Genomic DNA, 45,414 nt, shown 5'->3' on the forward strand with positions numbered 1-45,414 from the left:
TGACAAAATCATGCCCAATTGCGACTAATCCCCATACAAAAACGCAAGTAAAAAAGATATAGAGGAAAAATAAGCCCCATACTGAACGAATTACTCTATCAGAAACGACTTGGCCACTTATCTTCGTCGTTAAAATGGCATTGGGATGGATCAATTGATGGATTTCGCGGCTCCCTTGACGATACAAGAGTAAAAATCTGACGGCTTTAATGCCCCCACAGGTAGAGCCAAAGCATCCTCCAAAAAAGCTCGCACCTAAAAGTAAAAGTACGATATGGCTAGGCCAATTCGGATAACCCGCAGAACCTAATCCATTATCAGTCATAACTGAAACAGTTTGAAAAAAACCATGAACCAGTGAATCTTGGATATCGAAGGTTTGGGTACGAGCCAGCTCCATACAAGCAATTGCAACAACAATAGATAATATGAGAATAAAAAACCTAACCTCTGCATTATTCCAAATAGGTTTTATACTTCTCCGCACTAAGACGATGTAATATAGAGCAAAGTTTATTGCAGCAAGTATTGAAAAAACACCGCCAACGAGCTCTATACCAGCACTGTTATAATATCCCAAACTGTCACTATGAGTAGAAAATCCACCTAATGAAACTGTTGATAAACTATGGCATATTGCATCAAACCAATTCATCCCAGCAAGTTTATAAGCAACAGCGCAGCCTAAAGCTAGCACGCTATAAAGCCCCCACAAATTTCTAGCAGTATCAGCAAGACGAGGAGTCATCTTCTCTTCTTTCATGGGGCCAGGCATCTCAGATTGATACAATTTTGCGCCACCGATACCAAGGAATGGCATAATAGCTACTGCCAATACAATAATTCCTAAACCACCGAGAAAATTGAGCTGCGCACGATAGAATAAAATGGATTTTGGCAGACCATCAATATCTGAAAAAATAGAAGCGCCAGTGGTAGTTATTCCTGATACCCCTTCAAACATGGCATCGGTTAAGCTTAAATCCAACCGCCTATCAAGAAGAAAAGGTAATGCACTCATTAAGGAGAATATCAGCCAAAACAAACAAGCAACCATGAAACCATCACGCTTTTGCAGATTTTTATCTTCCTTACTTGTCATCCTCCAGCCGGAAAAACCAATCGTAAGGGAAAGTAAAAACGTCGTTAAAAATGGAGTGATATAGCCATCCTTATAAAAAAGAGAAACAGCTATTGGCATCAACATAGTAAAGCTGTATATCACTATCAAAAAGCTACACAAATGAATTATTGTATTAAACCGAGAGCTAGTTTGATTCATTCGATTCGCATCAATCATTCCAATGTCCTTCTTGTTCTAGCGGTAACGTGATCCTATATTGGCAACCTGTACCATCAGGAATGGCTTCTATCGTGCCTCGATGAGCTTTGATAATTCCCTTTGCCACAGCAAACCCCAAGCCCATTCCACTATCATTTTGATTCAAAGCCTGAGTGGAATAAAATAACTCAAAAATGCACTTAGATTGTTCGATTGTAAGTGCAGTACTCTCATCATAAATATCAATAAACACGCTGTTATTTATGCAATAAACAGTCACACTTACATTTTTATCGCATGGAGAATATCGCAATGCATTATCTATAATATTAAATACTGCCTGTTCGATTAGATTCTGACTAATCATCAGCAAAGGTATGGAATTATTATTTTCGAATAAAATTCGGTGCCGACTATCAGGAAAACGTTCAATGACTCGATAGATGACTTGTGCAATCGACAATTCAACCTTCTTAAACTGTAATATTCCATACTGTATTTTCGTTGCTTGCAGTAAATTTTCTATATACTGGTGAAGACGATGACTTTCCATTATGGCGCTATCAAGCAACTCCCTGACTTGAACCTCTGAGAGTTTTTCTCTGTATGCCTTTAGTGTTGTTAACGTACCAATAATAGTCGCCAAAGGTGTTCTAAAATCATGTGAAACCGATAGTAGTATGCGGTTACGGAGTTGAACTTGCTCCAATGACCTTTGCTGGTTTTTATAATGGTCGGCAAGTTTACTTGCAATTAATGCAACAAGAATGAAAACAGTCAGATTTATAATATCAGTAGCATGTATTACATGGAGAGAATATCGAGGGTGAGTAAATAAAAAATTAAAACTAACCGCAACTAAAAATGCCGCCATGTACGCGTATTGAGTACCACACTGAAACGAAATCATGATAACAGCAAGTTGAAGTACAAGAAGAATCGCTGTAGATGATGCCATCAAGTGGTCTAAGGGAAAACAAATCGCAAGCGCGAGCCCTAGAATAAAGGACAATCTAATAAAAGACTTAATTTTATTTGCTCTGCCCATCAAAACACGTCTTTTTGTTATACATACCCTCACAGTAACAGTTGAATGCGATTAATACGTGTAAAAAAAGCGTAAAATCTTTTAGAGACAAACGAAATAAACATTTAAAACAAAAGCTTAGGGTGAAAACGAATAAGCTACCATGTACGATTTAAGTCTATAATTGAACGCATGATTTTATTACAAAGCCCGCTAAAACATCTTAAGGTTGTTGTGGGCATCCCTAAAGGTGGTGAAATGGTTTTCTTAATTGGAGGTTATATTTTAGGGAATTTAATGCGAAAAAATTATCTTAGTACATTTAAATTATCATGTTCTGACTCGCTTTGGAGCATTTTAAATTAAAAAATGACAGCGTACTCGATAGAGTTCGCTGCTATCTTTGTATTATTCTTTAATACTTGTTATCGATCTTTATTATTCACCACCACCTATTCTTTTTTTGCAGCGAAAAATATTTGAGTCTGATTATTCATCGAAGATATCCGGAAAAGTCCGCATGGCCTCTGTGCGGCGGGTTTCTAGAATATCCGCGTAGATTTCTGTTGTTCTGAGCTCACTATGGCCAAGTAATCTGGAGAGGGAATAGATGTCCAGACCACGGGCAAGCTGGTTTACAGCAAAGGTGTGACGGCCTGCGTGAAAAGTAACGTGTTTGGTGATTCCTGCACGTATGGCCCACTGCACTAGCGCGACGTTGCTGTAGCTGTCGTAGCGTAAACCCTTAAAAACCCGTTCAGTCGGTTTCCCCTTGTTCTCCAAGTTGAGTAGACGCACAGCAGAATCCGGTAAGTCGAGATATTGCAGACCATTTCCTGAGTTTTTTAGCTTTATCTGGGAAAATATGATTCGGTAGTGCCCTTGAGCAAACAGTTCAATTTCACCCCAAACCAGCTTATGAATGTCTGACCAGCGAAGTCCTGTTGTGCAGGAGAACAGAAATGCTCTCCGTAGTACATCGTAACGGCATTCTGCCTTGGTAAGGGCCTTTACCTCCTCCAGAGTGAGGTAAGTGCGCTGTGTCCTCTCTGCTTTGATGGATTTGACTTGTTCAACAGGGTTATCTCTGATTATTCGGTCTCGTTGCGCTTGGTTGAGCGCAGCTCGGATTTTATTGAAGTAGCTACAGGCGGTATTCCTGGAGAGGCCGGTATCTGATTTTGTCATTGCCTCATGCTGTAGGTAATGGCGGAACCCTTCCAAAAAGTATTTATCTACCTGTTCAAAAGTGAGTTCTGCGTGGCGGTGATAACGGTGGAGATGGATGCCCGCAGAAACCCAAATTGAGTAGTTGGATTTGCTACCGGATGCTTTACTCGCTGTAATTTGGTCGAAGTAGTCAAAGAAGCTGGCATTGAGTTTTGTGCGGTCATCTAAGCCGTGTTTGGCTGATTCCATTTCCAGTAGACGCTTGGCTCGAATGGCCTCAGCTTTTTGCAATGTGGTTTTGTTGTGTTCGCGTTCAACTGCGTTTTTGGGCTTGGCGTAGAGGAACAGGTTTAACGTCTCATATGAGCGTTTCTGAGCTCTTGAGCCGTCTTCCGAGGTCTTTGAACCGTAATAGTACACAAGCCTGATAGCGCGTTGGCCATTCTTATCTGGATCTCGTTTATGTATGCTGATTTTCATTGGTTTTTCTCATCTTGTGCGCCAAATGTGCGCCAGAATTTATCTGTGGCGCACACGTGGCGCAAGAATCGACAAAACCCTTCAAATTGCTTCCCACCCAATAAAACAAAATTATTTTAAAATCATAATGTTGTTTTGATTTGGTTTGATGCGTTTTACTATTTTACTTCCCAATACAAAACGAGCCGAAGATGCGCCCTAGCAAGTCGTCGCTGGTGAAGGCGCCGGTGATTTCGCTTAGGGCTTGTTGGGCTTCTTTGAGATCTTCAGCGAGTAATTCTCCTGCGCCATAGCCGTGTAGTTGTTCGTTACCTGCATCTAAGAAGCGGTTGGCTTTGTTCAGCGCTTCTATGTGACGACGACGAGCGATAAACCCCCCTTCAGTCGTGCTGTCGAAGCCCATGACGGCTTTTAGGTGTTCAGTTAAATCAGTAACGCCCTCGCCTGTTTTTGCCGATAGAGACACTACAGGAACGCCTGAGACAGTTTCTATTCCAGTGCCTTCTTTGGTTAAGTCGACTTTGTTACGTACCAAAGTCAGGTGTTTAGTGTCGCCAAGCTTTTCCATAAACTCTGGCCAAATCTCATTAGGATCTTTTGAATCAATGGATTGGCTGTCGACCATCATGAGAATGCGATCTGCTTTGCTGATTTCGTCCCATGCGCGCTGAATACCAATGCGCTCTACTTCGTCAGGGCTATCACGCAAACCAGCTGTGTCGATAATGTGTAGCGGCATGCCGTCAAGGTGGATATGCTCGCGCAACACGTCTCGAGTCGTGCCTTCTATGTTGGTGACAATAGCGGACTCTTTCCCTGATAGTGCGTTTAACAAGCTGGATTTGCCGGCATTTGGACGCCCTGCTATAACCACATTCATGCCTTCGCGAATCAAGGCGCCTTGGTTCGCTTCTTTGAGGACTTCTGCTAGTTTCGCTTGAATGCCAGCCAATTCCGCAGCGACTTTACCGTCACCAATGAAGTCGATTTCCTCTTCTGGAAAATCAATCGCGGCTTCCACGTAAATACGCAGATGAATCAAGGCTTCGACTAACTCATCAACGCGTTTTGAGAAAGCGCCTTGCAGAGATCGCAATGCGCATTTAGCGGCTTGCTCTGATGTACTGTCGATCAAATCGGCAATGGCTTCCGCTTGAGTTAAGTCCATTTTGTCGTTCATGAATGCACGTTCAGAAAACTCGCCTGGACGAGCTAAACGTGCCCCAAGCGCTACGCAATGGCTCAGTAGCATGTCCATAATAACGGGACCGCCGTGGCCTTGTAACTCAAAAACATCTTCACCAGTAAAGGAATTTGGCCCGGGAAAATACAAGGCGATGCCTTCGTCGAGTTGTTCTTGACCTGTCGTTTTGAAAGGCACGTAATGGGCATAACGAGGTTTGGGCTCAAAGCCGATGATCTGCTTCGCAATGGCAAGGCTTTTAGGGCCTGATAAACGAATGATCCCTACGCCACCTCGGCCAGGAGCGGTGGCTTGGGCGGCAATCGTGTCTTGGTCTGTGGCGTATTGGAAATCAGTCATAATCAAACTCTGTGCGAAAAATAAGTAGAAGTGTTCGTTATTGTCCGTTAGCAAGGCGAGTATGGCAATCTAAACGTAAAAAAGGCCTCCCAACGGGAAGCCTTTTTAATTGAAACTTGGGCTTAGGTTTGAGTCTTAAGCTTCGTTTTCGATGCGTTTGGTAATCACATACTGTTGTAATATGGATAGGGTGTTGTTTGTTACCCAGTAAAGTACCAAACCAGCCGGGAACCACAAGAAGAAGATAGAGAATGCCACTGGCATGATCTTCATGATTCGAGCTTGCATCGGATCTGGCGGTGTCGGGTTAAGCGATTGCTGAACAAACATACTGATACCCATTAAAATTGGCAGTATGAAGTACGGATCCATTACAGATAGATCGTGAATCCATAGGAAGAAAGGCGCATGGCGCAATTCAACGGATTCCATCAATACCCAGTACAACGAAAGGAATACTGGCATCTGAACCAAGATAGGCAAACAACCCCCTAATGGGTTGATTTTCTCTTTCTTGTACAGGGCCATCATTTCTTGCGACATTTTCTGACGATCATCGCCATACTTTTCTTTCAGCTTGGCTATTTCAGGTCCGAATTTGCGCATTTTCGCCATTGAACGGTAGCTTGCAGCTGATAGCTTGAAGAAAATCGCTTTTACACAAACTACGATCAGGATAATCGCAATCCCCCAGTTGATAACAAAAGATTGGATCAGTGTTAGCAACCAGAAAAGTGGTTTAGCTAACCACCATAACCAACCGTAATCGACTGTTAGGTCTAGGTTTTCGGCAGTGCTTTCTAGGTGATCTTGTAGTTTTGGACCAACATAGAAAGTCGAGCTCAATGTGCCTTGTTTACCTGGGGCAATTTCCACTGATGTGCCAGTGAAACCAATGATGTTAAAGTCACCATTAGTGCGAGCTTGCAAGGTTACTTTTTGACCTTGTTCAGGAATCCAAGCTGATACAAAGTAATGTTGAAGTACCGCAACCCAACCTTTGGTAGTGGTTGTTTTGATTGGGTCTTCTTTCATATCAGAGAAAGAAACTTTGGTGTATTTCGTTTGCTCATCAGAAATCGCGCCACCTAGATAAGGCTGTAAGCCCATGCTAGTTGCTTTGCTTGGATCGGGTGTGTTGTCACGTTTGATTTGTGCAAACAGGTTACCGCGCCAAGTGTTTGATGAGGTATTGTCTACCGTGATCAATTGGCGAATACGGTACTTACCTTTCATAAAGCGGAAGGTTTTCGTGTATTTAACGCCTTTTGCATCTGTGTAGTACAGATTCACATCAAGAGAATCTTCACCATCAGCTAAGGTGTAAGCCGTTTTTTCAGATTGGTAAACTGGACGACCCTCAGGAGAAGCGTCTGGACCATCTTGTCCAACTAAACCACTTTGAGTCACATAAGTGCGCTCGCTGCCATCTTCTAAGATGACAAATGGATCCGGCTGGCCTAATTCTTTTTTGTATTGAAGTAGAGCAGCTTCAACTAAGTCACCACCGACTGGATTGATCGCAACACGAAGGGTATCGGTTGTTACTTCAATCAATTTCCCAGGTGCGATTTTTGTCACACTTTGTGGAATTTCGGCATTGGCTTCGGTTGTGCTTTGAGTTGCCATAGGCAAATCATCGCTCATTTGAGAGTTTGTCTCAGATTGAGACTGTGTGCTTTGAGCTACGCTTTGAGTGGACTGAGGACCATAATCTTGGCTCCACTGTAAAAACAGTAGGTAGCCACTGATAAAAAGCGCACCCCATAAAAAGTAACGTCTGAAATCCATGGTATTCAACTAATTTGTTTGGTTGGACAATAGGTTCACAGAACCCTTATAAAAATCACGCGCTATTAAACCAGCCTTTGGCAGTTTTTTCAGCCTATTTCTGTCTAGATTGATCGCGTTTTTTATTTTGAGTGGGTTTTAGGGCTTTTTTTGCCAACTGATCCCATGCTTTATCGAGTCGGTTGTGCAAATCGGCGTTTTCCAGCTCTTTGATACCATGTCGTGCTAAGAAGACAATATCAAGGCCAGAAAGGGGAATTTTGTGGTGACGGAAGGAATCACGCACCAAACGTTTGATACGATTCCTGCCTACCGCGCGTTTATCCGTTTTCTTAGACACAATAAGACCCAACCGAGTTTGGTCATCATCTCGTTTTCGTGCCAATAAAAGGAATTCGCCTGCAAATACTTTGGAGGAGGTGTCGTTAAAGACAGATTGATAATCCCCGGCATTCAGAAGTCTGACATGCCGAGGAAAACAATATTCGGTCATCAGCGTACTTATGCGCTTAGAACCTTGCGGCCACGAGCACGACGACGAGCGATAACTTGACGTCCGCCTTTAGTAGCCATACGAGCACGGAAACCGTGGTTACGTTTGCGTTTTAGAACGCTAGGTTGGAAAGTTCTTTTCATCTTAATTCTCTCACTGAATGCAGTGTTTGAGTTTTGAGGGTTAGCGACCGCCAAGCCTCTACATTTGATTGGTCAAATCAGGGCGCGGATTTTAGAGCCTTTCCTCAGCAAATTCAATGCTTAGCACAGCTTAATTAATAAAAAAATAGCTACACAATCCATTAAACACTTACACACAGACTTCTACCTCACTAGTGGATAAAGAATATTTTATAAAATTATCTTATCCACAAGGATGGTTTTTTATTAATTTATGTGTATAAAAATCAAAAAGTTAAAAAGTTTTCCACTTGTGTATAATATTAAAATAAATCGTTTCTATCATGTGTATAAGTGAGTGGTTTATGCACAAGGGTGAAGTTTTATCTACTCCTGTGTATAACCTGTCATGTTATTAACATTTTTCGATTTAAGGCCGTATGTAGTTTTTTTCTATTTATATGTGGATAACTTTAAATGCCCGATGTAAAATCCGCTCCTTGTCTGTCACTCAACCAGGGAGTACGTCTACAGTGTCTTTGGAGCATTGGAATCTTTGTCTGCAGCGCTTGCAGAGTGAGTTTTCCACATCTCAGTTCAACACCTGGATTCGTCCATTGCAGGCTGAAATGCTGCCGAATGGAGAATTGTGCCTAAGTGCACCAAACCGTTTTGTGTTGGATTGGGTGAGTAACAAATATCAAACGCGCATAAAGGAATTATTGTCTGAATTTGCTGGCGATGATCTTGCACCGGCTTTAAAGCTGGCCGTGAAAGCTCAAAATTTTGCCCAAGCGAATCAGATGTCACCTCCACCTCCTCCGGTTTCAAGTGAACCGGCTATTAACCCTTTAAATAATGAAGTGGCGAGAGAGTCTGGCTACCGTCCGGGTTTTGGTTTAATGGATGACGAAGAAGGTAGCCCGAATGCTGACCTTGAGTTTGAAGCACCATTGACTTTGTCCGGTACTGGCTTGCGTGGTGAGCTTGAACCTTATGAACAGGGCCAACTGCCATTAACTGCGCCCAAACGTAAAGTACAGGTGGAAGGTGGTATTAACCACGGCGCGAATCTAAATAATTCGTTTACTTTTGATAACTTCATCGAAGGTAAATCCAACCAGTTGGCTCATGCTGCGGCATTGCAAGTCGCTGAGAATCCGGGCGGTGCTTACAATCCTCTCTTTATATATGGTGGGGTTGGCTTGGGTAAAACTCACTTAATGCAAGCCGTCGGTACTGAAATGATGCGCCATAATCCGAATGCTAAGGTGGTTTACCTGCATTCTGAGCGTTTTGTTGCTGACATGGTAAAAGCACTACAATTGAACGCGATTAATGATTTTAAACGTTATTATCGTTCTGTTGATGCTTTATTAATTGATGACATCCAGTTTTTTGCCGGTAAAGACCGTACACAAGAAGAGTTTTTTCACACCTTTAATGCTTTGTTAGAAGGTGGTCAGCAGATGATTTTGACCTGTGACCGCTATCCTAAAGAGATCCAAGGCTTGGAAGATCGTCTTAAGTCGCGTTTTGGTTGGGGATTAACGGTTGCTATTGAACCGCCGGAATTAGAAACACGAGTCGCCATTTTGATGCGTAAAGCAGATGAAAGTGGTATCAAGTTATCTTATGATTCCGCATTCTTTATCGCTCAGAAAATACGTTCAAACGTACGTGAGTTAGAAGGCGCGCTAAAACGTGTTATCGCTAACTCGCATTTTACTGGACGAGCGATTACGCCAGATTTTGTCCGCGAATCGTTAAAAGACCTTTTAGCCTTGCAAGATAAGCTGGTAAACATCGATAATATCCAGCGAATTGTGGCGGAATACTACAAAATTAAGATCAGTGATCTGTTGTCGAAACGCCGTAGTCGATCTGTTGCTCGTCCTCGCCAAGTGGCGATGTCGTTAGCAAAAGAATTGACCAACCACAGCTTGCCAGAAATTGGCGATGCATTTGGTGGCCGCGATCATACGACAGCCTTGCATGCGATTCGCAAGATTAAAGAACTGCAAGATACGGATTCTGATATTCGTGAAGACTACAAACAATTGATGCGAATTCTGACCACCTGATGGTCTAAGACTTTGAGTTTACGAGGAAAATAATGAAATTTTCAGTCGTCCGCGAGACACTTCTTAAGCCACTTCAACTAGTGGCAGGCGTTGTAGAGCGCAAACAAACCATGCCTGTCTTGGCCAATGTGTTGGTGGAAGTGAAAGACCAACTATTAACGCTTACCGGTTCTGATTTAGAGGTCGAATTGGTTGGTCATGTGCCATTAGATGAGTGCGAAGAAGGCCGTATTACCGTGCCTGCTCGTAAACTAATGGACATTTGCAAAAGTTTACCAGACAGTGCAGTAATTGAGTTCACCTTGGATGACCAAAAAGCGGTTATTCGTTCAGGTCGTTCTCGTTTTAGTTTGTCTACGTTGCCAGCCGATGAATTCCCGAATATCCAAGATATGCAAGGTGATTTAACGGTTTCTATCGCACAAAATAGCGTGCGTCGCTTGATCGACCGTACGGGTTTTGCGATGGCAAACCAAGATGTTCGTTACTACTTAAATGGTATGTTACTTGAAGTTGCAGACGGCCAATTACGTGTGGTCGCAACCGACGGACACCGTTTGGCGACGGCTGTGGAAGATGCTCAAGTGAGCGGTGATTTGACTCAAGTTATCGTGCCTCGCAAAGGCGTTTTGGAACTAAACCGCTTACTGAATGATACAGATGAAGTTGTTGAGCTAACGATAGGTACAAACCATATTCGCGCGAAAGTAGCAGAATATGTGTTTACCTCTAAATTAGTTGATGGCAAATTCCCTGATTATCATCGTGTTATTCCTCGAAATAATGAAAAAATCGTCATTGCTGACCGTTTGGAATTACGTCAAGTATTCCTTCGTGCATCGATTCTTTCCAACGAGAAATACCGTGGTGTGCGTTTGATTTTGTCTAACGGCATGTTGCAAGTGTTTGCCAATAACCCTGAGCAAGAAGAAGCCGAAGAATCCGTATTGGTGCAATACCAAGGTGACAATATGGAAGTGGGCTTCAATGTGGGTTACTTGTTAGACGTATTGGGTGTCGTAGACTCTCAAGAAGTGCGTTTATCATTGAATGATTCAAACAGCAGTGCCTTGATCGAAGAAGCACAAAGTCATGCAGCACAATATGTTGTGATGCCGATGCGTCTATAATCATCGCATACATAGATGATAGACCTATCACCCGCTTGGCGATTTAGTTTTCTAAAATGCCAAGTGGGTTGTCTTCCTTCCCCGATTAAGGTTTAAGAGTTATGCCGCTGGTGCGTTTGGACATCTCTCATGTTCGCAACCTTTCTAGTGTGCGCTTTGAACCTTCGCCCCAAGTAAATGTGATTGTTGGCAAAAATGGCAGTGGTAAAACCTCTGTTTTAGAAGCCATTCACTTATTGTCGTTTGGTCGTTCCTTTCGTAGTCACAAGCACAAGACCTATATTCAACACGAAAACGATGCCTGTATCGTTTTTGCGCAGCTTCATCAAAAGCAAGGCAGTCCGATCCGTGTCGGTTTACAGCATCATCGTGACGGTCAGATAGACGTTCGTATCCAAGGACAGCGTGCACAATCGGTTATTGAGCTTGCCGAACGTCTTCCTGTACAGCTAATTAACCCTGACGCATTTCGATTATTAGAGGGTTCTCCGAGCATTCGACGCCAATTTATCGACTGGGGTGCGTTTCATTTTGATAAAGACTTCATTCAGGCGTGGCGAGGCTGGCAAAAAGCATTAAAACAGCGGAATACCTTGCTCAGACGTGGTAAAATATCCCTCAGTTTATTGGCGGCATTTGATCAGGAATTGATCCGACTGGGTGAGCAGGTCAATCAATCTCGCAAAGCGTATGTTGAAAAGTTAACACCGCATTTTGTGAAGGTTTTATCGCTATTAACCACAGAGCTTTCGGTGAGTTTACAGTTCTTTCAAGGCTGGGATGCACAGAAAAATTTAGCCATGGCGGTTGAAGCGGGACGTGAGCGAGATATCGAGTTAGGTTATACGCACACAGGCCCACAAAGAGCTGATTTACGTGTGAAAACGGCGACGGGTGATGCGTTAGATACGCTGTCTCGTGGGCAACAAAAACTTGTTGTTTCCGCGTTAAAAATTGCTCAAGGACAGCTACTGATCGATATGGGTCGCCCTCTGGTATTTTTAGTGGATGATTTACCAGCTGAGTTGGACGCTAACCACAGACAGAAACTTTGTCAGTTGTTGGAGTCATTAAACAGCCAAATTTTTATTACCAGTGTCGAGCCTGATACAACGGATTTTACTTGGGCCGACACAACAGACGTTCGCCAATTTTCTATGACTAATGGTGAATTGTCTTTATTGAGCAAAGGTTTGCAGGAGAGTTAAATGAGTGAAAATAAATACGATTCGTCCAGTATCAAGGTGCTCAAAGGGCTAGATGCCGTACGTAAACGCCCTGGCATGTACATTGGTGATACTGACGATGGCACCGGTTTGCATCACATGGTGTTTGAAGTCGTGGATAACTCCATCGATGAAGCCCTTGCTGGTCACTGTGACACGATCACAGTACTGATTCACCCTGATGAATCGATTTCTGTTTCGGATAACGGCCGTGGTATTCCGGTTGATATACACGAAGAAGAAGGCGTTTCTGCCGCTGAAGTTATCATGACGGTACTTCACGCTGGTGGTAAGTTTGACGATAACTCATACAAGGTTTCCGGTGGTCTTCATGGTGTAGGTGTTTCAGTTGTAAACGCCCTATCTGAAGCGCTTACTTTGACCATTCGTAAAAATGGTAAAGTATACGAACAGTTTTACGCTCATGGTGTTCCACAAGCACCATTGGCTATCGTTGGCGACTCTGACGGTGCCGGAACAACAGTTCATTTTAAACCTTCTCCTGCTACTTTTAGCAACATATTGTTTGTTTATGACATCTTGGCGAAGCGCCTACGTGAATTGTCATTCTTGAACTCAGGTGTTGCTATCCGACTTAAAGACGAGCGCACTGGTAAAGAAGATTTCTTCAACTACACTGGTGGTTTGCGTTCTTTTGTTGAGCATTTGAATACTAATAAAACACCAATCAACGATATTTTTCACTTCATGTGCCAACGCGAAGACCTAGAAGACGGTATTGCCGTAGAAGTCGCATTGCAGTGGAACGAAGGCTTCCAAGAAAACATTTATTGTTACACCAATAATATTCCTCAACGTGACGGCGGTACTCACCTTGCTGGTTTCCGTGGTGCTTTGACTCGTACCCTAAACACTTTCATTGAGAAAGAAGGTTTAGCGAAGAAGCAAAAAGTGGCAACAACAGGCGACGACTGCCGTGAAGGTTTGACCGCGATCGTATCGGTGAAAGTACCGGATCCGAAATTCTCTTCTCAGACCAAAGATAAATTGGTGTCTTCTGAAGTAAAAACAGCAGTAGAACAAGAAATGACTAAGCGTTTCTCTGAGTTCTTACTAGAGAAACCAAATGAAGCCAAAATCATCGTTAACAAAATGATTGATGCGGCTCGTGCCCGTGAAGCGGCGCGTCGTGCTCGTGATATGACTCGTCGTAAAGGCGCGTTAGATATCGCAGGTTTGCCAGGTAAATTGGCCGATTGTCAGGAAAAAGACCCAGCGCTTTCCGAAATCTACCTAGTGGAGGGTGACTCTGCAGGTGGCTCGGCAAAACAAGGTCGTGATCGTCGTACACAAGCGATCTTGCCTCTGAAAGGTAAAATCCTGAACGTCGAAAAAGCACGTTTTGACAAAATGCTGGCGTCTGTTGAGGTAGGCACTCTGATTACCGCACTTGGTTGTGGTATCGGCCGTGACGAATTCAACGCCGACAAATTGCGTTACCACAGCATCGTTATCATGACCGATGCCGACGTGGATGGATCGCACATTCGTACCCTGCTTTTGACCTTCTTCTTCCGTCAAATGCCAGAAATCATCGAACGTGGTCACATCTTCATTGCGCAACCACCTTTGTTCAAAATCAAACGTGGTAAGCAAGAGCAGTACATCAAAGACGAAGCGGCACTAGATCAACACTTGATCGAAGTAGCATTAGATGGCGCTCACATGCATGTGAACGAAGATGCTCCAGGTATTCAAGGTGAGCATTTAGCGAAACTGATGCGTGATTACATTCACATTGAAGCGGATGTTGATCGTTTGGCTCGTGTGTATCCAAAAGATGTAATGGGTAAACTTCTGTACTGCAAACCATTGACTCAAGACGATTTAACCAAAGAAGCAGCGGTTATGGAGTGGGTTGAAGCTATTCGTAGCCAAATGCCACAAGATGCTCGTACGGGTTTCCGTTTTGACTTCTCGGTTGAAAAAGACGAAGAGCGAAATATCTATCTTCCAGTCGTCGACATCATGTCTCACGGCGTGTCTAACCGTTACCGCTTTGAAGGGACTTTCTTCAACTCGCCTGAATACAAACGCATTGTGGCTATGTCTGAAACCGTAGCGGAATTGTTTGGTGAAGAATCTTACATCCAACGTGGTGAGCGTCGTGAAACGGTGAAAACCATCTCTGACATGAAATCTTGGTTGATGAAAGAAGCGTCTCGCGGCATGACTATCCAGCGTTATAAGGGTCTGGGCGAGATGAACCCAGAACAACTTTGGGAAACCACCATGGATCCAGATGCACGTCGTATGCTTCGTGTGACCATTGATGACGCCGTAGCGGCTGACCAAATGTTCACCACCTTGATGGGTGATGAAGTTGAACCACGTCGTAACTTTATCCAAGACAATGCCTTGAACGTAGCGAACCTAGACGTTTAATTCAGTCTGAGTTTACTTACTAAAAAAACGGTTAGAGTGAAAATTCTAACCGTTTTTTTTATAGAAAAATTTGCGGTATAGACCTACAACGCTGCTTTAATGCTGTCTTCAATTTGCGTGGTTGGGCGGCCAATTAGCGTTGATAAATCTTTGCTGTCGCTGAACAAGGCTCCTTGGGACGCGTCAACTTCTGAGTCCGCAAGGATGGCTGCGAAGCCTTCTGGCAAGCCTGCGCCAACCAGGATTTTGGTGAATTCCGCTTCAGGAACGTTTTGATAAGCGACGGTTTTGCCTGATACCTTGCTGATCGCAGCAGCGTATTCGCTTAACGTGAAAGCATTATCGCCAGCCAGTTCATAGACTTTGCCCGCTTGTCCATCTTTAACCAGTACGGCCGCGGCCGCAGCAGCATAGTCTGCACGTGCTGCAGTAGACAGTTTTCCATCTTCGGCACAACCAACAACACCATGCTCTAGTGCGCCTGCTACGCCCATTGTGTAGTTTTCCGAGTACCAGCCATTGCGCAGTAATACATAGGGTACGCCAGATTCTGCCAATAGATTTTCGGTGGCTACGTGCTCTTGTGCCAAGATGAGTGGCGAGCTCTCCGCGTTTAAAATACTGGTGTAAGCCAGCAAGGAAACGCCCGCTTGTTTCGCCGCATGGATGACATTGCTGTGCTGAGCAGTACGTTGGCCCACTTCGCTTGACGAGATTAATAATACTTTTTCAACACCTTGCATTGCAGCAACAAGAGAGTTTTGGTCTGTGTAATCAGCTTGACGAACTTGTACGCCCTTTTCTGCCAAATCAGCCACTTTTTCTGGGTTACGAACCGCGGCAATAATGTTGCTTGCTGCTGTTTTTTCTAACAATGAAGCAATGACAAGACGACCAAGTTGGCCAGATGCGCCAGTAACTAAAATCATAATATTCTCCTTTGAGTTTTAAGTTGATGGAAGTAGAATAAATCACTAACAAACTTTTAGTAAGTACGTACAAAAAGGTAAGTATGGAAAATAATTTACAAACTTCACAGAACGGCATGTCGCGCTTATTTGATAAAGGCGATGTGTTTTCAGACAAATGCCCTTCACGTGATATTTTGAAACATGTCACCAGTCGTTGGGGTGTTTTGGTATTGTTCGCACTGAAGGACGGTGAAACACAGCGCTTTAGTGAGTTGCGTCGCAAGATATCAGGCGTCAGTGAAAAAATGCTGGCGCAAACTCTTCAAGCCTTGGAATTAGATGGCTTTGTGTTACGTACTTCTTATCCTGTGGTACCGCCTCATGTGGAATACAGTCTGACGGATTTAGGGCTAGAAGTGTCCGTTCGAGTGGCTAGTTTGGCTGATTGGATTGAAGACAATATTACCGATATTTTGGCTATACAATCACAACGAAATGAAGAGTTAGCGTCTTAAATGTATATTTATTAGTATTTAAATTGAGAGTGAGTACTCACACTAAATTGCTTATTTATAATAATCACTTACCTTTATCACCGTTGATTAATTGTATTTTGCTGTTTTTGTTTGGCGCTTTTTGTGTGCAGTCTTGGGCAGTTGGAACAAAGTTCTCCGCCGTCACGGCGAAAGTGTAAGCAGCAAGTATGACGCACAAAAACAGGTGTTTCTGTTTCTTGCTGACTTAGCCCAGCAAGAGCTTTTAATGGCAAATTCATCTCCTGCGCCCAAAGTTGAAAATCCGTTTCTAGGCTGTATTTTTGCTCATCGGGCAACAAATTATTTATAGCAATTAACGCACTCATTAACTGATCAGCAAGCAAACCTTGATACAGTGCCGGTCTTCCACCAAAGGCATCAACATGAGCTGTTTCAAAGGATTGAAACATCGTATTGAGCTGTTCACTGGCTGTTTTTATCAGCGTCTCGTGACTTCCCTCTTGCCACATTCCATCGGGTAAAAAATACCCAGCGACCATCTCGCCACTTTGCTTTTGTTCTATTTCTTGCAAGCGCAACGGCACAGCTTTGAGCTGATAAACGCAAATCATCGCCAGATAGATTGGTTGCCAGCAAGCCAACCCCCAACATCGAATACGCCAATAAGGCGCACCCGTTTCTGGGTGCGCCTCTTGTAGTGTTTCATGTAAAACAAGCAATGCTTGCTCTGGCTCTTTGGCTGATAAGTTGGTTGTGCTTTGTTTTTTATCAGACAAACTTTCTTGCCCATCCAGCACAGCAATGTAAGATCTTGCAATGTTGAAAAGACGATCTATAGGCCTTTCGATTTTTCTATACCTCTAGTATTGCTGCTAAGTTGTGCTATGAAATGTTTAGAACTCATATCGTGCACTGACTTCGAAGGCTCTTTCATCTCCGAACCAGCAGTTGGATTCGTCGTAGCAGCTGTAATAGGTTTCATCAAATACGTTGCTCATCGAAAACCTGACACTGGCTCCTTGCCATTGCGCAGACAGCATTGATAAGTCGTAACCTATGGATAAATCGACCAATGTAAAAGACGGTACGGTATTAGAATTTGCTGCGTCGAGCTGCATTTGGCCAACATAACGTACGCCTGCACCGAGTGATGTACCGGCTAATCTTCCTTCGGTTGGCGTATAAGTTAGCCAAGTATTAAATTGCTTTTTGGGTACCCAAACCGGCGTATTACCTTCTATGCCGCTGTTGTCTTTGGTGACTTCAACGTCTTGAAGTGTATAGGCGGCTTTTACGGTAATGTCAGATGTGATTGCTTTTTGTAACTCAAGTTCGATACCGCGAGATTGCATTTCTCCTACTTGAACTTTTTGGCTGTAGTCTGTGCTGTCTGGATCGCGGGTAAGCACATTACGTTTAGTGATTTCAAAGGCGGTCGCACTGGCGGTAATATCTCGTTTTTTGTATTTTAGCCCGGCTTCCCATTGGTCAGCTGTAGAGGTATCAAATGTTTTACCATTGCGGTCAGAGCCTGTGACAGGTTCGAAGCTTTGGGCATAACTTATGAATGGCGCTAGGCCATTATCAAATTCATACAGTGCGCCGGCTCGACCACTAAATTGGCTCTGATCGACCTTGGTATTGGTCGCTGCTCCGTATTTACGGCCCTTTTCAGTTGCTTTAAATTGATCGTAGCGGCCACCGGCAATAAAGACCCACTGATCAAGACGTATTTGATCTTGCAGGTACACGCCAGTTTGTTCTTTGTCGATAGTGAAATCGCTGCTGTAACCAGAGCCAGCAAAATCAAGGTTATCTCTAATAATCTGGTCGTGATTTGGGTTATATAGATCGATGCTAGGCGCTACGGCATCTTCGTATATCACGTCAGATTTGAGTTTTAGATAGTCCACGCCGACCAAGACATTATGTTCGGCATTGCCAATATCAAAAACGCCTGAAAATTGGTTGTCTATATTGATGCCCTCCGATTTTTCATCAGTCAGGTAAGCACGACGATTTAGAGTTCTTTCATCACTGTCTAAAGAGGAAGAGTAAGTGTTTTCTTGGTAAACTTTTGCTGTAGTGAAACGAGCATTTTGAAGAAAGCTCCAAGTATTATTTATTTTATGGTCGAGTTTATAGCCAAGTAAAAGCACATCTCTGTCGTAGGTTTCCCAGTTTGTGTCTCCCGCATAAGCATCTGAAGATAGTTTTCCATTGATGCTGCTATAGACGGTGCCTTTTGATGGCAAGGTAGAATAAATACCCATGCTTGGATCTTTCTGATAATACAGATTGAGGTTAAGCATAGTGTTCTCACTGATTCTCCAATCAATAGAGGGCGCTATCATGATGCGTTCTTCTTCTGATGTTACAGCTTGTCCGTCTTTTTTTCGCAATAGACCGACGACACGATAGTTCATTGTGTCGTTAATGGCACCTGTACTATCGATCTGTGTTTCGCGTTTATTATCGCTACCTAAGGTTAATTCCACACTATGCTGGCTCTCAGACTGAGGGGCTTTACTAATGAGGTTCACCATGCCCCCAGGAGGCATAGCGCCATAAAGTGTTGAGGTTGGGCCTTTGAATACTTCTACTTGTTCTACCGCTGCCATATCGATTTGTGGTTGTAGGTTCCAATCGTTATAGAGTAATTGCAGTCCGTCATAATAGGCTTTGTCATTTTCGAACCCTCGGATATTAAAAAAATCCAAACGTGTTACCGCACCGCCACGTAACTCAGTGTTAATACCTGAGGTGTATCGAACGGCTTCCGCAACAGTTTCCGTGCCTCTTTGTTGTAGTGAGCTTTGTTCAATCACTGAGATAGCTTGGGGTGTTTCTTCTGGATCTAATTGGGTTTTTGTCGCTGTATTTCGATAAGTCTGTCCCTTTACCACTAATGCACTTAATTGATCTTCTGACCTTGTATCTGTTGCTTCTGACGCATCAGCTGCGAGAGAGTAAGACGGTACTGAGGTAATTGCTAAAGCAAGCAAAGTGAGCTGGAAATGCACAGACGGTTTCATGTTAACTCCGAGAATAGAATAAAACAATATTGATAATGAATCTCATTTTAATTTTATTGGGAGTATAAAACTTAACTTTTTGGTGCATCTTCAGTAAGAGGAAGAGAGGGAGAAATCATTGGATTAGATTATATAAAAGTTATCTTGGCTTGATCGGAAGCCAATATTCCATATAGCTCTTCGAACTGTTTGGATCGTAATCTGGTTCGTAAACTTCTAATTCGTAGCCCTGTACTCCGTAATAATTGGACTCAGGTAGCCATTGATAGATAAACCACTCTAGTGCTTTTTCAACCGCTGAAGATTTCCCATAAACGGGAATGACGGCGTATTCCTGAAGTGGAACCCTCACTGTATCTAATGGAGTGGTATTAAATGGGTTAGCGCCACTAAAAATGGTTGGGGATGATGTATTTATTGACTCTAAGTATCCGGCCCAATAAAGCATCTGATCTGGGTGTTGGGTATGGTCCTGAGTGTCTATAATGCCAATTGGACGATAGCCTTTTGTAACTGTCTCTACTTCTGAAATAACTTGAGACCAAAGTTGTGGAACACGTTCTGAAAAGTTTGGAGAGGCTGAAAAGAGTCCTCGAATCCAAGCGCTTCTGCCCTGAATGTGGAAACCATCGCGACTCTCAATACGTATTTGAGTGAATGTTTTTGGTGTCTCTGTCTGGGCTTTATTAGGACATCTATATTGTAATGGCGTACGTAATCCATGACGTTTTCCACGTTGCCGATAATCTCTAGGGGTACAGTTGAACATTTGTTTAAAGGCGCGGGAGAAGCTTATTTCCGAATCAAAACCACACTGTATCGCAATATCTACATGTCTATTTTTACTCGATAGTAACAGTTCTGCAGCTTTGCTTAAGCGTAATTCCCGAATGTATTGAGCTACGCTAAGACCAGTTGCTTGACCAAATACTCGTTGAAACTGCCAGCGCGACCAGCAGCTTTTTTCCGCTAAGCTAGATACATGAATAGACTCATCCAGATTTTCGTGGATGTAGTCTAAAACCTTTTCTATACGAGTAAGTCTGTCTTGATTAGCCATGAATCGCTTTATAAAAAATAATAATCATTATTATCTATTTTATTTTTAATGCCAATCGATTCTATGGTTGTTAGAGATTTTGTTATTGGTGGCTATTAATTAATCAAGTTGCGTGATTAAATCAAAATCATCTTTATACCATTCAAAAATAATATTAAAAATGGATGTTGCCCGATGAAGGAATTAACTCGAACTGCGCTGTATTGTGCCATGTTTATTGCTGTCGGCGCGGTCGCGGGTTTGCTGGGGCCGAGTTTGATTTACTTGGCCGATTTAATTGATGCCTCTGTTGCTGAAATCTCAATTGTTTTTACTGCACGTGCTATTGGTAATATTCTCGGCGCTTTGTTGGCGGGGAGGATGTTTGATCGCTGGCAAGGTCATCATTATCTTATTGTTATGTTGCTCTGCATGATTACCGGATTGGTGCTGGTGCCCTTTTCGACCAGTTTATCTATGTTGATTGTGCTGTTTTTCTTGCTAGGCGCGACAGAAGTATCGGCTAATGCGGGTGGCAATATGATGATGCTGTGGCTGCATAAAGAAAAAGTTGGCTCTTATGTCACCATTTTGCATTTGTGTCACAGTGCTGGATCTATGCTTGCACCTTTGATTTTGGTGTTCGCTCAGTGGACGGGGCATGGTTATGGTGCAGGCTATTGGATGGTGGCGCTGTACGCTTTGTTACTGCCATTGTTGTTATGGCGACAACCGAGTCCAACCTTCGAAGTCAGAGCCAGTGAAGTAGTTCCAGCGACAAAACAAAAAGCGACATTTTTGGCATTTCTAATGGTCATCTTCTTGTATGTGGGTTTTGAAATAACCATCGCTGGTTGGATCAGTACTTATGCTGTTCTGTCTGGTGAAGATCAAAATACCGCGGCTATTTTGGTTACTTGGTTCTTTGTGAGTTTGTCGTTGGGTCGTTTGTTCTCGGTATTTTTATTACGTTGGATTACGCCTCGACAAGGCATCTATGGTTTGCTGGTAGTGAGTTTCAGCGGAAGTTTGATGATGATTTTTTCTGATGCTTCGTTAGTGGTAATTGCCTTATGGCTGGGTTTGGGGTGTTCGGCATTCTTTCCAATGTTGTTCTCCTATGCCAACAGCATTATGGCGCTCAATGGCAAACGCACGGGTTACGTTTTTGTATGCTGTGGATTAGGTGCTTTGGTGGCTCCGTCGTTAACTGGGCCAATTATCGAGCTTTTTAGTGCCGCAGCGTTCCCGTATCTTTTATTGGTTCTAGCGTTATTAATAGCGTTTAGCTGGCAAAGATTGGCTGGAATGACGCGTGGCAGTTAGCTATTGCATCTGAATACCTTGTTAGTGAATGTCTACTAACAAGGTATTTTTTAGATTATAAATTCTCTATATTCGGTTAGCTGTATTTGTGCAGTGTCGCAATGGTGAATGCCGCAAGATCGGTGTAGACGCTGAATGGGAAGTCTATCGTCTTGTACTGTGTTTCACGGCCCTTTCCTGTCAAAACTAATACTGGTGAACAACCACGAGCATTTCCTGCCTGAAGATCTCGTAGAGAGTCTCCGACCATAATAGCTGGGTGATCTTCGAAGGATAAACCTAATTCTGCTTCAATCGCCTCAATCATACCGCTTTTGGGTTTGCGGCAGTTGCAGTTATCATCTGGGCCATGAGGGCAGTATTGAATGCCATCCACTTTACCGCCTTCTGCTTCGACTAGCATGGTCATTTTATCGTGCATGGCATGCAGTGTGGCTTCGTCATAATAGCCACGAGCAATGCCTGATTGGTTAGTTATCACAAAGACTTTAAAGCCTGCCTTGGACAAGGCTGCAATGGATTTAATGCTGCCAGAAATCGGCTGCCATTCATCGACAGATTTTACATAAGCGTCTGAGTCTTGGTTAATGACGCCGTCTCGGTCTAATAGAATGATGGGTTTAATTTGCGCCATGGGAATGCCTTTTTTGAATTATATTATTTGTTTCGTTGCTATTTCATCATGATGTTGAGCGTTATTTTGCTTCACCAATCGCTGCGAAGATGGCGTTACGACAGGCGCGGCTAAGATCATTTGGCGCTAGGCCGATATCCAGTCCTCGCTGTCCGCCGCTGACATAGATTTTTTCAAATGCCTGCGCACTTTGGTCAATACAAGTGATGAGGCTTTTCTTTTGCCCTACTGGGCTGATACCGCCAACCAAATAACCAGTAAGGCGCTCTGCATCTTTCACGTCTGCCATGTGCAATTTTTTAACGCCTAGTGCACTAGCCGCTCGTTTTAAATTTAAGGTACCTGTCACTGGCACAATGGTAACGAAGGTGTTTTTGTCGTCGGTGACTAATAGAGTCTTGAACACACAAGCAGGATCGAGATCGAGTTTCTCTGCGGCCTCTTCGCCAAAATTAGAACAATGTGGATCGTGTTCATATTCGTGAATACTAAACGCAATCTTCAGTTTTTTAAGTTGGTTAATCGCCGGTGTCACTATTTTAATCCTTACGTGTTATCTAATTTTTAGTGCTTTCTATTTTTGCCAGAACATTGGTGTGAATAATACCAACAAGGTAAATACTTCCAAACGGCCCAACAACATAGAAAAACACAGCATCCATTTTGCAGGATCGCTGACGCTGGTGAAACTGGAAGCTACATCACCCAAACCTGGACCTAGGTTATTTAATGTCGCAGCAACCGCAGACCATGCTGTTACCTGATCTAACCCTGTTGCCATTAGGCCAATCATTAGTACTACGTAAACCAATAAGTACGCTGAGAAGAATCCCCATACCGCAGACACAACTCTTTCATTAATGGCCTTGCCGCCAACCTTAACTGGAATAACAGCATTTGGGTGGATTAAACGTTTGATCTCTCGCATACCTTGTTTGAGGATAAGGAGTATACGAATTACCTTCATACCGCCACCAGTTGAACTTGCACAACCGCCGACAAACGATGTAACGATCAATAAGAAGGGTAAGAAATGCGGCCAGCTAGCAAAGTCTGATGTACTGAAACCGGACGTTGTCGCGATAGATACACTTTCAAATACTGCATAGCGTATCGAGGTACTCCAATCGTAAGTCGACGTCATGGCGAGTACGAGAATCGCCAAGATAACCGTACTGGAAAGTATCAATAAAAAGAAACGCGCTTCCGGATCTTTAAAATAATGCCACACGCTTTTGTGACGCCAAGCGTAGAAATGCAGAGCAAAGTTGAACGCAGATACAATCATAAAGAAGGTACAAATCATCTCAATAGCGACACTATTGAAATAACCAATACTCTCATCATGAGTCGAGAACCCACCAATAGCCACTGTTGAGAAACTATGACAAATCGCATCGAACAAACTCATTCCGGCGATCCAATAACCCAAGGCACAAACGCTGGTTAAGGTCGCATAAATGTACCAAAGTGCTTTCGCTGTTTCGGCAATTCGTGGCGTGAGTTTAGTATCTTTTACGGGCCCCGGTGTTTCCGCGCGATACAGCTGCATACCACCGATACCCAACATCGGCATGATGGCAACGGCCAATACGATGATACCCATGCCACCTAACCAAGTAAGTAACTGGCGATAAAACAGAATTGATTGAGGTAAAGCATCAATGCCAGTGAGGATAGTTGCCCCTGTAGTAGTGAGTCCAGAAATAGATTCGAACAAGGCATCGGTAAAGGTTAAGTCTGGCGTTTCAGCTAAGAAGAAAGGCACCGAACCGAACAAGCCTAGTACAGTCCAGAAAAGCACAGTGACTAAGAAACCGTCACGAATTTTTAACTCCCCACGTTCATTCCGAACTGGGAACCATAGAAGAAAGCCACCTAATAAATTTACGCCCAACGCATAAAGAAACGCATTAAGTGCGCCATCAGAATAAATCAAAGAAACGATAATGGGTGGAATCAGCGAGACACTAAATACCATTACCAATAATCCGATGACACGTAAAATAACACTAAAATGCATACTTGCTTCCTAGAACCCGACGTTATTCTTATGTCGAGCTGTTGTTAAAAATTAGATGAAGCTAATTGAGATTGGCTTCTATTTTTTGCTAAAAAGCGTTCAAATTAAAAGAAGGTTAAACCCACTTGGAAGAGCTGCTCAACCGCTGGGATTTGTTTTTTGTTGGTCACGAAAATGATGACGTGATCTTCTGCTTGGATCACCAATTCGCTGGTGGCAACAATCAAATCGTCTTCACGAACGATGGCGCCAATAGTTGCGCCTTCAGGCAAATTCAAATTGGCGATACTGCGACCAACGACTTTTGAAGAACGATAATCACCGTGTGCGACCGCCTCTAATGCTTCTGCGGCACCTTTGCGCATCGAGTGTACGTTTACCACGTCTCCGCGTCGGATATAACTTAGTAGCGAACTTATAGTGGTTTGTTGTGGCGAAATCGCAATGTCGATCATGCCTTCTTGAACAATGTCTACGTAAGCTGGGTTATTGATGATGGTCATAACTGTGCGAACACCGAGTACTTTTGCCAGCATGGAAGACATGATATTGGCTTCATCGTTATTGGTTAACGCACAGAATACGTCTGTGGATTCGATGTTTTCTTCAAGCAGTAATTCCTGCTTAGATGCATCGCCGTTTAGTACTATGGTGTTGTCCAAAGTTTCAGACAAATAACGGCAGCGTTCAGGATCACGTTCGATGATTTTAACGCGGTATTCTTTTTCTAAACTCTGTGCCAAACGCTCACCAATGTTACCGCCACCAGCGATGATGATGCGTCGATAAGGAACATCCAATGGACGCAATTCACTCATCACATCTAATACATCTCGTTGAGCCGTTAGAAAAAAGACTTCGTCGTTGGCACGGATTTGTGTGTTGCCGTCAGGAGAAATAGATTTACCATCACGGTAAATCGCTGCAATACGAGTTTGGATTGATGGCATGTGTTCTTTCAAGAAGCTGATTGGTTGGTCTATCAGTGGACCACCCTTTTCCGCTTTGACTACAACTAGCTGTACTTTACCTTCCGCAAATTCCATAACCTGCAAAGCGCCTGGATAACGAATCAAACGGCTTAAATGTTTAGTTACTTCTTTTTCTGGGCTGATACGAACATCCATAGGAATGGCTGAATCAACAAAGAGTTCTGGATAATTTGCATAAGCGCTAGAACGGACACGACCTATTTTAGTCGGTGTTTTAAATAAGGTATGAGCAATCTGGCAGGCGATCATATTAGTTTCGTCTTGGTTGCTCACCGCAATCAGCATGTCGGCATCGTTGCAACCAGCTTGATCTAGTACCGCAGGATGTGAACCACTGCCCTCAACCGTTTGAATGTCGAGACGATCTTGCAGTTCTCTAAGGCGGGTTAAATCTGTATCAATGACGGTAATATCGTTATCTTCACTTGCCAAGTTTTCCGCAAGCGTGGCGCCAACCTGCCCCGCGCCTATAATGATGATTTTCATAGTCTGCCTTAGAGCGTGATTTGTTTTCGGCTCTTTGTTTAGTGTATTAATTTAAATGTCAAAATTGAGTCGTGTGATCAATCGAGCATGCATATTTTTTGCTCGAATCAAGTAGAGCAAGTTTACCCACATAAGGACAATTATTTAACTTGAACTTGATAAATACTCGTAATTATTTTGGATGATCATGTAATGAGATTTTTTTTGTTACTTATCGAGTGTTGAAACTGAGAGGCAAGTTCGCAACCAGCAAGGAATAATATTAATTTGACGCAAAAAAATGCCCAACAAACTGTGTTTCATGTGAAACAATGTATTGGGCATTTTTATAAAACGACCTATATTTCAGTCGTTTGCTTGATATGATCTGTATCTGTATCTGTATCTGTATCTGTATCTGTATCTGTTTTTTATTTCTATTTACTAGGACGGCTTAAGCTTTTTGAAGAAGGCAGTAGTAGAAACCATCGTGACCATTTGCTTGCGGAAATAATTGTCGACCGTGACTAACAGGAATTCCCCACTCTACTGCAAGATCCGCCGCCAAAGAATTTAGTGCGACTTCTTTCGCGTCTTCTTGGTTTGCTAAGAAGTGCTGGATTTGTTGTTCGTTTTCTTCTGGCATCAAAGAACAAGTTGCGTACAACATGAAGCCACCAGACTTTAACGTTGTCCAAACCTTGTTAAGAATCTCTCGCTGGATGATAACGAGATCATCAATGTCGGCTGGCTTTCGATTGATCTTAATATCTGGGTTACGACGAATAACACCTGTCGCAGTACAAGGAACGTCGAGTAGAATTTTGTCGAAATGTTCGCCATCCCACCATGCATCAAGGTCGCTAGCATCCGCACAAATCAGTTGCGCCGAATAGCCAAGGCGCTCTAAATTGGATTCGATTTTTTCCATGCGCCAAGATTCTAGTTCAACGGCAGTTAGTTCCATTGAGCTTAGTCCTGCAGAATTGGCTTTCTCTAACAAGTGGCCTGTTTTTCCTCCAGGTGCTGCGCAAGCATCCAATACTTTTTCGCCTGCTTTGGGCGATAAAATATGTGCTGAAAGCTGAGCTGCTTCATCTTGAACACTAACATACCCATCATCAAAACCTGGTAGCTCTCCTACTCGAACGGCATTTTTTAGGTATAAAGCTGAATCTGAAAACTCGCCTTTTTCTGTATTTATACCCAAATCTAGAAGTTGCTCCTTGTATGTTTCACGTGAAACGAGACTCTCGTTTACGCGAATACACATCGGCGGATGTGTGTTGCTGGCTTCAATAATTTCTTCAAGATGCTCAGGCCAATGTTTATTAAAACGCTTCACTAGCCATTTCGGCATGTTGAATTCTACAGAAGGTTGAGTTTCTAGAATCTCAACTATGTCGTCAGCCTCTCTTTGGTAACGGCGTAGTACCGCATTCATTAACTTGGTTGCCCAGTCTTTATTTAAGATCCGGCACGCTTCTACTGTTTCGTTTACTGCTGCATGATCAGGTGTGTTCATGTAAGTTAATTGATACAAACCTAAAAGTAAGACAGCGTATAAATCTGTGTCCTTTTCTTCAAAAGGGTGCGCCAATAAATGCAAGGCAATGCTGTTTAATCTTGGATACTGACGACACACACCAAAGCATAACTCTTTAAGCATTGGCGCATGTTCACTTGCTACGTCTAGTTGATGACGAGCCAGTTGCGTACTAAGCGAACCCTGTTGAAGTAGGATATTAGTAATGACTTTAATCGCAACTTGGCGAGCGCTTTGTTGCCCAGTACTTTTGCTAGACTGACTTGTGTTGGATGGGAAGCTATTGTCGTGGTTCATGCTGTTTGCTCGATAAGTCCAAGGCGTTGGCCAATTTCTAGGGCGGCTTTGTTTTTACCGTTTAGGGCGTCTTGCACTTTCATGCGCTTGCCGCCCGCAAATTGGATCTCAGTAATAAGGATAGAACCTTGCCCTGTGGCAACGATAATGCCCTCTTTGCTAACCACCAAAATATCGCCTGGTGTGGAAGCTTCATCGCTTACGCTGGCAATGTGTGCCGCATGGATTTTCATTACACCAGCAAGGCTGTTGGTGTAAGCAACAGGCCAAGGAGATAAACCGCGAATTTGACGCTCGATCAATTCTGCCGAAGATGACCAGTTCACATCGCCCTCTTGCTTGGTGAGTTTCGCGGCGTAGCAAGTAAGACTTTCATCTTGTTGCTCAGGAACTAATGTTCCGGCTTTGAATTTTTCTAGAGCTTCAATCAGTGTGCTGCCACCAAGAACAGCCAAACGATCGTGCAATGTTTCTGAGGTGTCTGTTGGTTTGATATCACAGTATGCTTTTAACAGCATGTCGCCAGTATCCAAGCCAACATCCATTTGCATTATGGTGATGCCGGTTTCGCCATCGCCAGCAATCAAGGACCGATGGATAGGAGCTGCACCGCGCCAGCGAGGAAGTAAAGAAGCGTGAACGTTGATGCAACCAAACTTAGGTGTATCCAATACGACTTTTGGCAGGATGATTCCGTACGCGGCGACAATCATAAGATCGGCTTCTAATGCTGCGAGTTGCGCCTTGTCTTCATCCTGTTTGAAATTTAACGGCTGATAAACAGGAATGTCGTTAGCGATAGCAAGTTGCTTAACAGGACTCTGAACCAGCTTTTGACCACGGCCTGCTGGACGATCTGGCTGAGTATAAACGCCGACGATCTCATACTGGTTTTCAGCGTTTGAATCTTTCATCTTTGTTAAAAGTGCTTGCAGGCTGGCAGCAGCGAATTCAGGTGTGCCAGCAAAAACAATACGAAGTGGTGAGGTTGGCATAAAGGTTCCTTAACAAAAAATCAGGCCAAAGCCTGATTTTATAATACGAGTATTAATGATCTATTGGCTAAAAAGAGTCGTCTTCTTAGCCTTGTTTTTGAGCTAGCTTATGGGCTTTTTCTAATTTGCTCTTAATGCGATTACGTTTTAGAGGCGTTAAATAATCGACCATAAGCTTACCGTCTAGATGATCAACTTCATGTTGAACACAAACTGCCATTAGCTCATCGACTTCCAACGTGAATGGTTTGCCGTTGCGGTCTAATGCTTTGACTCTTACTTTTGCAGCACGATAAATGTGCTCGTAAAAACCAGGAACAGACAAGCAGCCTTCTTGGAATTCATTTGGTTCGTCGTCTAATACTTCGAATTCAGGATTAATAAAAACGATCGGCTCATTACGTTCTTCTGAAAAATCCATCACGACAAGACGGTGGTGATAATCCACTTGTGTCGCCGCCAAGCCCAAACCATTCTCGTCATACATGGTATCAAGCATGTCATCGATTTTGGTTTGTAGCTCATCAGTGAACTTGGTAATTGGCTTAGCAATTTTGCGTAAGCGTTTGTCTGGGTATTCAAGTACAGTTAAAACAGCCATGATCTTTTCCAACGATGTGTCTTTGTTCATGAGCGGAGACGTTCTCTCCTACTCTTTTCATTGTCTCTATTGTAACGCAAGTCTAGCCGTTGAGCAGTCTTCTCATGGCGGTTTTTTGGCCAATATGATTGAATAGCTTCTATAGTCAATGACTATTCGCTCTTGGTTTTGTATTTTAAGTAATGGTTTGGGCAAGGAATGTCCATGTTTAACACTCAAGGAAGCCGCTTATCATGTCTACCTCTAATGTCTCGGGTTTGTCGAAAACCGATTGGTTATGTTTAAGTTTTTTATCGGGCATTGGCCCATCTCGACTCTCGCGTCTTTATACTTATCTCAGTCAATTTGATTATCATGCATCAATGGATAATGCTGAAAACTTACCCTTATTTAGTAATGAAGAACTAAGCGACACGAGTCCTTCAGAGACGATAACTTATGATTTGTTGATCGCGTTAAAGTGGCCAGAGATTACGGCGCGTCAGGCCATGGATTATTTTTCCAATGGCATACTCACCAAAGAACAAGAAGCCAAGCGTGACGAGTCATTGGCTTGGTTGGAAGAAGCTGATCACCACTTAGTACTACAAGAAGACGAACACTATCCTAAGGCATTAAAAGAGATCTCCGTCGCGCCGGCGTTTCTTTATGTAGAAGGAAACCGAGACACCTTGGCATTACCAAAAGTCGGTATTGTGGGAGCGCGAAAATGTACGCGTTATGGAAGAGATGCCACCTTTCAATTTGCCGAGCAATTATCGGCTAGTGGTGTTTGCGTAGTGAGTGGCGGCGCGATGGGAGTCGATACAGCAGCGCATCAAGGTGCATTATATAACAAGACAACACCCACTATTGCGGTAATGGGAACTGGCTTATTTCACCGTTACCCGCATCATAATCGTCAGATGTTTGAAGAAATACTAGAGCAAGGCGGCGCATTAATAAGTGAATACCCACTATCAACTAGTCCACGACCTCACCTGTTTCCGCCGCGGAATCGAATTATCAGTGGTTTAAGTATGGGCGTGTTGGTATCAGAAGCTTCTCTTAAAAGTGGTTCTTTGATCAGTGCCAGTTATGCAATCCAACAAAACCGAGAAGTGTTCGCCTTGCCCGGTCGTTTGATTGATCCACAGTCAGAAGGCTGTCATCAATTACTTCGACAAGGTGCAACCTTGGTTCGTCATGTGGATGATATTTTAGCCGAGTGTTCAGATCTGTCCTTGCCCTCTGCTCCTATAACGAAAAGCGTTAATATAACGAAGAGGGTTAAAAGCTCGGCTGCTGAAAAGAACACTAAAAATCCGCTGTCCAACAATAGAAATCAAACAGCTGAAAGTATGCCTGTCTTAGTGTCAAATCAAGTTCATGCTTTACCGGAATCTACTTCAGATAATGCCAAGGCAGTTATTGCCATTATGGAACAAGAAGCACAACCGATGGATTTTGATGCCTTAATTCGCCACAGTAAAATAGACGCTGGATTGATGATGCAGGTGTTAATGGAATTAGAGTTGTTTGGTTGTATAGAGAATCGAGAAGGTTTGTATTTCCGGTGCTGACGACAATGACAGACCTTCTCGTCAGGCGAGCGAGCGGTTAGTAGGTTTAATCCATGCCACTAAAAATATCTTTCTTCAGCTGCTTAATATCACGACGCTCTTTTTTATTCGGCTTGTGGTCGGACATAATTCGGCCACCAAAAGACTTGTTTTCGAGAGCGCGTTTTTCACGTTTCTCAATCGACTCTGGTGTTTCCTCATAAAGCAATTGTGCTTCAGGTGCGCCACGACGCTGGCCGCTGATGTCTTTAATTTTGACGACCTTTTCATCCCAACCAACTCGTATGCCAATTAAGGCGCCAATTTCCACATTACGACTGGCTTTGCCCTTACTTCCGTTGTAAGACACCTTGCCGCCATCAATGGCGTCTTTACAAAGTGAGCGAGTTTTAAAAAAACGTGCGGCCCAAAGCCACTTATCTAAACGAACGGCTTGTGGTGCCGACTGCTTTTCTGGTTTACTCATAAAGAATGCGTTGACCCTATTCTGTTGTCATATTTGAGGCTGTTATGCAGGACATTAGTAAACACCCAATTTTTCAAGCTCTCCAAAAAATAATACACGATGCCGCCGATGTGATCATGGATATTTATCAACGTGCAGATTTAGGCATTGAACAAAAGCCGGATGATAGTCCTGTGACCGCTGCTGATCTCGCTGCGCACAAAGTGATTCTAGCAGGTTTGCAAGCACTTACACCCGATATTCCTGTTCTTTCAGAAGAGAGCTCTGAAGAAGGCCAGGTGACGTTTGAAGAGCGTTCTAAATGGCCAATGTTATGGATTGTTGATCCGCTTGATGGCACGAAAGAATTCATCAAGCGTAATGGCGAATTCAGTATTAATATCGCCTTGGTTGAAAACGGCGCGCCCATTCTAGGTGTGGTGTATATACCGACCACAACCGAAGGCTATTTTGGAGTGACCAAAGTCTGGCAAGGGTTGCCAGTCGGTGCGTTTAAATGGCAAGGTGATGAATACGAAAGCATCAATGTTCGTGAACCACGCGAACCTATTATTGCCATGACGAGTCGCAGCCATGGCCCTGCCCTTCCAGCTTCGCTAAAAAACAAATTAAAGCAAAGTTACGAGCAAGTGAGAGAGTTACCAAAAGGCAGCTCAATCAAAGGCTGTCGAATTGCTGAAGGGATTGCTGACTTGCATTTGCGTCGAGGCCCGACAAGTGAATGGGATACGGCCGCTCAGCAAGCCATCATCGAAGCCGCTGGCGGAATGCTCGTCACACCGGATGGAAAACCATTTCGTTACAACCAAAGAGAAACCCTACTCAATGGTCACTTCTTTGTATCGGGTGCTGAACTCGCACCGTATGTGATGAACTGGTATCTCGAAAACGAGGAAGAAGAGTAAGTGCTACTCTTCTTCCTCGTTCCTTTCATTACCTAAACGTAAGCACCTTATCTGATTGTTTCACGTGAAATATTTTAAGTGGTAACAAGCCCTAACTTAAAACGTTAGGGCTTGTTACCTATAAGATTTGTTACTTCGTTAAAAAGGCAAAACCATTTGCCCCCAATACTAGCGCTTTCCCTTCAACCTTAGTGTTACCAACTTTAATACATTGATTAAACTCAGTGGTATTTTGATAAGTAATCGACTGATTACCTAAGTTAAAGATACATAGCATTGTGTCACCTCGAACGAATGCTAAAAGTGAATTATCATCGTTGATGAAGAGAGTGTTACCATTTCGTAGGACGGAATTTTGTTTGCGAAACGCAAGCATCTCGCGATAAAAATTGAGTACAGACGATGGATCATTCTGCTGGTCAGCAACATTTAATTGGCGTTGAGTTTCTTTAACTGGAAGCCATGGAGTTGAAGATGAAAAACCGGAAAACTCTGAGTTATCCCAGCTCATTGGAGTTCGGCAGCCATCTCTCCCTTTGTCTTCAGGCCAAAACTCAATTCCTTGCGGGTCAACAAGTTCGTCATAGTTTAGATCTGTTTCTTGTTGACCCAGTTCTTCACCTTGATACAAGCAGACAGAGCCTTCTAAACTTAGTAATAAAGCACAAGCTTGTTTAGCTAAAGCGGTTGGATCTTCAGCGTGTTTTTTCCAGCGGCTAACATGCCGAACAACATCATGATTGGAAAAGGCCCAGCAAGGCCATCCTTTTGGTGCTAGTCGAAAGAAATCGGTTATTTGTTTGGAAAAATGTTTGGGTGAAAACGAATGACCTAACATTTCAAATGAGTATGCCATATGCAATCGTTTATCTGTCGTATACTCCCCCATCATTTCTATTGGGTGGTGGCTCTCACCTACTTCCCCAACCGATGTCGTGGCTCCATATTCATCTAGTAAAGCTCTAAACTTTTTAAGGAATACCAAATTCTCTGGTTGGTTTTTTGAAAATAAATGATACTGCATGTGGTAAGGATTCCAATCCGCTACAGATTTTTGACGAAAATCAGCGGCATCATCCCGTAGCAATTTATCATGAAAATAGTAGTTCACAGTATCTAGACGAAAACCATCCACTCCGCGTTCTAGCCAAAATCGTACAGTACTGAGAATCCATTCTTGAACATTTGGATTATGGAAATTTAAATCAGGCTGTTGGCGTAAAAAATTATGCATATAATACTGTTTACGACGAGAATCCCACTGCCAGCCAGTCCCTCCAAAAATCGATAACCAATTGTTTGGTGGTGAACCGTCAGGTTTTGCATCTGCCCATATGTACCAGTCGGCCTTATCATTGGTTTGATTTTGTCGGCTTTCTAAGAAATATGGGTGTTGATCACTGGTGTGTGAGAGCACTTGATCAATGATGACTTTAAGACCCAAATTATGAGCCTTGACTATCATCTCATCAAAATCGGAGAGTGTTCCGAAAGACGGATCTATGTCTATATAATTTGAAACATCATAACCCATATCTTTCATTGGTGACGTGAATATGGGAGACAGCCAAATAGCGTCAACACCTAAATCAGCCAAATAATCTAAACGGCTTGTGATGCCAGGGATATCGCCTATACCGTCACCATTACTATCCATAAAAGAGCGCGGATAAATTTGATAGGTAACACTGCCACGCCACCATTCTTGTTCAGTTAAATTCATTTTAAATAGCCTCTTGGTAAGATTTTGAAGGGATTGGTAAGCCATGATTGTCAAAACGATGTAGATGTTTTTCTAACGGACGAACTCTCAGACGGCTTCCCAATTGAATACGTTCTTGTCCATCCAGACGTACAACTAAAGGTTCACTTGTACCTAAATCTATGAATACAAAAAAATCTGAGCCTAGGTTCTCTGTATGTACGACCTCCCCGCTCCATATCCCATTCTGCTGATCGACAACAAGATGCTCGGGGCGAATGCCGAGGGTGTGACAATAGTGTTGCTCTGCGATGTTACCTGTGAGGAAGTTCATCTTTGGTGAACCAATGAAACCGGCAACAAAAAGAGATTTCGGATGACTGTAGAGCTCTTCTGGTGTGCCAACTTGTTCGATATTACCGTCTCTTAGGACGCAAATTCGATCTGCCAGTGTCATGGCTTCCACTTGATCATGGGTAACGTAAATCATGGTTGTGTCTTTCATTTTGTGATGTAACTTAGCTATTTCTAGTCGCGTATCCACGCGCAATGATGCATCTAGGTTAGATAAAGGTTCGTCGAAGAGAAAAACCCTTGGGTCACGGACAATGGCACGTCCAATCGCGACGCGTTGACGTTGTCCTCCAGATAGCTGTTTTGGCAGACGTTCTAGTAAGTGGTCGATTTGCAACATCTTGGCCGCTTCAAGTACTCTATTTTTCATTTCTTGTGGTGAGACGTTAGCTAGCTTTAGGCCAAAGGCCATATTTTTATATACAGACATGTGTGGATATAGGGCATAGGATTGGAACACCATGGCGATACCACGTTCAGATGGCACCTTGTCATTCATGGATACGCCATCAAATAGTAGTTCTCCAGAGGTAATGTCTTCTAATCCACAAATAAGACGTAATAAAGTTGATTTGCCACAACCGGAAGGGCCGACAAACACCATAAGTTCACCAGCATTAATGGTGAGATCGACGCCTCGAATAACATCTGTGCTACCAAAGGTTTTGCTCAGATTTTTAAGTTCAATTTTAGCCATAATGAATACTCCTTAGCCTTTCACACCACCAGCGGTTAGGCCGGATACAATTTTTCGCTGGAAAATAAGCACCAAGATCACCAACGGAATGGTGACCAAAACAGAGGCTGCCATAATGAGCCCCCAAGGTGTTTCGTATTGAGATGAGCCTGACAGCATGGCAATGGCGACAGGCACAGTACGCATGGTCTCTGATGCAGTGAAAGTCAACGCGAATAAAAACTCGTTCCAAGCACCAATAAAAGCGAGCAACCCTGTGGTGACCAAGGCTGGCCAAAGTAAGGGCATAAAAATTTGTGTGATAATGACCCAAGGAGTGGCGCCATCCACTATGGCCGCCTCTTCTATTTCTACGGGTAAATCTCGCATAAAGGTGGTTAGCACCCAAACGGTAAATGGCAGCGTAAAAATGGTGTAGGACAAAATCATGGCCCAAGGCGTGTTGTAAATTCCAATAAAGCGAATTAGCTCAAATAAACCGGCCAGAACCGCAATTTGTGGGAACATCGAGATAGCTAAAATTGCCATAAGCAGCAGTCCTCGCCCTTTAAAACGTACACGAGCTAATGCGTATGACGCTGTAACAGCAAGAAACAAAGCGAATATAACCGTGGTGCTCGCAATGAAGACGGAGTTCAGAGTATTTCTAATAAACTGACCATTATTCAATACATCTATGTAGTTGCTGAAATTAAACGAGGAAGGAAAATAGTTCACTTTGAATAAATCAGAACCTGTTTTAAGGCTTGTTAAAATCGCGTAATAAAACGGAAAAACCGAGATAAGTACGATGACAACTACGACAGAGTAAAAAGCGGCCTTTTTGAATAGTGCCTTGTTAGTCATGATTTTTCTCCACTAAGGTCAAGCTTACCAAGCCAAATATAGAGCGCTACAAATATGGCAATAATGGCGAAGAGTAAGGTGGATTGAGCAGAGCCATAAGCAAACTTATCAAACTCAATGAGGTTCTCTCTAGAGAGAATTGACATAGTTTTTGTGGCTTTTGAGTTAGGTGTCAGTACATAAATCAAGTCAAACATTCGCAAAGCATCCAACGTACGAAAGATAACAGCGACCATGAGTGCGGGTTTTACCAAGGGGAGCGTCACTTGAAAGAACACTTTTATAGGATGTACGCCGTCAATCTTGGCTGACTCATACATATCTCTTGGGATCATTTGTAAGCCTGCGAGGCAAAGCAGAGCCATGAATGGTGTTGTTTTCCAAATATCGACGATTAATACCGATAACATGGCGGTATCAAGGTTAGCTGTCCAAGCTATTTTGTGATCAATTAAACCAACGCTTAGGAGCATGTCATTGATGATGCCGAATTGATCGTTGAACATCCATGCCCACATTTTTGCTGACACAATTGTTGGAATAGCCCATGGTATTAAGATGGCAGCTCGTACCAAACCACGACCTTTAAATTCCGCATTCAATACTAATGCCACCATTAAACCGATAATGGTTTCTAATGAAACTGAGACCACTGCAAACCTGACGGTATTCCAGACTGCATTCCACCATGCAGGGTCGGCTAAAGTTCCCGAATAAATCGTGCGTCCTGATGAGAAGGTTTTCCACGTCAAATAGTTTTTAAAACCAACCCATTCGCCACCGTAAAGGTTGGTTAATGAGGTATTGGTAAATGAAAAGTAAATGGAACGTAGTAACGGCCAAGCTGCAACGCAAAACAACACCAGCAGCATGGGGGCGAGAAACCAGAATGCTGCGCGCAATTTTTGGCGCTGTAAGCTGGATACCTCAGGTGTTGTTAGGATGTGTTTTTTAAACATACAAGAGCTTCCTATGTTAAAAGGAAGGGCTCAAAAAAGGATATTTTTATGAGCCCAGTAAACAGTTCGAATTACCAGGTATTTCCTTTTAACGTCTCGAGTTCGTATTCAAGTACTTCAAGGTTTTCTTCCGCTGAGCCACTTCCTGCAAGCGTGCTATGAACTGCGGAGAAAAATTTAGAAGACACTTCGTTGTATTTGATTTTTGTGGGTGCGGAAGGACGAGGAACAGCATGTAAAAACACATCTTTCCATTGCGCAATTATTGGCTGTTGTTCCTTTATATCTTTATCGTCATAGAGGGAAATAATGGTTGGTAAATTCGATGAATGGAGCGCCCGATACTTTTGTACTTCTTCAGATGCAAGGTATTTAGCCAATGAAATAGACGCTTCTTTATGCTTAGAGTATTTAGAAACTGCTACATTCCATCCGCCCAGTGTTGCCGCCGATTTATTTTGACTTGTGCCACTTGGCAAAGGTGCTGCGCCAAATTTACCTTTTATCGCACTTTCTTCGGTGTTGCCCAGAGAATAGGCATAAGGCCAGTTACGCATAAAAACGGCATTACCTGTCTGCCAAACGCCTCGGGCATCCTCTTCCTGATAAGCTAGAATGCCTGCCGGAGAAATATCACCTACCCAAGATTTTGCCATTTTGAGCGCTGCAACAGCGTTTGGGTTATTAATTGAAATCGTACCATCAGCTTCAACTATTTGACCTCCACCAAAAGATTTCACCCATTCTAAAGCATCACAAGTTAAGCCTTCATAAGCGTTACCTTGCCAAACGAATCCCCACATATCCGAGTTACCCGCTTCTCGTTCTTTTGTTTGAATGTATTTGGCTGTCTCAGTTAATTCTCCCCAAGTATTTGGCACCGGTTTATTATATTTTTTGAGTAAGTCTTTACGGTAATAAAGGGCCGGAGCGTCGGTGAAGATAGGTAGAGCAACTAGTTTTCCGTTGGTTGTTTGCGATTCAATGATGGAAGGGAAATGTTGGTCGACGATATCTCTAGTATAAGGAGTTAGATCGACAAAATTATTAGCAAGTTGAGGGGCCCAAATAACATCTGTTTGATACACATCGATATCAGCATTCCCTGCTGCTAACCATAGACGATATTGGCCAAATTGGTCTGTGGTAGAAGCTGGCATAGGAAAGACGGTTAGTTTATTTCCAGTGCTTTTTTCCCAAGGTTTTACCACTTCCTTCAATACTTCAATATCTTTACCAACGGCTCCAGACACCAGCACTACTTCAGTCGCTTGTGCGGCTGATGCCACGATTGATATGGATAGCAAGGAAGGTTTTATAAATTCCCACGGATTTCTCATTGTCATCACTCCTATTTTTGTTTTTTTCGAGTCTTATGTCAAAACAGAAACGTAAACGTTTACTCTTTGTTTTTAAGCTAAAGTAAACCTTTACTCTAGTCAACAGAATATCTGTTTTTTTAAATATTTTTAAAATTAAGGTATTTGAAAGGAGAGGTTTTTGCTCTTAGTCGCTTGCAGGGTGAATTTGCGATATTCTTATCAATATATTTAAAATCTTTTAGAAGTGATCCTATTCGCATGAGTAATAAGTCCGTTACGATTCATGAACTAGCCAGTTTAGCTGGTGTTTCTATAGCTTCGGTAAGTCGAGCATTAAATGGAAAACCTGGCATTAGTGAAGCATTACGTGCGCGAATTATATCTTTGAGTGAAGAGATTAATTACAAACCGAATGTTATGGCTCGTCAGCTAATCTCTGGAAAAACGCCAATTGTTGCACTATGTATGCCCCCTTCCCCTTATGAGTTTTCGGATAGACCTTACTTTGTTCATCTTTATCAAGCATTAACCTTATATTTACATCGAAAGGGTTTAGTGCCGGTTTTGTTTGCTTACGAAAATATTGAGGAAGTGTTTTCACAGGCAAGCTCAGCGATTTTATTAGGCGCTACAGAAGATGATCGCCCTGAAATTTTTGATCGTCAAAAGTTCCCCTACGTTACTTTAGAAACAGGGGTGGGTGCTTCTGTTGTCATTGATGAGGCAAATGGCGTGTATAAACTTACACACTATTTGTTTAAAAAAGGTCGGAAAAACATGCTTTTTTTAGGGGAGAATATCGACATTTCAACAAGCCAAGGGCGATTACGTGGTTATCGAAAAGCGATTGGTGAACTAGGGCTCCAAGAAAATTTTGATAATGTGCCTCGTCAAATTAGCTCTTCTCTAAGCGCTTATCGTCAGATGATGGAGCATTTTCAGTCATCTGAGCCTTTTCCTTACGATGCTGTGATTTGCGCAAATGATGAATTAGCGGTTGGTGTTATTCAAGCCGCAGAAGATGCTGGGTACAAAGTTCCTGAAGACATCTCTGTAACGGGCTTTGACGACCTTCCACGATTCTCTAATAAGATTACAACTATCCATCAAGATATTCCCAAGATTGCTGAGGCAGCTGTCAGTTTGCTATCAGAGCAATTAGATGGGCTTCCTCCGCGTGTTGTTGAAGTGATGACACGACTCGTTAGCCGAGAGAGTGCTTAACTCTTTTTTATCTAGCTATTTCTTCCCTTAATCTTCGAAACTTTTTGTATTAATTTTTTCCAAAAAGGCTTTTATTTTTTTGAGTAAACGTTTAAGTTAATTACGTAAACGTTTACTTTATTTTGTTTTCCATCATCAAAAAAATAATATCTAGGAGAAAAAAATGACAATAAAAGTGACTGTGTGGGGGGAAAATGTCCATGAAAAAACTAATAAAGTGGTCGCCCGCATTTATCCTGATGGTATGCATAACTGCATTGCTGCAGGCTTGAATGAAGATCAGGATATTGAAGCAACTAGTGTTACTTTGCAGGATAAAGAGCATGGTCTTACCGAAGAAAAACTAGAAAACACAGATGTTTTGATTTGGTGGGGGCATGCTGCTCATGGTGATGTTGCGGATGAAATTGTTGATCGGGTCCAGAAGCGTGTACTTGAGGGAATGGGGTTATTAGTCCTTCACTCCGGTCATTATGCCAAAATATTTAAACGTTTAATGGGAACTACCTGTTCTCTAAAATGGCGTGAGGCTGGTGAACGTGAACGACTCTGGGTGGTTAACCCTGGTCATCCTATTGTTCAAGGCGTGGGAGACTATATTGAGTTACCTCATACTGAAATGTATGGCGAACCGTTTGCCGTACCAAATCCAGATGAAGTAATTTTCATCAGTGCATTTGAGGGGGGGGAAGTATTCCGTTCAGGTCTTGTCTATCGTCGTGGTAATGGCAAAATATTCTATTTCCGTCCGGGCCATGAAACCTATCCAATTTACTATGATGACAAGGTGAAACGCGTTCTAAAAAATGCGGTGAAATGGTCACAGCCTGAGGGTAGCCGTTGGATCGACTCATGTCCTTGTGTCCCTGCTGATCAAGCTCCAAACCCTATTGAAGTTAAAGGCGAAGGTTTGCATAAGCCTGGTGAAGAGGGCTTCAAATAATGATTCGTATCGGCATTATTGGGACTGGCGGTATGGCGCGAGTTCACGCAGAAGAGTTTTCAAAAATAGCCAATTGCGAAGTGGTCGCGGCATGCGATCTAAATGCTTCGCGCCTTGCAAGCTTTGTTGAGGCTCATAATATTCCTTATGCCTTTGGATCGGTAGAGGCTCTACTAAGCAGCGGTCAGGTGGACGCAGTCTCTATTGTGACACCAGATCCATTTCACAAAAACCTATCGATTCAAGCACTTGAAGCGGGAATGCATGTGTTATGTGAAAAACCATTAGCACTCAATGCATCGGATGCCAAAGAAATGGCTGACGCTGCGAAAAAAGCTAAGTGCATAAATATGGTTAATTTAAGTTATCGAAATGCTCATTCGTTACAAAAAGCACGAGAGCTTATTGCAATGGGACGTATCGGTAATATTCGTCATGTAGAAGCAAGCTATTTGCAGAGTTGGTTAGTATCTCCTAAATGGGGGGATTGGAAGACCGAAGATACTTGGTTGTGGCGACTATCAAGTGCGCATGGCAGTAAAGGTGTACTAGGCGATGTAGGTGTTCACATACTCGACTTTGTTCGCTTTCCCGTTGGTGATTTTGCGAGTGTGAACTGTACTCTAACAACCTTCGACAAAGCTGAAAATAATCAGATTGGTGAATACCATCTCGATGCCAATGATAGTGCTTTGATCACTGCTCGAATGAACAATGGAGCCATGGCGTCTATTCATGCCTCCCGTTGGGCAACTGGGCATCTTAATGATTTGCGCTTAGTGATTCATGGTGACAAAGGTGCAGTGAAAGTCTCGCTACAATTAGACCAAGAATGGGATCGTTTGGAAGTATGCTTAGATGACGATGTTATTGACTGTGTGTGGAAAGAACTTAAATGTGACCACACACCGAATATATACCAGCGTTTTATTCAAAGCATTCTGTCTGGCGTACAGGACCAGCCTGACTTCGAAGCAGGATTGCAGGTACAACGCGTGCTGGATGCCTGTGAACAATCAGATCAGTCAGGTCAGACTGTACTGCTTTAGATTGAGTCACTTTAGGAGACAGTGGGATGGCGATATTACGATGGGGAATGGTGGGCGGTGGAGATGGTGCGTTTATTGGCGATGTTCACCGTATGGCCGCTCGTCTGGATGGAGGCTACCAGCTTGTCGCTGGTTGCTTCTCTTCTAACTTTGAAAGAACAAAAGCATCCGCTAAATTACTAGGTGTGGAAGCAGACCGCGCCTACTCTGACTTTAATGCCATGGCTGAGGTGGAAAGCCAACGAGAAGATGGTATTCAGGTGGTGAGTATTGTTACGCCTAATTTTTTGCATTATGACAATGTTAAGGCTTTTTTAGATCACGGAATTGCTGTGATTTGTGAAAAACCACTTACGGTTTCATTGCTACAAGCTCAAGAATTACAGACTTTGGCAAAGGAGCGAAACACTTTTCTTGCTGTGACCTACAACTATGTTGAAAATCCTATGGTTAAAGTTGCACGAGAATTGGTCAAAAATGGCGAGTTAGGTGAGTTGTTAATGGTAGATGCCTATTATCTACAAGATTGGCTGGCCGCAGATATTGAAAATTCTGATCAAAAACAAGCTGCTTGGCGTACTGACCCTGCTAAGGCTGGACGTGCAGGATGTTTAGGTGACATAGCCATACATGCTTATAATTTGGTTAGTTATTTGATTGGTTATTCTGCATCGTCGGTAAATGCACGCTTGGCTACTTTTGTCGCAGGGAGAAGAGTTGATGACCATGCGGATATTCAATTAGGTTACAGTGACAATATACTGCAAGGTCGGATATTGGCTTCACAAGTAATGACGGGACATGAAAATGATCTTGGTTTTCGTTTAACCGGTCGTGGAGCAACGCTTGAGTGGCGTCAAGAGGATCCTAATGTGCTGTGGTTTAAGCCAATGGGAGCGCCAGCTCAACGATTGACTCGAAATGGCTCGGGTTACCCGGAGCGTTTAAACGCTTTGTGTCGTATTCCAGCAGGCCATCCAGAAGGTTACTTAGAAGCTTTTTCAAATGTATATAAACATATACGGTTAGCATTATCGGAAAAGGACTTTTTGTATTACCCAAATGTCGATCTGGCGGTTAAGGATATGGGTTTTGTTGAAGCGTGTTTACAGTCCCATGACCAAGGTAATTGGTGTGAAGTTGAGTACATAATTCAGGAATAACTGCAAAGCAGTAGCCTGTTTACTAGCCCGTTACAAAGTAATTAATTTTGTAACGGGCTAGTAGTGACTATCATGTTATTTTTCTTATGTTGCATTCTATTTCAAGCGAATAAAAGACATGCTCATTGCGCCAAATAGCCAATGTGAAACCAATCTCTTGATAAAACATCGGTTATTTCCTTTCTCTCTACTGTTTGTGAAGTCCAAAATGTCCAGCGTGTTAGCAACCATTGTTACTTTCCTTTCAAGGTGAGGTCGCCATTGCGTCATTGCTAAATGACCATTCTTCAGTTTGGTTGGTTGAAATAATGATCATTAGGTCTGTTGGATTAAGCCCGACAGAAATTTGTAGTTTTGCTAATAGCGTTTGATAGAAAACTTCTTTGGTTTTGGTGTCTCTAGGTTTACCTGCTGTAATTTATTGGTGTTCCAGAGGCTCTTGCTGATCCACAAATGCCATTGTCGTTAGTATTATTTGAGAGCCCGTGTTTACTGCGCGAAACGGCGATAAAAGCGTTAGATGCAAGAGAAATTCCGTGGCGGGTGGCTATGTCTAGTCATAGTTTATCTGGAGTGTGGTCTGCAACAGAAGCGGGTTTAGGTATTACGGTTCGTACTCCAGCCGGTCGTCCTGACTCATTGGTCGTTCTAGAAAAAGAATGGTTACCAAGGTTGCCAGATCTTATGCTTTGTCTTATGCAAGCAGACGGATTGAATACAGCCGCTCAGAGTTTGAAAGAAACCGTGCTGGATGAGCTTAAACAGACTTTCCCTCGCTGGGTTTATTAGTATGAGTCTGCCCTAACCTTCCACTGGCTCGCTATTTTTTATTCCGCTGTTGAGTCGATTGACGATGCGTTCTTGGGCACGTTTTAAAAAGTCAGTTTGCAGTGGTTTGTCAAAAGATCGTGCAATGGCGACGGTTCCCACTAATGAAACAACTGTCTCTTCTGCTAGTGCTTCGGCTTCTTGGCTGCCACGCTTTTTCAGAATCTCTGCAAGGCGTTCAACCAAGCTATCGAAACAAGCTTGATAGGCTTGGCGAACTTTCTCTTCTTTGTGGGCTGCGTCGGTGACTAGAAATTCCAAAGGGGATGGATGCTCTTTGTCATTGCGGCTCCAGCTTAAATATCGAGTGACCAAGGCTTTTAAATGGGTTTCATTGCTTTCGGTTTTTTTATCATTTCGCGCCCAAAAACCATTAGATGTGGCGAACTGCATGGCTGCTTCATATAGGCTGCTCTTGCCGGAAAAATGCGCATAAAAGGCACCGTGTGTCATGTTGGCTTTTTTCATGATTTGAGTAAGCGTGACGCGATCAAAGCCGTTCGAGCAAAATAGTTTTGCTGCGGCTTGTAATATCCGTTGTCTAGTTTGTTCTTTGTGTCTTGGTGTGTAAGACATAGTTAAAACCTCCTAGGTAAGTTCCTTTGTATCCCATTATAAATCGGATTCTAAATATTATCTTGATCATATATAGACTCACTCTAGCATGGTGGCTTTCTTTTTGCTGAAACTTAAGAGGGTTATCACATGTCGCTTAAAGAACGTATTGTTATTACCGGTATGGGGCTGGTTTCACCACTTGGTTTGGGTGTGGCGTCGGTTTGGGATCGATTGGTTCGTGGTGAATCTGGCATTCGCTTGCTACCGACGACCTTGTCTGAAGGGCTAAACACTCATATTGCGGGACAGGTGCCTAGTCATACGGAACAGGCGAATGGTTTGAATGAATCGGACTATCTGTCACCTAAAGATCGTAAACGTGTCGATCTGTTTACATTATTTGCTCTGGCAGCGGCAGAAGAAGCGCTTTTTCAAGCGAATTGGCACCCTACATCTGTCGACGATCAAGAAGCCACCGCCACCATCATTGCTACTGGCATTGGTGGTTTACCGACGATCACTCAAGCCCACACAACCTTAGTAGAACAAGGCGCTCGACGCTTATCTCCTTTCACCGTTCCGGCTTTTCTTGCCAATCTTGCGGCAGGTAATGTGTCTATCAAATATGGTTTCAAAGGGCCGATTGGCACTCCGGTGACAGCTTGTGCCGCGGGTGTACAGGCGATTGGTGATGCAATGCGTCTATTGCGTACGGGAGAGGCTAAAGTTGCGCTAGCGGGCGGCACGGAAGCTTGTATTGATCCCTTGTCTCTTGCTGGATTTGGGGCACTCAAGGCGCTTTCTACGCGAAATGATGCTCCCGAAAAAGCCTCACGGCCTTTCGATAAAGATCGGGAAGGCTTTGTGATGGGGGAAGGTGCAGGACTTGTTGTGCTAGAAACGCTGGAACATGCCTTAGCACGAGGCGCGACTCCGCTGGTTGAGATCGTTGGTTACGGCACCAGTGGCGATGCCTATCACCTGACGTCTGGGCCAGAAAATGGCGAAGGTGCCGCGCGAGCAATGCAAACGGCATTAACTATGGCTGGCATTTCAGCTGAGCAAATTGGCTACGTAAATGCTCATGCGACATCCACCCCGGTGGGGGATCGAGGCGAGATAAACGCCTTGCGTCGAGTGTTTGGTGAAAAAGTCACAGAGGTGGCGATCTCTTCAACTAAGTCCGCGACAGGTCATTTGTTGGGAGCTGCGGGTGGCGTCGAAACCATTTTCAGTGCGCAAGCACTTATCACAGGTGTTCTACCACCAACTCTTAACCTTGAGAACCCAGAAGACAGCATGGCCGATTTGGATCTTATCCCATTGGTTTCACGTGAAAAAAGTGTCGAGTACGTGCTTTGTAATGGCTTTGGTTTTGGTGGTGTTAACGCAGCGATTATCTTGAAACGTTATTAATCTATCGAGCAATAAAGTATGTCTCGTCCTAAAATACGTTGACGATTTTTGTTAAGCCAGTATGGATTCCATACTGGCTTTTTCATGCACTTCTTCTGGTGTTTTCATATTTAGACTTAAGTGAGGTCGATACCTATTATAAATATCAATAGACTCACTAATATGCCTTTCTAACTCTTTAAAAGTTCTGCATCTTCCAATCAAAAATTCTTGCTTCAATATGCCATTCACCCTTTCTGCTAACGCATTTTGGTAGCAGTCATAGCCATCTGTCATCGACGGTCGTATTTTATTACGTTGTAATT

General features: G+C 43.2%; 40 protein-coding genes (1 of these 40 running past the window's edge). 14 read left to right on the forward strand and 26 right to left on the reverse strand.

Annotated elements, in window-relative coordinates; all coding sequences use genetic code 11:
* The 7 genes from B6N13_RS07650 to rpmH form a co-directional block, all read right to left on the reverse strand.
* Positions 1–1,300 carry the 5' portion of a TrkH family potassium uptake protein gene (locus B6N13_RS07650; protein ID WP_248280261.1) on the reverse strand. It extends 182 nt beyond the left edge of the window, so the window shows 1,300 of its 1,482 coding nt (coding positions 1–1,300); it begins with the start codon at positions 1,298–1,300; its stop codon lies off the left edge, out of view.
* Positions 1,293–2,330, reverse strand: coding sequence for a DUF4118 domain-containing protein (locus B6N13_RS07655; RefSeq protein ID WP_169459010.1), 1,038 nt, complete (start codon positions 2,328–2,330; stop codon positions 1,293–1,295). Before B6N13_RS07655 ends, B6N13_RS07650 begins: the two co-directional genes overlap by 8 nt.
* A 468-nt stretch (positions 2,331–2,798) precedes the next feature.
* Positions 2,799–3,959: a site-specific integrase gene (locus B6N13_RS07660; protein ID WP_169459011.1), complete on the reverse strand. Its 1,161-nt coding sequence runs from the start codon at positions 3,957–3,959 to the stop codon at positions 2,799–2,801.
* Between the two features lie 163 nt (positions 3,960–4,122).
* Complete coding sequence (gene mnmE / locus B6N13_RS07665; RefSeq protein WP_012072144.1) at positions 4,123–5,502, reverse strand: tRNA uridine-5-carboxymethylaminomethyl(34) synthesis GTPase MnmE; 1,380 nt, start codon at positions 5,500–5,502, stop codon at positions 4,123–4,125.
* Positions 5,503–5,637: 135 nt separating this feature from the next.
* Entirely contained in the window at positions 5,638–7,293 is a 1,656-nt protein-coding gene (yidC, locus tag B6N13_RS07670) for a membrane protein insertase YidC (protein ID WP_169459012.1), read from the reverse strand.
* Between the two features lie 94 nt (positions 7,294–7,387).
* Entirely contained in the window at positions 7,388–7,786 is a 399-nt protein-coding gene (gene rnpA / locus B6N13_RS07675) for a ribonuclease P protein component (RefSeq protein WP_012072146.1), read from the reverse strand.
* Between the two features lie 8 nt (positions 7,787–7,794).
* A complete protein-coding gene (rpmH, locus tag B6N13_RS07680) occupies positions 7,795–7,929 on the reverse strand; it encodes a 50S ribosomal protein L34 (RefSeq protein WP_012072147.1) in 135 nt (44 codons plus the stop codon).
* A 512-nt stretch (positions 7,930–8,441) separates the two neighbouring features.
* On the opposite strand from rpmH, the gene dnaA reads away from it, so the two are divergent.
* The 4 genes from dnaA (at position 8,442) to gyrB (ending at position 14,754) form a co-directional block, all read left to right on the forward strand.
* The gene (dnaA, locus tag B6N13_RS07685) at positions 8,442–9,992 is read left to right on the forward strand and encodes a chromosomal replication initiator protein DnaA (RefSeq protein ID WP_011977839.1); all 1,551 of its coding nucleotides are present in this window, start codon (positions 8,442–8,444) and stop codon (positions 9,990–9,992) included.
* A 32-nt stretch (positions 9,993–10,024) separates the two neighbouring features.
* Positions 10,025–11,122: a DNA polymerase III subunit beta gene (gene dnaN, locus B6N13_RS07690; RefSeq protein WP_011977840.1), complete on the forward strand. Its 1,098-nt coding sequence runs from the start codon at positions 10,025–10,027 to the stop codon at positions 11,120–11,122.
* A 101-nt stretch (positions 11,123–11,223) separates the two neighbouring features.
* The gene (gene recF / locus B6N13_RS07695) at positions 11,224–12,330 is read left to right on the forward strand and encodes a DNA replication/repair protein RecF (RefSeq protein ID WP_169459013.1); all 1,107 of its coding nucleotides are present in this window, start codon (positions 11,224–11,226) and stop codon (positions 12,328–12,330) included.
* Positions 12,331–14,754 carry a DNA topoisomerase (ATP-hydrolyzing) subunit B gene (gyrB, locus tag B6N13_RS07700; RefSeq protein WP_011977842.1) on the forward strand — a complete coding sequence of 808 codons (2,424 nt, stop codon included), beginning with the start codon at positions 12,331–12,333 and terminating at the stop codon, positions 14,752–14,754.
* A gap of 83 nt (positions 14,755–14,837) precedes the next feature.
* On the opposite strand, the gene B6N13_RS07705 is transcribed toward gyrB, so the two are convergent.
* Entirely contained in the window at positions 14,838–15,683 is an 846-nt protein-coding gene (locus B6N13_RS07705; protein ID WP_169459014.1) for an SDR family oxidoreductase, read from the reverse strand.
* A gap of 83 nt (positions 15,684–15,766) precedes the next feature.
* Between B6N13_RS07705 and B6N13_RS07710 the strand changes: the two genes are divergently transcribed.
* The gene (locus tag B6N13_RS07710; protein WP_011977844.1) at positions 15,767–16,180 is read left to right on the forward strand and encodes a helix-turn-helix domain-containing protein; all 414 of its coding nucleotides are present in this window, start codon (positions 15,767–15,769) and stop codon (positions 16,178–16,180) included.
* A 77-nt stretch (positions 16,181–16,257) separates the two neighbouring features.
* Here B6N13_RS07710 and B6N13_RS07715 read toward each other — a convergent pair whose 3' ends face one another.
* From B6N13_RS07715 to B6N13_RS07725, 3 genes are all read right to left on the reverse strand, one after another.
* Complete coding sequence (locus B6N13_RS07715) at positions 16,258–17,010, reverse strand: siderophore ferric iron reductase (protein WP_348981530.1); 753 nt, start codon at positions 17,008–17,010, stop codon at positions 16,258–16,260.
* A 45-nt stretch (positions 17,011–17,055) separates the two neighbouring features.
* The gene (locus B6N13_RS07720) at positions 17,056–19,197 is read right to left on the reverse strand and encodes a TonB-dependent siderophore receptor (RefSeq protein WP_169459016.1); all 2,142 of its coding nucleotides are present in this window, start codon (positions 19,195–19,197) and stop codon (positions 17,056–17,058) included.
* 139 nt (positions 19,198–19,336) lie between these two features.
* Positions 19,337–20,257: an AraC family transcriptional regulator gene (locus tag B6N13_RS07725; protein WP_169459017.1), complete on the reverse strand. Its 921-nt coding sequence runs from the start codon at positions 20,255–20,257 to the stop codon at positions 19,337–19,339.
* Positions 20,258–20,431: 174 nt separating this feature from the next.
* Between B6N13_RS07725 and B6N13_RS07730 the strand changes: the two genes are divergently transcribed.
* Positions 20,432–21,562, forward strand: coding sequence for an MFS transporter (locus tag B6N13_RS07730; protein ID WP_169459018.1), 1,131 nt, complete (start codon positions 20,432–20,434; stop codon positions 21,560–21,562).
* Between the two features lie 76 nt (positions 21,563–21,638).
* Here B6N13_RS07730 and gmhB read toward each other — a convergent pair whose 3' ends face one another.
* The 7 genes from gmhB to def form a co-directional block, all read right to left on the reverse strand.
* Entirely contained in the window at positions 21,639–22,196 is a 558-nt protein-coding gene (gene gmhB / locus B6N13_RS07735) for a D-glycero-beta-D-manno-heptose 1,7-bisphosphate 7-phosphatase (RefSeq protein WP_169459019.1), read from the reverse strand.
* Between the two features lie 61 nt (positions 22,197–22,257).
* Positions 22,258–22,731, reverse strand: coding sequence for a Cys-tRNA(Pro) deacylase (ybaK, locus tag B6N13_RS07740; protein WP_011977850.1), 474 nt, complete (start codon positions 22,729–22,731; stop codon positions 22,258–22,260).
* Between the two features lie 39 nt (positions 22,732–22,770).
* On the reverse strand, positions 22,771–24,219 hold the full coding sequence (locus B6N13_RS07745; protein ID WP_011977851.1) for a TrkH family potassium uptake protein: 1,449 nt from the start codon (positions 24,217–24,219) through the stop codon (positions 22,771–22,773).
* A 104-nt stretch (positions 24,220–24,323) separates the two neighbouring features.
* Positions 24,324–25,697: a Trk system potassium transporter TrkA gene (trkA, locus tag B6N13_RS07750; protein ID WP_011977852.1), complete on the reverse strand. Its 1,374-nt coding sequence runs from the start codon at positions 25,695–25,697 to the stop codon at positions 24,324–24,326.
* 433 nt (positions 25,698–26,130) lie between these two features.
* Positions 26,131–27,519 carry a 16S rRNA (cytosine(967)-C(5))-methyltransferase RsmB gene (gene rsmB / locus B6N13_RS07755; RefSeq protein WP_169459020.1) on the reverse strand — a complete coding sequence of 463 codons (1,389 nt, stop codon included), beginning with the start codon at positions 27,517–27,519 and terminating at the stop codon, positions 26,131–26,133.
* Entirely contained in the window at positions 27,516–28,514 is a 999-nt protein-coding gene (gene fmt / locus B6N13_RS07760) for a methionyl-tRNA formyltransferase (protein WP_169459021.1), read from the reverse strand. The genes rsmB and fmt overlap by 4 nt, the downstream gene beginning before the upstream one ends.
* 85 nt (positions 28,515–28,599) lie before the next feature.
* A complete protein-coding gene (gene def / locus B6N13_RS07765; protein WP_048814174.1) occupies positions 28,600–29,115 on the reverse strand; it encodes a peptide deformylase in 516 nt (171 codons plus the stop codon).
* Between the two features lie 233 nt (positions 29,116–29,348).
* On the opposite strand from def, the gene dprA reads away from it, so the two are divergent.
* Positions 29,349–30,677 carry a DNA-processing protein DprA gene (gene dprA / locus B6N13_RS07770; RefSeq protein ID WP_169459022.1) on the forward strand — a complete coding sequence of 443 codons (1,329 nt, stop codon included), beginning with the start codon at positions 29,349–29,351 and terminating at the stop codon, positions 30,675–30,677.
* Positions 30,678–30,723: 46 nt separating this feature from the next.
* Here the strand turns inward: dprA and B6N13_RS07775 are convergent, their stop codons facing one another.
* Positions 30,724–31,143, reverse strand: coding sequence for a S4 domain-containing protein (locus B6N13_RS07775; RefSeq protein ID WP_169459023.1), 420 nt, complete (start codon positions 31,141–31,143; stop codon positions 30,724–30,726).
* 44 nt (positions 31,144–31,187) lie between these two features.
* Here B6N13_RS07775 and cysQ point away from each other — a divergent pair, with 44 nt between their 5' ends.
* Positions 31,188–32,048 (forward strand): 3'(2'),5'-bisphosphate nucleotidase CysQ, encoded by an 861-nt coding sequence (gene cysQ, locus B6N13_RS07780; RefSeq protein WP_169459024.1) that lies wholly within the window; start codon positions 31,188–31,190, stop codon positions 32,046–32,048.
* A gap of 130 nt (positions 32,049–32,178) precedes the next feature.
* Here cysQ and B6N13_RS07785 read toward each other — a convergent pair whose 3' ends face one another.
* The 5 genes from B6N13_RS07785 to B6N13_RS07805 all read right to left on the reverse strand — a co-directional run bounded on the left by B6N13_RS07785 (position 32,179) and on the right by B6N13_RS07805 (position 37,946).
* Positions 32,179–33,771, reverse strand: coding sequence for an alpha-amylase family glycosyl hydrolase (locus B6N13_RS07785; protein WP_169459025.1), 1,593 nt, complete (start codon positions 33,769–33,771; stop codon positions 32,179–32,181).
* Position 33,772: 1 nt separating this feature from the next.
* A complete protein-coding gene (locus tag B6N13_RS07790) occupies positions 33,773–34,801 on the reverse strand; it encodes an ABC transporter ATP-binding protein (protein ID WP_169459026.1) in 1,029 nt (342 codons plus the stop codon).
* 12 nt (positions 34,802–34,813) lie between these two features.
* The gene (locus B6N13_RS07795) at positions 34,814–35,647 is read right to left on the reverse strand and encodes a carbohydrate ABC transporter permease (protein ID WP_011977861.1); all 834 of its coding nucleotides are present in this window, start codon (positions 35,645–35,647) and stop codon (positions 34,814–34,816) included.
* Complete coding sequence (locus tag B6N13_RS07800; protein WP_011977862.1) at positions 35,644–36,606, reverse strand: sugar ABC transporter permease; 963 nt, start codon at positions 36,604–36,606, stop codon at positions 35,644–35,646. The genes B6N13_RS07795 and B6N13_RS07800 overlap by 4 nt, the downstream gene beginning before the upstream one ends.
* 71 nt (positions 36,607–36,677) lie before the next feature.
* Positions 36,678–37,946, reverse strand: a complete 1,269-nt coding sequence (locus B6N13_RS07805) for an ABC transporter substrate-binding protein (RefSeq protein WP_011977863.1) — start codon at positions 37,944–37,946, stop codon at positions 36,678–36,680.
* A 240-nt stretch (positions 37,947–38,186) separates the two neighbouring features.
* Here B6N13_RS07805 and B6N13_RS07810 point away from each other — a divergent pair, with 240 nt between their 5' ends.
* The 5 genes from B6N13_RS07810 (at position 38,187) to B6N13_RS07835 (ending at position 43,096) form a co-directional block, all read left to right on the forward strand.
* Complete coding sequence (locus B6N13_RS07810; RefSeq protein WP_011977864.1) at positions 38,187–39,152, forward strand: LacI family DNA-binding transcriptional regulator; 966 nt, start codon at positions 38,187–38,189, stop codon at positions 39,150–39,152.
* A gap of 163 nt (positions 39,153–39,315) precedes the next feature.
* Entirely contained in the window at positions 39,316–40,095 is a 780-nt protein-coding gene (locus tag B6N13_RS07815) for a trehalose utilization protein ThuA (protein ID WP_011977865.1), read from the forward strand.
* Complete coding sequence (locus B6N13_RS07820; protein WP_169459027.1) at positions 40,095–41,144, forward strand: Gfo/Idh/MocA family oxidoreductase; 1,050 nt, start codon at positions 40,095–40,097, stop codon at positions 41,142–41,144. Before B6N13_RS07815 ends, B6N13_RS07820 begins: the two co-directional genes overlap by 1 nt.
* Before the next feature lie 26 nt (positions 41,145–41,170).
* The gene (locus tag B6N13_RS07825) at positions 41,171–42,307 is read left to right on the forward strand and encodes a Gfo/Idh/MocA family oxidoreductase (protein WP_169459028.1); all 1,137 of its coding nucleotides are present in this window, start codon (positions 41,171–41,173) and stop codon (positions 42,305–42,307) included.
* A 453-nt stretch (positions 42,308–42,760) separates the two neighbouring features.
* Positions 42,761–43,096 carry a LysR substrate-binding domain-containing protein gene (locus tag B6N13_RS07835; RefSeq protein ID WP_169459029.1) on the forward strand — a complete coding sequence of 112 codons (336 nt, stop codon included), beginning with the start codon at positions 42,761–42,763 and terminating at the stop codon, positions 43,094–43,096.
* Between the two features lie 12 nt (positions 43,097–43,108).
* On the opposite strand, the gene B6N13_RS07840 is transcribed toward B6N13_RS07835, so the two are convergent.
* Entirely contained in the window at positions 43,109–43,711 is a 603-nt protein-coding gene (locus B6N13_RS07840) for a TetR/AcrR family transcriptional regulator (protein ID WP_169459030.1), read from the reverse strand.
* A gap of 129 nt (positions 43,712–43,840) precedes the next feature.
* On the opposite strand from B6N13_RS07840, the gene fabF reads away from it, so the two are divergent.
* Positions 43,841–45,109, forward strand: coding sequence for a beta-ketoacyl-ACP synthase II (gene fabF / locus B6N13_RS07845; RefSeq protein ID WP_169459031.1), 1,269 nt, complete (start codon positions 43,841–43,843; stop codon positions 45,107–45,109).
* A gap of 51 nt (positions 45,110–45,160) precedes the next feature.
* On the opposite strand, the gene B6N13_RS07850 is transcribed toward fabF, so the two are convergent.
* A partial coding sequence (locus B6N13_RS07850) for an integrase core domain-containing protein (RefSeq protein WP_169459032.1) occupies positions 45,161–45,414 on the reverse strand: 254 nt, incomplete at its 5' end.

This window comes from Marinomonas sp. UCMA 3892, from assembly GCF_012726345.1.
In the GTDB taxonomy this organism is placed as follows: Bacteria; Pseudomonadota; Gammaproteobacteria; order Pseudomonadales; family Marinomonadaceae; genus Marinomonas.

Excerpts from the sequence above, each read along its gene's own strand:
- B6N13_RS07655 (WP_169459010.1), bottom strand. The coding sequence starts at position 2,330 with ATGGGCAGAGCAAATAAAATTAAGTCTTTTATTAGATTGTCCTTTATT.
- B6N13_RS07660 (WP_169459011.1), bottom strand. The coding sequence starts at position 3,959 with ATGAAAATCAGCATACATAAACGAGATCCAGATAAGAATGGCCAACGC.
- mnmE (WP_012072144.1), bottom strand. The coding sequence starts at position 5,502 with ATGACTGATTTCCAATACGCCACAGACCAAGACACGATTGCCGCCCAA.
- yidC (WP_169459012.1), bottom strand. The coding sequence starts at position 7,293 with ATGGATTTCAGACGTTACTTTTTATGGGGTGCGCTTTTTATCAGTGGC.
- rnpA (WP_012072146.1), bottom strand. The coding sequence starts at position 7,786 with ATGACCGAATATTGTTTTCCTCGGCATGTCAGACTTCTGAATGCCGGG.
- rpmH (WP_012072147.1), bottom strand. The coding sequence starts at position 7,929 with ATGAAAAGAACTTTCCAACCTAGCGTTCTAAAACGCAAACGTAACCAC.
- dnaN (WP_011977840.1), top strand. The coding sequence starts at position 10,025 with ATGAAATTTTCAGTCGTCCGCGAGACACTTCTTAAGCCACTTCAACTA.
- recF (WP_169459013.1), top strand. The coding sequence starts at position 11,224 with ATGCCGCTGGTGCGTTTGGACATCTCTCATGTTCGCAACCTTTCTAGT.
- gyrB (WP_011977842.1), top strand. The coding sequence starts at position 12,331 with ATGAGTGAAAATAAATACGATTCGTCCAGTATCAAGGTGCTCAAAGGG.
- B6N13_RS07705 (WP_169459014.1), bottom strand. The coding sequence starts at position 15,683 with ATGATTTTAGTTACTGGCGCATCTGGCCAACTTGGTCGTCTTGTCATT.
- B6N13_RS07710 (WP_011977844.1), top strand. The coding sequence starts at position 15,767 with ATGGAAAATAATTTACAAACTTCACAGAACGGCATGTCGCGCTTATTT.
- B6N13_RS07720 (WP_169459016.1), bottom strand. The coding sequence starts at position 19,197 with ATGAAACCGTCTGTGCATTTCCAGCTCACTTTGCTTGCTTTAGCAATT.
- B6N13_RS07725 (WP_169459017.1), bottom strand. The coding sequence starts at position 20,257 with ATGGCTAATCAAGACAGACTTACTCGTATAGAAAAGGTTTTAGACTAC.
- B6N13_RS07730 (WP_169459018.1), top strand. The coding sequence starts at position 20,432 with ATGAAGGAATTAACTCGAACTGCGCTGTATTGTGCCATGTTTATTGCT.
- gmhB (WP_169459019.1), bottom strand. The coding sequence starts at position 22,196 with ATGGCGCAAATTAAACCCATCATTCTATTAGACCGAGACGGCGTCATT.
- B6N13_RS07745 (WP_011977851.1), bottom strand. The coding sequence starts at position 24,219 with ATGCATTTTAGTGTTATTTTACGTGTCATCGGATTATTGGTAATGGTA.
- trkA (WP_011977852.1), bottom strand. The coding sequence starts at position 25,697 with ATGAAAATCATCATTATAGGCGCGGGGCAGGTTGGCGCCACGCTTGCG.
- rsmB (WP_169459020.1), bottom strand. The coding sequence starts at position 27,519 with ATGAACCACGACAATAGCTTCCCATCCAACACAAGTCAGTCTAGCAAA.
- fmt (WP_169459021.1), bottom strand. The coding sequence starts at position 28,514 with ATGCCAACCTCACCACTTCGTATTGTTTTTGCTGGCACACCTGAATTC.
- def (WP_048814174.1), bottom strand. The coding sequence starts at position 29,115 with ATGGCTGTTTTAACTGTACTTGAATACCCAGACAAACGCTTACGCAAA.
- dprA (WP_169459022.1), top strand. The coding sequence starts at position 29,349 with ATGTCTACCTCTAATGTCTCGGGTTTGTCGAAAACCGATTGGTTATGT.
- B6N13_RS07775 (WP_169459023.1), bottom strand. The coding sequence starts at position 31,143 with ATGAGTAAACCAGAAAAGCAGTCGGCACCACAAGCCGTTCGTTTAGAT.
- cysQ (WP_169459024.1), top strand. The coding sequence starts at position 31,188 with ATGCAGGACATTAGTAAACACCCAATTTTTCAAGCTCTCCAAAAAATA.
- B6N13_RS07785 (WP_169459025.1), bottom strand. The coding sequence starts at position 33,771 with ATGAATTTAACTGAACAAGAATGGTGGCGTGGCAGTGTTACCTATCAA.
- B6N13_RS07790 (WP_169459026.1), bottom strand. The coding sequence starts at position 34,801 with ATGGCTAAAATTGAACTTAAAAATCTGAGCAAAACCTTTGGTAGCACA.
- B6N13_RS07795 (WP_011977861.1), bottom strand. The coding sequence starts at position 35,647 with ATGACTAACAAGGCACTATTCAAAAAGGCCGCTTTTTACTCTGTCGTA.
- B6N13_RS07800 (WP_011977862.1), bottom strand. The coding sequence starts at position 36,606 with ATGTTTAAAAAACACATCCTAACAACACCTGAGGTATCCAGCTTACAG.
- B6N13_RS07805 (WP_011977863.1), bottom strand. The coding sequence starts at position 37,946 with ATGAGAAATCCGTGGGAATTTATAAAACCTTCCTTGCTATCCATATCA.
- B6N13_RS07810 (WP_011977864.1), top strand. The coding sequence starts at position 38,187 with ATGAGTAATAAGTCCGTTACGATTCATGAACTAGCCAGTTTAGCTGGT.
- B6N13_RS07815 (WP_011977865.1), top strand. The coding sequence starts at position 39,316 with ATGACAATAAAAGTGACTGTGTGGGGGGAAAATGTCCATGAAAAAACT.
- B6N13_RS07820 (WP_169459027.1), top strand. The coding sequence starts at position 40,095 with ATGATTCGTATCGGCATTATTGGGACTGGCGGTATGGCGCGAGTTCAC.
- B6N13_RS07825 (WP_169459028.1), top strand. The coding sequence starts at position 41,171 with ATGGCGATATTACGATGGGGAATGGTGGGCGGTGGAGATGGTGCGTTT.
- B6N13_RS07835 (WP_169459029.1), top strand. The coding sequence starts at position 42,761 with ATGCCATTGTCGTTAGTATTATTTGAGAGCCCGTGTTTACTGCGCGAA.
- B6N13_RS07840 (WP_169459030.1), bottom strand. The coding sequence starts at position 43,711 with ATGTCTTACACACCAAGACACAAAGAACAAACTAGACAACGGATATTA.
- fabF (WP_169459031.1), top strand. The coding sequence starts at position 43,841 with ATGTCGCTTAAAGAACGTATTGTTATTACCGGTATGGGGCTGGTTTCA.